Genomic DNA, 49,392 nt, shown 5'->3' on the forward strand with positions numbered 1-49,392 from the left:
TGTCCGGAATTATTAGGCCAGTTCAGCTTGCTCGCGAAAAACCCAAGAGCGCCACGGGGCATCTGGTTTACGCGTTATCGTTCGCGACTTTCGCGAGCAATCGAGCGTCGACCGGCTGCTCCTACAAGGACAGCACCTTGATCAAAGGGCTTTTTCGAAGATCTTCGAATTACGCTGATAGTTGTACAGCGATGCCCGCGCCGACGGCAGGCGGTCGACACTGCTGGGTTCGAAACCACGCTCGCGAAACCAGTGCGCGGTGCGGGTGGTCAGGACGAACAAGGTTTTCAACCCCTGCGCCCGTGCGCGGGTTTCGATACGCTCCAGCAGTTCATCGCCGCGACCACCATGGCGGTACTCCGGATTCACCGCCAGGCACGCCAGCTCACCCGCATCCGAGTCGGCGATCTGGTACAGCGCCGCACAGGCGATGATCATGCCTTCACGTTCAACCACACTGAACTGCTCGATCTCGCGTTCCAGCACCTCGCGGGAACGGCGCACCAGGATGCCCTGCTCTTCCAGCGGGCTGATCAAGTCCAGCAAACCACCGACATCCTCAATGGCAGCTTCTCGCACCACTTCGAACTGTTCCTGGGCCACCAGCGTACCGCCACCGTCGCGGGTGAACAGTTCAGTCAGCAGCGCACCGTCTTCGGCGTAACTGACGATATGGCTGCGGGCTACACCGCCACGGCAGGCTTCGGCGGCGGCGTCCAGCAATTCCGCCTGATAGTTGCTGCCCAGCCGTTGCAGATGCGCCGGCACTTGCTGCGGACGCAGTTCGCGGACCAGGCGCCCGTGTTCGTCGATCAGACCCAGGTCGGCGCCGAACAGCAACAGCTTGTCCGCGCCCAGGTCGATGGCCGCACGGGTGGCGACGTCTTCGCAGGCAAGGTTGAAAATCTCGCCGGTCGGCGAATAGCCCAGCGGCGACAGCAGCACGATGGAGCGTTCGTCCAGCAGACGGTTGATACCCTTGCGGTCGACACGGCGCACTTCGCCGGTGTGGTGATAGTCGACGCCTTCAAGCACGCCGATCGGCCGTGCCGTCACCAGGTTGCCGCTGGCCACCCGCAGGCGCGAGCCCTGCATCGGCGACGACGCCATGTCCATCGACAGGCGAGCCTCGATGGCGATGCGCAACTGGCCAACCGCGTCGATCACGCACTCCAGGGTCGCGGCATCGGTGATGCGCATGCCGTGGTGGTAATGCGGGGTCAGGCCACGGGCGGCGAGGCGCGCTTCGATCTGCGGCCGGGAACCGTGAACCAGCACCAGGCGCACACCCAGGCTGTGCAACAGCACCAGGTCGTGGACGATATTGCCGAAGTTGGGGTGCTCAACGCCGTCGCCGGGCAGCATGACGACAAAGGTGCAATCGCGGTGGGCGTTGATGTAGGGCGAAGCGTGACGAAGCCAATTGACGTATTCGGGCATGAACCTGGGCCTGTAATAAATAGCAGCCGAAAAAAGGGCGAAACAGAAAACGCACAGCGGGCTGATGGTTATCGTCGGAACAGGCTTGGCGACACGCGCGCTCTCCTCATGAATACGGGTTTGGGTACCGGCAATTTAACCGCGAAACCTTGTAGGAGCGAGCTTGCTCGCGATGAATTTGAGGTCGCCGCGTTCATTCAGGCAATACTCGTCATCGTTAACGTCCATCGCGAGCGAGCTCGCTCCTACAGGGGTGTCAGGCAATAGTGTTCGATCAGTTGCCTTAATAGATGCACCGTAGGCTGCAAACGTGACATTTCGAGGTATTCCCCCGGCTGGTGGGCGCAGGCGATATCTCCCGGGCCAAGCACCAGCGTTTCACAGCCAAGGCGCTGAAGATAAGGTGCTTCGGTGCCAAACGCCACTGCTTCGGCGCTGTGGCCGGTGAGCTTTTCGGCAAGGCGCACCAGTTCTGCGTCCTCGGCCTGCTCGAATGCCGGCACTTCGGGGAACAACGGCGCGTAATCGATCTTGACCTGATGCCGCTCGGCAACCGGCCTGAGCTTCTGCAGGATCTCGGCGCGCAGGACCTTGGGGTCCATGCCGGGCAGCGGCCGCAGATCGAACTCCAGTGAACACTGGCCGCAGATGCGGTTGGGGTTGTCGCCGCCATGGATGCAGCCGAAATTCATCGTGGGCATCGGCACGCCAAACTGTGGATTGCGGAATTCGCGCTGCCATAACAGGCGCAGGCCCCGCAGTTCGCCGATGGCATCGTGCATGGCTTCCAGGGCGCTGTGGCCCAGGCGCGGGTCGGAGGAATGACCGCTCTGCCCGAGGATGTCGATGCGCTCCATCATGATGCCTTTGTGCATGCGGATCGGCTTGAGCCCGGTCGGCTCGCCGATCACCGCCGCCCGCCCCAGCGGTCGCCCCGCTTCGGCCAGCGCGCGAGCGCCGGACATCGAGCTTTCTTCATCGCAGGTGGCGAGAATCAGCAACGGCTGTTTGAACGATTGATCGAGCAGCGGTTTGACCGCCTCGATCGCCAGGGCGAAAAAGCCTTTCATGTCGCAACTGCCCAGGCCGACCCAACGACCGTCGACTTCAGTCAGCTTCAGCGGGTCGGTTTGCCACAGCGCACCATCGAAAGGCACCGTGTCACTGTGCCCGGCCAGCACCAGGCCGCCGGGGCCGGAACCGAAACTGGCCAGCAGGTTGAACTTGCCGGGGTTGACCTGCTGGATCTCGCAGCTGAAACCCAGCTCACCGAGCCACGTCGCCAGCAGATCGATGACCGCGCGGTTGCTCTGATCGAGACTGGGCTGGGTGCAACTGACGGACGGTGCGGCGATCAGCGCAGCGAATTGTTCTTTCATCGACGGCAATGGCATCGCTGACTCCCGGCTCCCGAATTGAGATCCATCATAGAACCAACCGATGACAGGAATAAACCGTCGCGGCGCGTACTAACCTTGAGTCCTGTACACTGCACGACCTTGGCAGCCACACATCCCCCCGGCTGCGCTCCCGATCCTGGATTTTCCGGCCATGCAGAAAGAAACCGAAATCAAACTCCGCGTCAGCCGCGAAACCCTCGCCGCCCTGCGCGAGCACCCGTTACTGAAAAAACGCAACAAAAGTGGCTGGGAACGCCGTGAGTTGATGAACCAGTACTTCGACACGCCCGAGCGCGACCTGGCCCAGGCCAAGGTCGCCCTGCGCCTGCGCAAGGATGGCGACGAAGTGATCCAGACCCTCAAGACCCGCGGCCAGAGCGTCGCCGGCCTGTCGGTACGTAACGAGTACGACTGGAACCTGCCCAAGGCCAAGCTCGACCTGAAGAAACTCGACGGCGAATGCTGGCCCGAGGAACTGGCCGAACTGGACAAGAAAACCCTGAAGCCGATCTTCACCACCGACTTCGTCCGCGAACGCGCGGAAATCGCCTGGGGCCGCGGCAAGACCAAAGTGGTCATCGAAGCCGCGCTGGACCTGGGTCACGTCGTGGTCGGCAAACAGAAAGAAGAAATCTGCGAGCTGGAACTGGAACTGCGCGAAGGCGAGCCGGCCGCGTTGCTGGAACTGGCCGCCGAGCTCGCCGAGAAGCTGGCCCTGATGCCGTGCGACATCAGCAAGGCCGAGCGCGGTTATCGCCTGTACGACGCCCACAGTTATTCGTTGAGCCTGCCCGCGCCGCAGATCACCGCCGAAACGCCGCTGGACGACGCATTCGCCGCGCTGAGCTGGCATTTGCTGGGCAGCAGCCAGCGTCTGGCCGAGCAGTATCGCTTCAACGGTCACTGGCGCCTGCTGCAGGACTGGGTCGAAAACCTCGCGGAAATGCGCGCGCTGATCAGCAGCCTGGGCCAGGCCGCTCCACGTCAGTCGACCCACGACCTGCGTATCGCCCTCGATGCCTTGCTGGAGGACTGGCGCCCGCTGGTCCAGGCCGGCCTGGACGATGAAGACGTGCGCAAGGCCGCACCCGAGCAGTTCCTCGAAGAACTCGAAGACCCGCGCTGGGGCCTGTTCTCCCTGACCACCTCGCGCTGGTTGCTGGCCCGTACCTGGGCTGCCGACCGCAACACCCGTGGCAATCGCCAGGGCGCTGCGCAATTGGGCAGCTGGTTGCCGCGCCTGCTGGGCGAAGAAGCCAACTCGCTGCAATTGCAGCGCTACCAGCAACAACCGGAAGACCTGGCCGAGCAACTGCCGCGCATCGAACGCATCCAGGTCTGGCTGCACCATGCCCGTAGCGTGCTGGAGATCCCGGAAATGGATCGCTTGTACGGTGAGCTGAACAAGCTGGCACAACTGGCCAACGAGTCGATCACCGACGAAGTCCTGGATGCGCGCAAGCAGCAGGCGATTGCGGTGTATCAGAACCGCGCCTGGAAAATGCTGCTGCGTCTGTAATACCTTGTGGCGAGGGGGCTTGCCCCCGTTGGACTGCGCAGCAGGCCCATTTTTTGGGGTCGCTGCGCAACCCAACGGGGCGATGCGGCGTTCCGACAAGCCCCCTCGCCACAAAGTCCCTCAAGCATCATCAGCGCAACACTGGCAAACTGGTGGTCGACTTGATCTCCGACAACGCCACGATCGAATTGACCTCCTGGATCCCCGGCACCATCGACAGCTTCTCAAAGAAAAAGCGCTCATAGGCTTCGATGTCCGCCGTGACAATCCGCAGCAGGAAATCCACCGCCCCCATCAGCACGTAACACTCCAGCACCTCCGGAAAGCCGCGAATCGCCTCGGTGAATTCGGTGAAGTTCGAACGCCCGTGGGCATTGAGTTTCACCTCGGCGAAGATCTGCGTGTTCAGGCCGATTTTCTTGCGGTCGAGCAAGGTCACCTGACCGCGAATGATGCCCTCCTCTTTCATCCGCTGAATCCGCCGCCAGCACGGCGATTGCGAGAGCCCCACCTGCTCGGCGATCTGCGCGCTGGAAAGCGAAGCATCCTCTTGCAGCAAGGCGAGGATCTTGCGGTCATAGCCATCCAGCTCGCTTTGCATAAAAAAACCCTTAATTGATTATTTTTCGAATTGATTGATTCTATATTCCTGCAATATTGCCAATCATAGAGAAGAAATACCCGACACAGGATGTAAACATTTCTCCAGTAATTCTGGAGCCTGACCATGCCGTATCTCGAAGCCGTGAACACCCCGCCTGCCCGTGCCGATGTCTGGAACGCCGGCAACGCCCATTGCCGTGTTCGCTATCAAATGCAGGCCGAGGCAGAGCCGGACCTGCTGTGTCGCGCCCTCAACCTGTTCGCCTTGCAATTGCTCACGCCGGAGCAGGTCAACGTGCAGCGCCAGGACGACTGGCTGGCCATCGATATCATCATCGACGGATTGAGCTGGCACCGTGCGCAAGTGATTGCGGAAAAACTTCGTAACCTGATCAGCGTCTGCTCGGTGGAGCTGCAGGAAGCCGATCCTGCATGGGCCGAAGCGGTTCAAGCGGCAGGCTGAAAAACGCCGAAACGGCTTCGGCGGGTAGTGGCCCAGCGGTCAGTCGGGCCGCGGCTATCCTTTGCGGACTTTCGTTCAAAAGGAGCCCGCATGTCCGTACAACTCGCCTTTCAGGACCGCTGGCTGGATCTCAATGATGTGCTGCGAGAGTTGGTCGCCCAGGGCTTTATCAGCCAGGATTCGGCCGAACACGCGCTCAATGCCCGTCGGCGCAATGCCACCCATGGCCAGATGCATCCACTGGAATTCATCGCCAGCCAACAGCTGGACGACCTCAGCCGTCCCGGCAAACCGCTGGACCTCGAAAGCCTGACCCTGTGGCTGTCCCGGCAGGCCGGCCAGCCATACCTGCGCATCGATCCGTTGAAAATCAACGTCGCCGCCGTGACCCCGCTGATGTCCTATGCCTTCGCCCAGCGCCACAAGATCCTCGCGGTAGCGATCGACCGCGATGCGGTAACCGTGGCCAGCGCCCAGCCCTATGTCAGCGGCTGGGAGGCGGACCTGACCCACGTGCTCAAATTGCCGATCAAGCGCGTGGTGGCCAACCCTGCGGAGATCCAGCGCTACAGTGTCGAATTCTTCCGCCTGGCCAAATCGGTCACCGGGGCGAACAGCGCCGACCCGCAAGTCAGCACCCTGGGCAATTTCGAACAGCTGCTCAACCTCGGCGCCAGCGACCAGGAGCCGGACGCCAACGACGCACACATCGTCAATATCGTCGACTGGCTGTTCCAGTACGCGTTCCAGCAACGCGCCAGCGACATCCACATCGAACCCCGGCGCGAGCAAGGCACGGTGCGCTTTCGCATCGACGGCGTGCTGCACAACGTCTATCAATTCCCGCCCCAGGTCACCATGGCCATCGTCAGTCGCCTGAAAACCCTGGGGCGCATGAACGTCGCGGAGAAACGCAAACCCCAGGACGGCCGGGTGAAGACCAAGACCCCGGACGGCGGCGAAGTCGAGCTGCGTTTGTCGACGCTGCCCACGGCCTTCGGCGAAAAAATGGTCATGCGGATCTTCGACCCGGAAGTCCTGCTCAAGGACTTCGATCAGCTCGGGTTTTCCGTCGACGACCTGCGCCGCTGGCAGGACATGACCCGCCAGCCTCACGGCATCATCCTCGTCACAGGGCCGACGGGGTCGGGCAAGACCACGACCCTCTACACCACCCTGAAAAAACTGGCGACGCCGCAGGTCAACCTCTGCACCATCGAAGACCCGATTGAAATGGTCGAACCGGCGTTCAACCAGATGCAGGTCCAGCACAATATCGACCTGACCTTCGCCGCCGGCGTGCGCGCGCTGATGCGACAAGACCCGGACATCATCATGATCGGCGAGATCCGCGACCTCGAAACCGCGGAGATGGCGATCCAGGCTGCGCTCACCGGGCACCTGGTGCTGTCGACCTTGCACACCAACGATGCACCCGGTGCCATCAGTCGCCTGCTGGAACTCGGCGTACCGCATTACCTGATCAAGGCCACGCTGCTTGGCGTGATGGCCCAGCGGCTGGTGCGAACCCTGTGCCCGCACTGCAAGGCGCCGCTGGCATTGGGCGAAGACGACTGGCAATCCCTGACCCGTCCCTGGCAGGCACCATTGCCGGGCAATGCCCAGCGTGCCGTCGGCTGCCTGGAATGTCGCGACACCGGTTATCACGGTCGCGCCGGGGTCTACGAAATCATGCAATTGAGCGATGGCATCAAGGCGTTGATAAGTCCCGATACCGATCTGCTGGCCGTGCGCCGGCAGGCATTCAAGGAAGGCATGCGCAGCCTGCGGCTGTCAGGGGCGCAAAAAGTCGCCGCCGGGTTGACGACCCTCGAGGAGGTTCTGCGTGTGACACCCCAAAGCGAGCAGAACTGAACCCGGCTGTTCTTATCCGGCAGGGCCCCGCTACACTCCAGCGAGTGCAACTTCACAGATCCACACATCAACAAGGAATCGTTATGCAGATCGGTAGTGTGCTTTTGCTTTTTATCGGCCTGGTGGTCGCGATTCTGCTCATGGGCTTCAAGGTCGTACCCCAGGGCTTTGAATGGACTGTCGAGCGCTTCGGGCGCTACACCAACACGCTCAAGCCTGGGCTGAACGTCATCGTTCCGGTCATGGACCGCATCGGTCGCAAGATGAACGTGATGGAAAGTGTGCTGGATATTCCGCCGCAGGAAGTCATCACTGCCGACAACGCCACAGTGCAGATCGACGCCGTGTGTTTCTTCCAGGTGGTCAACTCGGCCCAGGCCGCCTACGAGGTCAACAACCTCGAACACGCCATCCGCAACCTGCTGCAAACCAATATCCGTACCGTGCTCGGCTCGATGGAACTCGACGCCATGCTCAGCCAGCGTGACGCCATCAATGAAAAACTGCTGCGCACCGTCGATGAAGCGACCGCGCCGTGGGGCATCAAGATCACCCGGATCGAAATCAAGGACATCAGCCCGCCCGCCGACCTGATGGCGGCAATGTCGGGGCAGATGAAAGCCGAGCGGATCAAGCGTGCGCAGATTCTGGAAGCCGAAGGCCTGCGTGCTGCAGCGATCCTGACCGCCGAAGGCAAGAAGCAGGCACAGATCCTCGAAGCCGAAGGCAGCCGGCAAGCCGCCTTCCTGGAGGCCGAAGCCCGCGAACGACAAGCCGAGGCAGAAGCCCAGGCCACCAAAGTGGTGTCCGAGGCCATCGCCAGCGGCAACGTGCAAGCGGTCAATTACTTCGTGGCGCAGAAGTACATCGATGCGCTGGGCAAGTTGTCTTCGGCCAACAACAGCAAAGTCATCCTGATGCCGCTGGAGGCCAGTTCGATGATCGGTGCTGTGGGTGGCATTGGTGAAATCGTCAAGGCCACGTTCGATAGCAAGAAAGGCTGAGGCGCGCCATGTGGGTTTTTTTTCAACATCTTTCGTTCTGGGACTGGTTGGCGCTGGGCACGGTGCTGTTGATTCTTGAAGTGTTCGGCGCCGGCGGCTACCTGTTGTGGATCGGCATGGCGGCGGCAGCCGTCGGCGTCCTGACCTTTCTTTTGCCGGGCCTGTCCTGGGAATGGCAGTTCCTGTTGTTCGGCCTGCTGTCGATCGCCACCGCGCTGTACTGGTGGCGGCGTCAGCCCACGGCGACGCGCCCGAGCGATCAGCCACACCTGAATCTGCGCGGCCAGGAGCTGATCGGCAAAACCTTCGTGGTGCATGAAGCGATTGTCGACGGTCGCGGCAAAATCAAGGTGGCCGACGGCGTGTGGATGGCCCGCGGGCCGGACACTGCCATTGGCGGCCGCGTACGGGTGGTTGGCCAGCAAGGCGCAATCCTGCTGGTCGAAGCGGCAGAATAGGCGACCATGGAACTCGATTGGGGGTTGGCAATCCAAGGGCGTAGTTAACCCAGTGGAGTCACCCTTTCATGCGTTTCAAGCTTGCTGTCGCTACCGTCGCCCTGTTGTCCCTGCCTGTCGGTTCGGCGATGGCTGATACTTTTTGGCGTAACGTTCTTACATCCGGCGCAACCACCGGTTCGAGTTATCTGACGTCCAGGGATCAGAAGCTGGTCGTCGCGGCACAGGACGACGCCAGCAGCTTCGTCGCCAGCGACGGTGGTATCCGCGGCCCGTACCTGGAAGCGGCCATACAGAAAGTCCGCGCCGACAACCCGGGCCTGCAAGCCACGGACATGGAACTGGCGAACGCGATCCTGGCGAAGAATGCCGTGGTTTCGGAATAAGTAATACCCGCATAAAAATGCCGCTCACATGAGCGGCATTTTTTTTGCCCTGCGAACACAAATCCCATGCTCACTGCCCCCCCTGTAGGAGCGAGCTCGCTCGCGATGGTCGTTAACGATGCCGCGTGTTTACTGACTAAACGCAGCGCTCTTGAGTCCATCGCGAGCGAGCTCGCTCCTACAAGGGGTTATGTGTTGCCTGGGAGGTCAGCGGTAATCATCCACCGGCACACACGCACAAAACAGGTTCCGGTCCCCATACACGTTGTCCACCCGGTTCACCACCGGCCAGTATTTATGAGCCTTGGTGTGCGCGTCCGGCGTGACCGCTTGCTCGATGCTGTATGGCCGCTCCCATACTCCAGTGATATCGGCCAGCGTGTGTGGCGCACCTTTCAACGGGTTTTCTTCCGCCGGCCAGTTGCCATTCTGCACCTCGTTGATTTCCGCGCGGATGCTCAGCATTGCTCCGATAAACCGGTCCAGCTCCGCCTTCGATTCACTTTCGGTCGGTTCGACCATCAGCGTCCCTGGCACCGGAAATGACATGGTCGGGGCATGGAAGCCGTAATCCATCAGGCGCTTGGCGACGTCCTCCTCGGTAATACCGGTCAATGCCTTGAGCGGTCGCAGGTCGAGGATGCATTCGTGAGCCACTCGTTCGTTGCGCCCGGTATAGAGCACCGGGAACGCGCCCGACAAATGCCGCGCCAGATAATTCGCAGCGAGGATCGCCACCTCGCTGGCGTCCGCCAGTTGCGGCCCCATCATGGCGATGTACATCCAGCTGATCGGCAGAATGCTTGCACTCCCCCAGGGTGCTGCGCTGACGGCACCATTCTGCGGGTGCGGCCCTTCGATCGGTACCACCGGATGGTTGGCCACGAACGGTGCCAGATGCGCCCGAACGCCAATTGGCCCCATGCCCGGCCCACCGCCACCATGGGGAATGCAGAAGGTCTTGTGCAAGTTCATGTGCGAGACATCGGCGCCAATATCGGCCGGCCGCGCCAGCCCGACCTGGGCGTTGAGGTTGGCACCGTCCATGTACACCTGACCACCGTGCTGGTGGATCACTTCACAGATTTCGCTGATGCCTTCCTCATACACGCCGTGGGTCGAAGGATAGGTCGCCATCAGGCAGGCGAGTTTGTCTGCGGCCTGCGCGGCTTTTTCCTTGAGGTCATCGAGGTCGACGTTGCCCGCCTCGTCACACTCGACGATCACCACGCGCATCCCGGCCATTTGCGCCGACGCGGGATTGGTGCCGTGCGCCGACGAAGGAATCAGGCAGATATCACGGCCGCCCTGGTGCCGACTCTCATGGTATTTGCGGATCGCCAGCAGCCCGGCGTATTCGCCTTGCGCGCCGGAGTTGGGCTGCATGCAGATTGCATCGAAACCGGTGATCGCGCACAGCCAGCGCTCCAGTTCTTCGATCATCAACCCATACCCGGCAGCCTGCTCTTTCGGCACGAACGGATGCAGGTTGGCGAACTGCGGCCAGGTGATCGGGATCATCTCGCTGGTGGCGTTCAGCTTCATGGTGCAGGAGCCCAGCGGGATCATCGATTGATTGAGCGCCAGGTCCTTGTTTTCCAGTTGCTTGAGGTAACGCAGCATCTCGGTTTCGCTGTGATGGGCGCTGAACACGGGGTGGCGCAGATAAGGCGAAGTTCGCGCCAATCCTTCGGGAATTCCGCCAGGCAAGGCTTCGGCATCCAGGTCCTCGATGCTGAGCCCGTGATCGGCCCCCAGAAATACGTCGAACAGCTTCGCCACGGTGCCTTCGTCGCAAGACTCGTCGAGGCTCAAGCCCAGTTGACCGCGCCCGAGAATGCGCAGGTTGATCTGCGCGGCCCGGGCACTTTCGATGATGGCGGTCTGGGTTCCGCCGACCTCCAGCGTCAGGGTGTCGAAGAAATGCCGGTTGACCCGGGTAATGCCGTTGCGCTCAAGCCCGGCGGCAAGGATGCAGGTGAGCCGATGAACCCGCTGGGCGATTCGCTTGAGCCCTTCCGGGCCGTGGTAGACCGCATAAAAACTGGCGATATTGGCCAGCAGCACCTGGGCCGTGCAGATATTGGAGTTGGCCTTCTCCCGGCGGATGTGTTGTTCGCGGGTTTGCAGGGCCATGCGCAGGGCCGTGTTGCCCCGCGCATCCTTCGAAACACCGATGATCCGCCCGGGAATCGCTCGCTTGTATTCATCGCGGCTGGCAAAAAATGCCGCATGGGGCCCGCCGTAGCCCATGGGTACGCCAAATCGCTGGGACGAGCCGAACACCACATCGGCGCCCAGTTCACCCGGCGGGGTCAGCAACAACAGGCTCAGCAAATCCGTGGCGACACAGGCCAGGGCCTGTTGCGCGTGCAGGTAATCAATCAGCGGCCGCAGGTCGTGGATCTCGCCGTGGGTATCCGGGTATTGCAACAGCGCGCCGAACACCTGGTGCTGCTTCAAGTTATCCACAGTGTCGACGATCAGTTCGAAACCGAAACCTTCAGCGCGGGTCTGCACCACGGAAATGGTTTGCGGGTGGCAGTTTTCGTCGACGAAGAACAGGTTGCTTTTGGACTTGGCGACCCGCTTGGCCAGGGCCATGGCTTCCGCCGCGGCAGTGGCCTCATCGAGCAGCGAGGCGTTGGCCAGCTCAAGGCCGGTCAGGTCGATGGTCAGTTGCTGGAAGTTCAGCAGCGCTTCGAGCCGCCCTTGGGCGATCTCCGGTTGATAGGGTGTGTACGCGGTGTACCAGCCGGGATTTTCCAGCACGTTACGCAAAATGACGGCCGGTGTCAGGGTGCCGTGGTAGCCCATGCCGATCAGGCTGGTCCAGACCTGGTTCTGCTCGGCATAACCGCGAAGTTTGGCCAGCGCGGCTTCTTCATCGAGTGCCGGGGGCAGGTCCAGCGCCCGGTTGAGGCGGATGCCCGGCGGCACGGTTTGCTCGATCAATTCGACCCGGCTGCCCAGGCCGAGGCTGTCGAGCATCGCCTGTTGCTCGACGGCATCGGGTCCGAGGTGACGGCGCAGAAAGGCATTGGGGTCGTGTAACTGGCTCAGGGACGGCAACTGGGACATGACGGGCTCTCTCTTGACTGGCGCTCAGCGTCGATGCAGCACGGTCAAACCAGCATAGCAGTCGATATCCGCGTGGATGACGTAGCGCGGCGATCCAATCCGGATCATCATGTGCGGCGTCAACCTAATGTCCGCTGATCGGGTGATCTGTATCCATGAGCCAACTGCCGTTCCTGCCGTTTTCCAAACCCACCATCGATGAAACCACGATTGCCGCTGTCGGCGACGTATTGCGCTCGGGCTGGATCACCAGCGGCCCGAAGGTCCAGGCCTTCGAAGCGCAACTCTCGGAGTATTTCGGCGGGCGCCCGGTGCGCACCTTCAACTCCGGCACCTGCACCATGGAAATCGCCTTGCGGATTGCCGGGGTCGGGCCGGGCGACGAAGTGATCACCACGCCGATTTCGTGGGTCGCCACCGCCAACGTCATCCTGGAAGTCGGCGCCACCCCGGTGTTTGCCGACATCGACCCGGTGACCCGCAACATCGATCTGGATCAACTGGAAGCGGCGATCACTCCCCGCACCAAGGCCATCATCCCGGTATATCTCGCCGGGTTGCCCGTGGACATGACGCGGTTGTACGCCCTGGCGAAAAAGCACGGCCTGCGGATCGTCGAAGATGCGGCCCAGGCACTGGGTTCCAGCTGGAACGGCCAGCGCATTGGCTCGACCGGTGATTTCGTGTCCTTCAGTTTCCAGGCGAACAAAAACATCACCTCTTCCGAGGGCGGTTGCCTGGTGCTGAATACGGCCGAAGAAGTACGACTGGCAGAGAAATACCGGCTGCAGGGTGTTACCCGCAATGGCTTCGATGGCCTGGACGTCGATGTGCTGGGTGGCAAGTTCAACATGACCGACGTCGCCGCCGCCATTGGCCTGGGGCAATTTGCGCATATCGAAGCGATCACCGCGCATCGCCGTGACCTGGCCCGACACTATTTCGCCTGCTTTGGCGAGGATTTCGAAGCGCAGTACGGAGCGCAACTGCCTCCAGCTGATTTCACCCACAGCAACTGGCATTTGTTCCAGCTGGTACTACCGGAGCGCACGGATGGCAAACCGGCGCGGGCGACGTTCATGGAGCAGATGCAGGCATTGGGTGTCGGGATCGGCTATCACTACCCGCCGATTCACCTGTTGAGCCTTTACCGCGAGCGCGGATTCAAGGAAGGCATGTTCCCGGTCGCCGAGCGGGTCGGCCGTCTGATTGTCTCGCTGCCGATGTTCACGGCGATGAGCAAGGCGGACGTCGAGCGTTCGGTGGCGGCCGTGAAGGCCGTTCTAGCCCAATAAACCCGTGGGAGCGAGCCTGCTCGCGAATCGGCAGTGTCAGTTGGCATGAATGTTTGCTGACACAACGCTTTCGCGAGCAGGCTCGCTCCCACATGGGGCTTCACAAGGCGAGCGTTATTCGCCGATGGCAGCCTTGTAGCCGGCGGCATCCAGCAGCTTGTCCAGCTCGGACTTGTCGCTTGGCTTGAGCTTGAAGATCCACGCGCCGTACGGGTCGCTGTTGAGCAGTTCCGGCGAAGCGCTCAGGTCTTCGTTGACCGCGATCACTTCACCGGCAATCGGGGAGTAGATGTCGGAAGCGGCCTTGACCGATTCAACGACACCGGCCTGATCTTCAGCGGCAAACACGTTGCCGACTTCAGTCAGCTCGACGAACACCACATCACCCAGCGCTTCCTGCGCGTGATCGCTGATGCCCACGGTGACGGTGCCATCGGCTTCCAGACGTGCCCATTCGTGACTTTCGGCAAAACGCAGGTCGGCGGGGATATTGCTCATGTTCTGTGTCCTCAGGAAATAGGTCAGCGGTCGTGCCCGCCGGATTAGATTAGATCAACGTTTTGCCGTGACGGACGAAGGTCGGTTTGACCACCCGGACCGGGTACCACTTGCCACGGATTTCCACTTCAGCGCGGTCGGCAGTTGCCATCGGCACGCGCGCCAGTGCAATCGACTTGCTAAGCGTAGGAGAGAAACTACCACTGGTGATCTCCCCTTCGCCAACATCGGCGATGCGGACCACCTGATGAGCGCGCAAGACGCCGCGCTCTTCAAGGACCAGACCGACCAGTTTTTGCTGTACGCCGGCAGCCTGCTCGGCCTCCAGCGCCTTGCGCCCGATGAACTGCCGGGTGGCAGGTTCCCAGGCAATGCTCCAGGCCATATTGGAGGCCAACGGTGAAATATCCTGCTGGATGTCCTGACCGTAAAGGTTCATGCCGGCTTCAACCCGCAAGGTATCCCGCGCACCAAGGCCGATGGGGGAAATCCCGGCGCCAACCAGATCGTTGAAAAAGCCTGGTGCCTGATCGGCCGGCAGAATGATTTCCAGGCCGTCTTCGCCGGTATAACCGGTGCGTGCGATGAACCAGTCACCGTCGGGCTGCCCTTCGAAGGGTTTGAGCAGCTGAATCAGGTTACCCCGGGACTGATTGACCAGCTCGGCAATTTTTTGCCGGGCGTGGGGGCCCTGAATGGCCAGCATCGCCAATTCGGAACGCTCGCCAAGTTGCACGTCGAAACCGTCGAGATGCGCCTGCATCCAGGCCAGGTCCTGATCGCGGGTGGAAGCATTGACCACCAGGCGATAACCCTCGTCGAGTCGATAGACGATCATGTCGTCGACGATGCCACCCTGCTCGTTGAGCATGGTGCTGTACAACGCACGGCCGGGGCTATGCAGGCGTTCGACGTCATTGGCCAGCAAATGCCGGAGCCAGGCTTTGGCCTGGGCGCCACCGACGTCGATTACGGTCATGTGGGATACATCGAAGACACCGCAATCGCGGCGCACCTGATGGTGTTCCTCGACCTGCGATCCATAATGCAGAGGCATGTCCCAACCGCCAAAATCGACCATCTTCGCACCGAGTGCGAGATGAAGGTCATACAGAGGCGTACGCTGTCCCATGGGTTTCTCCTTCCGGGCGTGGCGAAGGTGCGGGCAAGTGCTGCACGGACTGAATGCCTTTAAACAAAGGGCCTTTAGCCGATTTCAGCTACCTGGTCTGTCAGACGGACCGCACCGAATGCCGCGCATTGTAGCCGCAAGGTGTAGGACTGGCACCTAGCTGTTTCGATGTGCCGAGCGCCGGATCAACCCGATGACCGGCAACAGCCCGACCAGCACCAATGTCAACGCTGGCAAAGAGGCCCTCGCCCATTCTCCTTCGCTGGTCATTTCAAAGATCCGTACCGCCAGCGTGTCCCAGCCAAACGGGCGCATCAGCAGGGTCGCGGGCATTTCCTTGAGCACGTCGACGAACACCAGCAGCCCGGCGCTCAAGGTGCCGGGCAACAACAATGGTAGATACACTTTGAAAAACAGTCGTGGCCCACTGACGCCAAGGCTACGTGCCGCTTCGGGCAAAGATGGCCGTATACGCGCCAGGCTGCTTTCCAGTGGCCCGTAGGCCACCGCAATGAAGCGCACCAGATAGGCCAGCAACAACGCTGACAGACTGCCCAGCAGCAGCGGTTTGCCCGCGCCACCCAGCCAGCTCGAGAGCGGGATCACCAGCTCGCGATCCAGGTAACTGAACGCCAGCATGATCGACACCGCCAGCACCGAACCCGGCAAGGCATAACCCAGGTTGGCCAGACCGACTCCGGAACGAATGACCCGGGTGGGCGCCAGTCGTCGGGCAAACGCCAGTAACAGGGCGACGCTGACAGTGATCAACGCCGCCATTGCCCCCAGGTACAAGGTGTGGACGATCAACCCGGCGTAGCGCTCGTCGAGATCGAAGCGCCCACGCTGCCAGAACCACACCGCCAATTGCAGCATCGGGATCACGAAAGCGCAGGCAAACACCAGGCAGCACCACGTCGTGGCCACCAGTGCCTTGAAGCCTCGCAGGTGATACAGCGCCTTGACCCGTGGTCGCTCGTTGCTCGCCCGGTTGGCCCCGCGAGCGCGCCGTTCGCCGTACAGCACGAGCATCACCACCAGCAGCAACAGGCTGGCCAGTTGCGCGGCGGAAGACAGGCTGAAAAAACCGTACCAGGTCTTGTAGATGGCCGTGGTGAAGGTATCGAAGTTAAACACCGACACTGCGCCGAAATCCGCCAGGGTTTCCATCAGCGCCAAGGCCACGCCCGCACCGATGGCCGGCCGCGCCATGGGCAATGCCACCCGCCAGAACGCCTGCCAGGGCGATTGGCCAAGGACCCGCGCGGCTTCCATCAGGCCTTTGCCCTGGGCGAGGAAAGCCGTGCGGGCCAGCAGATATACATAGGGATAGAAAACCAGCACCAGCACCACAATCACACCGCCCGTGGAGCGCACGCGTGGCAGCCGCAGACCACTGCCGAACCACTCTCGCAGCAGGGTTTGCACAGGGCCGGCGAAATCCAGCAGGCCGACAAACACGAACGCGAGCACATAGGCTGGAATCGCAAAGGGCAGCATCAACGCCCAATCCAGCCAGCGCCTGCCGGGGAATTCACAGAGGCTGGTCAGCCAGGCGAGGCTGACGCCCAGCAAGGTGACACCCGCACCGACACCGAGTACCAGCGTCAGCGTGTTGCCCAGCAGGCGCGGCATCTGCGTTTCCCACAGGTGGGACCAGATCTGAACGTCAATAGTTTGCCAGGAAAGCAGCAGGACACTCAGGGGCAACAGGACCAGCGCAGCGATGGCGAAGACGACTGGGTACCAGCGGCGTTGGGCAGGGTGGGCCACAGGCTTGGTTCTCTACTATCTAATGGATGAGATCGACACTGTAGGAGCGAGCTCGCTCCGGGCGGCGTTCCGACGAAAAACGTCAACGATAACGCGGGAAGCCTGACAGCCCGCGGTGCCCTGACGTTCATCGCGAGCAAGCTCGCTCCTACAGCGTCAGAGGCGCGTAGCGCAAAAACAAACGCCCCGCACAGGCGGGGCGCAGCACAGCGGCTGACTCAGTTCCAGCCAGCCTTGTCCATCATGCGAATCGCTTCAGCCTGGCGCTTGCCGGCAATTTCCACCGGCAAGGTATCGGCAATGAACTTGCCCCAGGCCGCCACTTCTTCGGATGGATGGACGGCAGGGTTCGCCGGGAATTCCTGGTTCACGTCGGCAAAGATTTTCTGCGCTTCAGGAGTGGTCATCCACTCCACCAGGGCCTTGGCCGCTTCCGGGTGCGGCGCGTGTTGCGTCAGGCCGATACCCGACAGGTTGACGTGTACGCCACGGTCAGCCTGGTTCGGCCAGAACAGCTTCACCGGCAGGTCTGGCTTCTGCTTGTGCAGGCGGCCGTAGTAGTAGGTGTTGACGATACCGACGTCGCACTGGCCGGCATTGATCGCTTCCAGCACCGCGGTGTCGTCGGAGAACACGTCGGTGGACAGGTTCTTGACCCAGCCCTTGAGGATTTCCTCGGTCTTGCCGGCACCGTGCACTTCAATCATGGTCGCGGTCAGGGACTGGTTATAGACCTTCTTCGCCGTGCGCAGGCACAGGCGGCCTTCCCATTGCTTGTCGGCCAGCGCTTCGTAGGTGGTCAATTCACCCGGCTTCACCCGATCAGTGGAGTAGGCGATGGTCCGCGCCCGCAGGCTCAGGCCGGTCCAGGCATGGGAGGCTGCCCGGTATTGCAGCGGGATGTTGGCGTCGATGGTTTTCGAGGTGAATGGCTGGAGGATGCCCATCTGCTCGGCCTGCCAGAGGTTGCCGGCATCGACTGTGAGCAGCAGGTCGGCCGGCGTATTCGCGCCCTCCGCCTTGAGCCGCTGCATCAGGGGCGCTTCCTTGTCGGTGATGAACTTCACCTTCACGCCGGTCTTGGCGGTGTAGGCATCGAATACCGGCTTGATCAGTTCGTCGATTCGCGAGGAGTAGACCACCACCTCGTCAGCGGCCTGGGCGGCGGTGCTACCGATCAGGGTCAAGGCCAGTGCAGTCAGTAGACGCTTCGATGCCAACATGGGAGCGGTCCTTCGATTGAAAAATGAGGCCAAATGATAAGGACTCACATTTAGCTTCTCAATCGAACCCGCTTGTGGAGGAGTTACCAGATGTTGCGCCGCTTGGAAGTTGTGGTGCTTGTGCTGACGCCTTCGCGGGCAAGCCCGCGAAGAGGCCAGTAGACTCAACGCAAACCTCAGGCCTTGGCGAGCGCCGGCAAATCCCCGGTCAGCCCCAGCGCTTCACGCACGAACAAGGCCTTGGCTTCCGGCATTTTCTCAACCATTTTCAACCCGGTATTACGTAACCAGCGCACCGGCAACGGATCGGCCTGGAACAAACGCTCGAAGCCCTCCATCGCCGCCATCAGCGCCAGGTTGTGCGGCATGCGCCGACGTTCGTAACGGCTGAGGACTTTCACATCCGCCAGTCGTTCGCCACGGGTTGCCGCTTGCAGCAGCACTTCGGCCAGCACGGCGGCATCAAGGAACCCGAGGTTCACCCCCTGCCCGGCCAACGGGTGGATGGTGTGGGCGGCGTCGCCGATCAACGCCAGGCCTTCAGCCACATAACGCTTGGCATGCCGCTGGCGCAGGGGCACGCACAGGCGCGGGTCGGCGTTCAGTACATCGCCGAGCCGGCCTTCAAAGGCTCGCTCCAGCGCCTTGCAGAAGCCTTGTTCATCCATTGCCATCAGACGCTCGGCTTCGCCGGGCGTGGTTGACCAGACGATCGAACACCAATCCTGCTGGCCGTCGCGCTCAAGGGGCAGAAACGCCAACGGGCCGGTGTCGGTGAAACGCTGCCAGGCCGTCATTTGATGCGGTTTGGCGCAACGCACGCTGGTGACGATGGCATGGTGCAGATAATCCCATTCGCGGGTCGCGACCCCGGTCAGGCGCCGCACCGCCGAGTTGGCGCCATCGGCTGCGATCACCAGCGGAGCACGCAAGGTGCGGCCATCGGCCAGGGTCAGCAGCCAGTCATCGCCGGAGCGGCGCATCTGTTCCAGCCGTGCATTGGCCAGCAACCCCAGGTCGCAGTCGTGCAGGCGGTCAAGCAAGGCATCCTGGACCACGCGATTCTCGACGATATGCCCCAACACCTCGGCATGCACGCTGGCCGCCGAGAAGTGGATTTGCCCGGTGCCGCTGCCATCCCAGACCTGCATGTCGGTGTAGGGGCTGCTGCGCCGCCCGGCGATGCCATCCCAGACGCCAAGGCGTTCGAGAATCCGCTGGCTGGCGGCCGACAAGGCACTCACCCGAGGCTCAAATGCAGCCTGGGTATCGAAGGGTTTGACACTCATGGGGCTGCCGTCCAGCAGCAGGACTTCCAGCCCGCTGTCCTGCAACGCCAGCGCCAGGGCGCTGCCGACCATTCCGGCCCCGACAATCAGCAGATCTGCGCGCATTTCCATGCTTTAAGCCTGTCTCTCTTGCGGCTTGAGCCGCACGTAAAGGGTTTTCCCGACCCGCGCCACCAGGTGGCCGGCGCCGTCATGAATGTCGACCTGCAATCGCGGCAGGTATTTTTTTATCAGTCGCGCCTTGCCAAAAAGGCGGATCAGCCAGTCAAGCATCCGGACGGGTACCCAGCCCCATCGCCTGTCGGGCAAACCAGCGTTTGGCCGGTGGCAGCAGGTCGAGACCGAGCAAGCCGATGTTGCGCCCCAGGGACACCAGCGGCTGGGTGCTGCCGAACAGGCGCGTGACTTGATCAGAGAAGCCCACGGTGAGGTCCTGATCGAGACGCTGGCGTTCGCGATAGGCTTGCAACGTGGCGAAGTCGCCCAATGGTTTTTCGCTGGCGAGCAAGGCATCGGCCAGGGCCTGGGCATCGCGCAGGGACAGGTTGAACCCCTGGCCGGCAATCGGATGCAGGCTGTGGGCCGCGTTGCCGAGCACCGCCAGATGCGGACGCACCTGTTCTTCGGCCTCGACCAGTGTCAGCGGATACAGGTGCCGCGCACCGACCTGTTTCAATGTGCCAAGGCGATAACCGAACACTCCCTGCAATTCGCTGAGGAAGCTGCGCTCATCAAGGGCCGCCAGGCGTTGCGCGTCCATGCCCAGGCGGGTCCAGACCAGTGCGCAGCGGTTTTCCGGCAGCGGCAGCAACGCCATCGGGCCTTCGTCGGTGAAACGCTCGAAGGCCATGCCGTTGTGGGCTTCGCTCGGGGTGATGTTGGCGATCAGCGCGCTCTGGTTGTACGGACGCTTGCGGATGCCGATCCCCAGTTGCTCGCGCAGGCCGGAGCGGCCACCATCGGCGAGCACCGCAAGGTCGCATTCCAGGGTGGTTTCATCGTTGAGGGTCAGGCGATAGCCATCGGTCAGCGGCTCCATGCGGGTGACCTCCGACGGGCAACGCCAACTGATCACATCCTTGTCCAGGCCTTGCCACAGGCATTGGCCGAGCCAGGCGTTTTCAACGACATAACCCAACGCTGGAACGCCTTCTTCCATCGCCGACAACCGGGCGGTGGAGAAACGTCCACGGTCGGACACATGAATCTGCTTGATCGGTTCGGCGCGGCGGGTGACTTCCTGCCAGATGCCCAACCGTTGATAGATTTGCCGCGAGCCGAAGGACAACGCCGAAGAACGGGCGTCATAACTCGGTTGATACGTGTCGCCAGGGGCGAACGGCTCGATCAGCACGATCTTCCAGCCCCGGGCCTTGGCGCCCGCCTGCAGCGCAAGGGCCAGGCTTGCACCGACCAGCCCGCCACCGATGATTGCCAGGTTGACTCGATTCATGCCGCTTGTGTCCGTGCTTGCGCCATCAGGGCCTCGATGTCGGCGACGGTTTTCGGCACGCCGCCCGTCAATATTTCACAGCCGGTCTTGGTGACCACTACGTCGTCCTCGATGCGCACGCCAATGCCGCGCCATTTCTTCGCCACGCTCTGGTTGTCCGGGGCGATATAGATCCCCGGCTCCACGGTCAGCGCCATGCCGACCTCCAGCACGCGCCATTCGCCGCCGACCTTGTATTCGCCGACATCATGCACATCCATGCCCAGCCAATGGCCGGCGCGGTGCATGTAGAACGCCTTGTAGGCTTCACTGGCGATCAGCTCGTCGACGTCGCCGTGCAGCAACCCCAGCCTGACCAGCCCGGCCGTGATGACCCGGACTGTGGCCTCGTGCGCCTGGTTCCAGTGTTTGTTCGGGGCGATCTCGGCAAAGGCGGCCTCCTGGGAGGCCAGCACCAATTCGTAAATCGCTTTCTGTTCCGCTGAATACTTGCCACTGACCGGAAAGGTCCGGGTGATGTCGCTGGCGTAACAGTCGATCTCGCAACCGGCATCGATCAGCACCAGATCACCGTCCTTGAGCAGCGCGTCATTTTGCTGGTAATGCAGGATGCAGCTGTTGCGCCCCGCCGCGACGATCGAACCGTAGGCCGGCATCTTCGCCCCGCCCTTGCGGAATTCGTAATCGAGCTCGGCTTCCAGGCTGAATTCGTGCAGCCCGGCGCGACAGGCCTGCATCGCCCGTACATGCGCCTGGGCGGAAATCCGCGCCGCCTCACGCATCACTTTCACTTCTGCCGCCGATTTATACAGGCGCATGTCGTGCAGCAGATGATCCAGGGCAACGAATTCGTTCGGCGGCTGGGCTCCGAGGTTGGCCTTGGAGCGGATCACGTTGATCCACTCCATCAGGTGGCGGTCGAATTCAGGGTTGCTGCCCATGGCCGAATACACCCGGTCACGGCCTTCGATCAGGCCTGGCAGGATGTCGTCGATATCCGTGATCGGAAAGGCGTCGTCGGCGCCGAAGTCGCGAATCGCGCCTTCCTGCCCGGCGCGCAGGCCATCCCACAGCTCGCGTTCGGCGTTGCGCTCACGGCAGAACAGGATGTATTCGCCATGCACACGCCCCGGCATCAGCACCAGTACGGCCTGGGGCTCGGGAAACCCGCTGAGGTACTGGAAGTCGCTGTCCTGGCGGTAAACGTGCTCGACGTCGCGGTTGCGAATGGCCACCGCGGCGGCGGGCAGGATGGCGATGCTGTTGGGTTCCATCTGCGCCATCAAGGCCTTGCGGCGACGGCTGTATTCCGATTTCGGGATATGGATCATGGGCAGATGGCGTTCCCTGGCAAACGATTAGTGCAGCGACGGTTTGGCGGCGGCCGACAGGTCTTTTTTGGTCTCGGAGAACAGCAGCAACGGCGCGACGCGCAGGTACTCCATGACTTCCATATAGTCGGTTTCGCCGTCTTCGGACTCTTCCAGCGCGTCTTGCACCTGGGAAATGGCGGCCAGGTCCTGCAGCACTTCGGTGGCCTCGGTGCTCAGGGTGCTGCTGTCACGGCAGTTCAGGCCGAAACCGCTGAGGAAACCCTGGCACCATTGGCCCAGTGCGGCGGCACGCTCGGTGAGCGGAGCCTCGTCGGTCGGCAGCAGCAGTACGACGGTCACGTCATCGCCGGTGAGCTCGCCCTTGACCATTTCCTGCAGGCCGATCAGGGCGTTGCGAACGTTGTCCTGCGGCTCGCTTTCGAGCAGTTCGGCGGCGTCGATCAGCCAGCCTTCGGCTTCGAAGCCGGCGCCGGCGCAGCTGCGGCCGAGCAGCAGGCCATGCAGTTCGGCAGGCGAGACGTTGTGACCGCTGGAAGTCAGCAGGGTGGCGAAGGCTTGGTACGGGGAATTCTGAATGGTCATGGGCAGCTAGGCGCCAGACGGCGCTATGTCTAGAATGAAGGCCTTGTATCCTACATCGACTACCCCTGTAGGAGCGAGCACGCTCGCGATGGACGCCAACGATAACGCTGGGTACCTGACACCCCGTGGCGCTCTCAGGTTCATCGCGAGCGAGCTCGCTCCTACGGTCCGACTCCCATCAGACAGTGAAGACAATGGAAGACACCGACCTGCAAGCGCTGATGGCCAGACTCGAACTGCTGATTACCCGAGTCGAGCAACTTAAGAGTCAAAACGGACTCTTACTAGCTCAGGAAAAGACCTGGCGCGAGGAACGCGCGCACCTCATTGAAAAAAACGAAATCGCCCGGCGTAAGGTCGAATCGATGATTTCGCGCCTCAAGGCCCTGGAGCAAGACTCATGAGTTCAAGCAATAGCGTCACCGTGCAGATCCTCGACAAAGAGTATTCGATCATCTGCCCTCAGGAAGAGCGCAGCAACCTGATCAGCGCCGCCCGTTACCTGGACGGCAAGATGCGCGAGATCCGCAGCAGCGGCAAAGTCATCGGCGCCGACCGTATCGCCGTGATGGCCGCGCTGAACATCACCCACGATCTGCTGCACAAGGAAGATCGCCCGGATGTACAGGTCAGCGGATCGACCCGTGAACAGGTGCGCGACCTGCTCGATCGCGTCGATCTGGTGCTCGCCACCGATCCGGACGTCACCAAAGGCTGATTCGCGCGACCGCTTGAGGTATACTCCAATCACTCCCTGGGGTGCTTGCCAGTTGGCGATGTCCCTGAGCCGATTTGCTATACCCTGGAGGTTGCACGTTGGGCTGGTGTGCATGTCCGCTAGACGGAAAGCCTTAAAGCCTACTGCATCTTCCACCTTGAACTTTCGGGTTCAAGGGCTAAGTCGACAGCGACACATTCGGGGAGCCTGATTCCAGTCCGATGCCGGTTTAAATACCGGCATCGGCGTTTTTACGGGTACGCTTTGCGTATCCGTCCTGCCGAAGCCACAAACCATGACCGAACCTGCGCTGCTTCCCCGCCCGCAACTTCGACGCATGCTGCGCAAGGCCCGCCGCGCGCTGACACCAAGTCAGCAGCGCCAGGCCGCTTGCGGGCTGTACAAGCAACTGGCCCAGCAACCGCTGTTCCGCCGCGCCAGACACATCTCACTCTATCTGCCGACCGACGGTGAAATTGATCCGCGCCTGTTGCTGCGTGCCGCACAGCGCCGGGGCAAAGCCACCTATCTGCCGGTGCTGAGTGCCTGGCCGCGAACCAAAATGGTGTTCCAGCGCATCCGCCCCGGGGAAAAACTCAAACCCAACCGCTTTCGCATTCTCGAACCGCGGGCAAACCTCGCCCGGCAGCGCAAGGTCTGGGCGCTGGACCTGGTGTTGTTGCCATTGGTGGGTTTTGACGATGTCGGCGGACGCCTGGGAATGGGAGGTGGCTTCTACGATCGGAGCCTGGCCTACCTGGCACGCCGACAGGACTGGCGCAAGCCGACGCTGCTGGGGCTTGCCCATGAATGTCAGAAGGTCGAGCGATTGGCTCAGGCGAGCTGGGATGTGCCGTTGCAAGGGACGGTGACAGACAAGGCCTGGTATTACGCAGGCCAGGCACCACTTTGATCAGTGGTGCCGCGGCAACAGGATCAGCGCTTGAAGGCTGTCGACTGTTGCTGCAATTGGGCGAGCTCGACCGGTGCATCGGTCTTGTTGGCCCACAGGCTTTGGGCATAGCCAGTGGTCACGACGCCAAGGCCGAACAAAATGACCAAAATCCATAGTAAATCCGGTTTGCGTTTCATCGATTGCCCCCCAAAGGCATATCAACACGATGACAGCAGCGGTTTCCGTTTACAGGCCGTGCAGCAGCGTCAAGCTTTAAAGGCCGGCATTTTGCGACAACGTGAACCGCTGCGCAAATGCTGACGTCAACCGACTGTCGGTTTGTCATAAAATTGCCGACAAGCTGCTCAATCACCCCGCAAGGAGCAAAAGACATGGCCTATTGGCTGATGAAATCCGAGCCCGACGAACTCTCGATCAAAGGGCTGGAAAAGCTTGGCAAAGCGCGCTGGGACGGGGTTCGCAACTATCAGGCACGCAATTTTCTGCGGGCCATGGCGATGGGCGATGAGTTCTTTTTCTATCATTCCAGCTGCCCCGAGCCGGGTATTGCCGGAATCGGCAGGATTGTCGAAGCCGCCTATCCGGACCCGACGGCACTGGAGCCTGAAAGCCATTATTTCGACCCGAAGGCCACCCCGGACAAAAACGCCTGGAGCGCGATCGATGTCGCGCATGTCGAGACGTTTGCCCGAGTGCTGAAGCTGGACTACCTGAAGCAACAGACGGCGCTGGCCGAGTTGCCACTGGTGCAGAAAGGTTCGCGGCTTTCGGTGATGCCGGTGACACCAGAGCAGTGGGCGGCGGTGATCGCGCTCAAGCCATAGGTTTCTCAGCGTCGGTCAGAATGCATTCGCGAGCAAGCCCGCTCCCACAGTGGATTTGTGTTGGAACATGATCATATGTCCACAACGGAACCCTGTGGGAGCGGGCTTGCCCGCGAAGAGGCCGGCACAGGCGGCGGAAAACTTACTGGATGATCAGGTTGTTGAACAACAGATCCTCAACCACAGGTTTCCCGGTTTCGTCGTTCATCACCTGCTGAGTCTGTTTCAGGGCCTCCTGACGCAGCTTTTCCTTGGCCTCGACGTTGTTCATCGTCTCGGTGGTCTGCTGGGCGAACAGCGCGACCAATTGATTGCGGATCAAAGGTTCATTGGCCTTCACCGCTTTGGCGGCCTCGTCACCGGTCACCCGCAACGCCACATCGGCCTTGTAGACCTTCAGTTTCGGCGTGCCATCCAGCCCGTAGTTACCCACGAACGGCGGGCTCAGGGTGATGTAGCTGACCTTCGGAGCTGCATCTTCTTTGGCTTCTTCGGCCACCGCTGCCACAGGCAGAGACAGGGCCAGCAACAACATGATCCACGCTTTCACAATTCGCTCCTTATCCGGTTTGCGGCCTAGCATAACGACCCGTCGCACAAGCACAAGCTTATGGCTGGCTATCAGGGCCGGGCATGCTCGTTGACCCGTCGACCCATACACCTACACTTATCGGCCATCACTCCCAAAGGAATAGCCCTGATGAAAGCCGTGCTGTGCAAAGCCTTCGGCCCTGCCGAATCGCTGGTGCTGGAAGACGTCGCCAGTCCTGTCGCGAAGAAGAATGAAATCCTGCTGGACGTGCACGCCGCCGGGGTCAATTTCCCCGACACGTTGATCATCGAGGGCAAATACCAGTTCAAGCCGCCCTTCCCGTTCTCTCCGGGTGGCGAAGCGTCAGGCGTGGTCAGCGCCGTGGGTGAAAAAGTCAGCCACTTGAAAGTCGGTGACCGGGTCATGGCCCTGACCGGCTGGGGCAGCTTTGCCGAGCAGGTCGCCGTGCCGGGCTACAACGTGTTGCCGATCCCGTCGTCCATGGACTTCAACACCGCCGCCGTCTTCAGCATGACCTACGGCACCTCGATGCACGCCCTCAAGCAGCGCGGCAACCTGCAACCGGGCGAAACCCTGCTGGTGCTGGGCGCCTCCGGCGGTGTCGGCCTGGCCGCAGTGGAAATCGGCAAAGCCATGGGCGCCCGGGTGATTGCCGCGGCCAGCAGCGCGGAAAAACTTGCCGTGGCCAAGGCCGCTGGTGCCGATGAACTGATCAACTACAGCGAAACCAGCCTCAAGGACGAAATCAAGCGCCTGACCGATGGCCAGGGCGCCGACGTGATCTACGACCCGGTGGGCGGCGACCTGTTCGACCAGGCCATCCGCGCCATCGCCTGGAACGGCCGCCTGCTGGTGGTCGGCTTCGCCAGCGGACGCATTCCTGAACTGCCGGTGAACCTCGCACTGCTCAAGGGTGCCGCAGTACTCGGGGTGTTCTGGGGTTCCTTCGCCCAGCGCCAGCCACAGGACAACGCGGCGAACTTCCAGCAACTGTTTGGCTGGTTTGCCGAAGGCAAGTTGAAGCCGCTGGTGTCGCAGGTGTATCCGCTGGGTAATGCCGCGCAGGCGATCAATGATCTTGGCCAGCGTAAAGCGGTCGGGAAAGTGGTGGTGCAGGTTCGCTGAATCTCTATCCGGCAAAAAAGCGCGGCCACGCTGCCGCGCTTTTTCGTCAAAACAGAGTCGCTATCTCTTCCGGAAGAAACCGCACGAATCGGCTCGCGGGATAAGTGTTACAACGCCTGACTATCGATGGGATGCTTTTATTGAGCCTGGCAATCAGCGCCAGACGCTTGTGCTCCGGCAATTGCGTCGGCGAAAGAGAGTGCGTCAGGTAACTGCGGGTCCAGCTGAATACCGGCAGGTCTACCCACGAACTGTCATCGATGTTCAGCGCTGCCCGTCCGATGTCAGCGCATTTGAGCCGCTCCAGCGTCTTGTTGATGTGGATGGGCTGTTCCCGGTCCAGCCTGTAATCCATCGGTGCGATGACGATGACTCGCGCAGGCTGGTCGCCGGTGATCTTCCACGGCTTGAACCGCCATTGGCTGACTGCGGCCAATGAAGCCTCACCGAGTCCGGGATGCGCATCTTCGGCAATCACAGCCTTGCTGACAGAACCATCGGCCTGCACGGTCAGACTGACACGCACCATGCCGATAACACCGGCACGGTATAGCTCCACCGGATACACCGGCTTGGGATTATTCTCGGGTATCAGGAATACCTCCCCGGCCCTGACATCCATGGATGCCACCAACAACAGTCCGCACAACCACCACCGCATATCCCTCTCCCTTCGCCTGCAACGCCAGACCTGGCAACAGCACAAAGGTTACGGGGCGCAGTCGTCCGGCATAACGCCATGGCTTCCGCATTGAACGCAGGACCTTTCCCAAACAACTGCCCTATTTCGGTACATCAACGTCCTCAATACGAAAACGGGTAACGCTTCCTACAACGCCCCTCACTTACATCTGAGCGACATGTTCATAAAGGAACGTGCGAATTCCAACATCTTCGCTGTTTTGCCAATGAGAACCGGTGCTATTTTCGGTAACGAAACTGTAATATTCGCATCCGCAGTCAAAACAAGAAATTTGGAGCTCTTGAATGTTTGCTTTCTTTCGCCCTGCCGCACATCAGGCTCCATTGCCTGAAGAAAAAATAGACAGCACCTACCGACGCCTGCGCTGGCAGATCTTCGCCGGTATCTTCTTTGGCTACGCCGGTTACTACCTGCTGCGCAAGAACTTCTCCCTGGCCATGCCGTACCTGATCGATGAGGGCTACTCCCGTGGGGAGCTGGGCCTGGCGATGTCCGCCATCGCGATTGCCTACGGCCTGTCGAAGTTTCTGATGGGACTGGTGTCCGACCGCTCCAATCCGCGCTTCTTCCTGCCGTTCGGCCTGCTGGTTTCGGCCGGGGTGATGTTCATTTTCGGTTTCGCACCTTGGGCGACGTCGAGCGTGACCATGATGTTCATCCTGCTGTTTATCAACGGCTGGGCGCAGGGCATGGGTTGGCCTCCGAGCGGCCGGACCATGGTGCACTGGTGGTCGCAGAAGGAACGTGGCGGCGTGGTGTCTGTATGGAACGTGGCGCACAACGTCGGCGGCGGCCTGATCGGCCCGTTGTTCCTGATCGGCATGGGCCTGTTCAATGACTGGCACGCCGCGTTCTACGTGCCGGCAGCCGTGGCGCTGGCGGTAGCGGTGTTTGCCTTCGTGACCATGCGCGACACCCCGCAATCGGTTGGCCTGCCGCCGATCGAGCAGTACAAGAACGACTACCCGGAAGGCTACGACGCCAGCCACGAAGAAGAATTCAGCGCCAAGGAAATCTTCGTCAAATATGTGCTGCGCAACAAAATGCTCTGGTACATCGCCTTGGCCAACGTGTTTGTCTATCTGCTGCGCTACGGCGTGCTGGACTGGGCGCCGACCTACCTCAAGGAAGCCAAGGGTTTCACCGTCGACAAAACGTCGTGGGCGTATTTCTTCTACGAGTGGGCAGGTATCCCGGGCACGCTGCTGTGCGGCTGGATGTCGGACAAGATCTTCCGTGGCAACCGCGGCCTGACCGGCATGGTGTTCATGGCGCTGGTGACTGTCGCGACGCTGGTCTACTGGCTCAACCCGGCCGGCAATCCGATGGTCGACATGATCGCGCTGCTTTCCATCGGCTTCCTGATCTATGGCCCGGTCATGCTGATCGGCCTGCAGGCGTTGGAACTGGCACCGAAGAAAGCTGCCGGTACGGCGGCGGGGTTTACCGGTCTGTTCGGCTACCTGGGCGGCTCGGTCGCGGCCAGTGCAGCCATGGGCTACACCGTGGACCATTTCGGCTGGGACGGCGGCTTCGTGCTGCTGGTCGGTGCCTGCCTGCTGGCGATGGCCTTCCTGGCCCCGACGCTAGGGCACAAACAAACCGCCAGTCAGGGCCGTGAAGCACTCGCTTGATCGGCCTTTGATTTACAGCGCTTGAGCCGCGCCTCCAGATTCCGGTCTGGCATGGCGTGGCTGCGCAGGGCGTGGGCGGTTTGCTCGACATAATCGCGAGTGGTGCCGTAGCGCCCGCAAGCGTTTTCGAACACATGACTCAGCACATGATCCGGCAGGTTGCCGGCATAACTGGGCAGATGTCGCTCCAGCACAAACCCCAAGGCCTGCACCTGGTTGCCGTCTTCGAGACGGCAGTTAAGCCAGTGCGGGCGATAGGAAGGAAATGGCATCTCGCGCTGCCAAAGGGCGTATAGCGACGCTTCGAGTTGCTCTTCGGGCAAGCGATAGGCGAAACCGCTGCAAGAACCGCCGCGATCCAGGCCAAACACCAGGCCAGGCATTTCCGGCGTGCCGCGATGTTCGTGGGACCACAGGTACAACCCGCGATGGTAGCCATGCACCCGGCCGCGAACCCGCTCAACCGCCGTGCATTCTGGCCGCCAGATCAGCGACCCGTAGGCAAACAGCCACACCGGTCCACCCTTGTGGCGGGCCATGGTCGATTGCATCGAGCTGAGCAATTGTTCGTGCGTGAGCTGCGGTCCCAGATCGAGCCGCGGAGGGTAAGCCAGATTCAAAAAAGCCGATTCGATGGCGCTCATGGCGAATAGCGTTCAGCTCCCCGCGAGTAAACAGTTACTAAATAGAACGCACCGCCGAAACAATAAGGCACATATGTTCTCAAGTAATTTAAGTGCCTTGGCGCAGTTCTTAATCAATCACTTGAACGAGATATAACCTACCGACATTTATGCATTTTTATAAATACCGATGGGCTATATGGAGAGTTATAAACCCTGTAGGAGCGAGCCCGCTCGCGATGGTCGTTAACGATTACGCGGGAAGTCAGGCTGACCGCGGCGCACTTTAATCCATCGCGAGCAAGCTCGCTCCTACAAGTATGGGGGGGGGCAGGATCAGGATCTGGGGGCGTAGGCGAATACGTCGGCGCGCATCTGGTGGGCATCCATCCCCGCCTCGACCAGCGCATCCAGGGTGCCGTAGACCATCGCCGGCGAGCCACTGGCATACACATGCAAGGCCTTGAGATCGGGAAAGTCTTCACACACCGCTTCATGCAACATGCCGCAACGCCCCTTCCAGCCGCATTGATCGCTGACGACCTTGTGCAGGAACAGGTTGGACAACTTCAGCCATTCGTCCCAATGCTCGACTTGATAAAAGTCTTCCGGACGACGCACGCCCCAATACAGGTGCACCGGATGCTTGAAACCCGAGGCCCGGCAATGTTCGATCAGGCCGTGGATCTGGCCCATGCCGGTGCCGGCGGCGATCAGCACGAGCGGACCGTCCGGCAACTCTGCCAGGTGGGTATCGCCGAACGGTAACTCGACCCGCACCATGCTGTTGCGCTGTAACTGTTCGATCAGGCTCAACGCACTGGCTTCACGCGCCAGTACGTGGATTTCCAGGTCGCGACCCGCATGCGGTGCCGAGGCGAGGGAGAAAGCGGACTTTTCGCCGTTCTCGCGCTCGATCATCAGGTACTGACCGGCGTGGTAACGCGGCGGTTTACCGGCCGGAGCCCGCAGACGCACGCGCCAGGTGTCGCCGCCCACGTCCCTGCACTCAATGACCTGACACGACAAGCTGCGCACCGGCAATTCTCCCAGCGCGAGCACGCCATCCCACAGCACGATGCAGTCTTCGAGCGGCTCCGCTATGCAAGTGTAGAACTCGCCATGGTCGCGCACATCGCCGGTCTGCTCGACCCGCCCTTCCACCAGCAGCGCCGCGCAGACGTGGCAATTGCCGTTGCGGCAACTTTGCGGGCATTCGTAGCCCAAGCGCCGCGCGCCATCGAGAATCCGCTCGCCGGGCAATATCTCAAGCACTGCTCCGGAGGGCTGCAAGGTTACACGCATCAATCTATTCCTAACTGATTCCAGATGGCATCGATCCGCTGGGTCACGGCATCGTCCTTGACGATGACCCGGCCCCACTCGCGGGTGGTTTCGCCCGGCCATTTATGCGTGGCATCGAGGCCCATTTTCGAACCCAGGCCGGACACCGGCGAAGCGAAGTCCAGGTAGTCGATCGGCGTGTTCTCGATCATCACCGTGTCGCGCTTGGGGTCCATGCGCGTGGTGATGGCCCAGATCACGTCGTTCCAGTCCCGGGCGTTGATATCGTCGTCGGTGACGATAACGAACTTGGTGTACATGAACTGTCGCAAAAACGACCAGACACCCAGCATTACCCGCTTGGCATGGCCGGGATACGACTTCTTCATGGTCACCACGGCCATGCGGTACGAGCAACCTTCGGGCGGCAGGTAGAAATCGGTGATCTCCGGGAACTGCTTCTGCAGGATCGGCACGAACACTTCGTTCAACGCCACGCCGAGGATCGCCGGCTCATCCGGTGGACGCCCGGTGTAGGTGCTGTGGTAGATCGGCTTGATCCGGTGCGTGATGCGCTCGACGGTGAACACCGGGAAGCTGTCGACTTCGTTGTAGTAACCGGTGTGATCGCCGTACGGGCCTTCGTCGGCCATCTCGCCCGGATGAATCACGCCTTCGAGGATGATTTCGGCAGTGGCCGGTACCTGCAGGTCGTTGCCGCGGCACTTCACCAGCTCAGTGCGGTTACCGCGCAACAGGCCGGCGAATGCGTACTCGGAGAGGCTGTCGGGCACCGGGGTCACGGCACCGAGGATGGTCGCCGGGTCGGCGCCCAATGCAACCGATACCGGGAACGGTTGGCCGGGATGCTTCTCGCACCACTCGCGATAATCCAGTGCACCGCCACGGTGGCTCAACCAGCGCATGATGACTTTGTTGCGGCCGATCACTTGCTGACGATAGATGCCGAGGTTCTGGCGATCCTTATTCGGGCCTTTGGTGACGGTCAGGCCCCAGGTGATCAGTGGACCGACATCGCCCGGCCAGCAGGTCTGCACCGGCAACATGGCCAGGTCGACGTCGTCGCCCTCGATGACCACTTCCTGGCAAATCGCGTCCTTGACGACTTTCGGCGCCATCGAAATGATCTTGCGGAAGATCGGCAGCTTGGACCAGGCATCCTTCAGGCCTTTCGGCGGCTCGGGTTCCTTGAGGAACGCCAGCAGCTTGCCGATCTCGCGCAGCTCGCTGACCGCTTCGGCACCCATGCCCAGCGCGACGCGCTCGGGGGTGCCGAACAGGTTGCCAAGCACGGGAATGTCATAACCGGTAGGGTTTTCGAAAAGCAGGGCCGGGCCCTTGGCGCGCAAGGTGCGGTCGCAGACCTCGGTCATTTCGAGCACTGGGGACACCGGAACCTGGATGCGCTTGAGTTCACCGCGCTTTTCCAGCCCGCTGATAAAGTCGCGCAAGTCGCGATACTGCATGCGTGAGCCTCGTGTTGGCCGTGGCGTTCGGGGGCAGCAGTTTAGCGCCGAACCCCTCCATTCAGAACCACGAACTGCCGGTTCATCAAAATTCAGATAGCAAAAAGCCGGGTTTCCCCGGCTTTTGCTGGTCTATCGACTTACTTGCGTTTCATCGACAGGAAGAACTCATCGTTGGTCTTGGTCGTTTTCAGCTTGTCGACCAGGAACTCGATGGCAGCGACTTCATCCATCGGATGCAGCAGCTTGCGCAGGATCCACATGCGCTGCAGCTCGTCGTCGGCGGTCAGCAACTCTTCGCGGCGGGTACCGGAACGGTTGATGTTGATGGCCGGGAAGACGCGCTTTTCAGCGATACGGCGATCCAGCGGCAGCTCCATGTTGCCGGTGCCTTTGAATTCCTCATAGATCACTTCGTCCATCTTCGAGCCGGTTTCAACCAGCGCGGTGGCGATGATGGTCAGCGAGCCGCCTTCTTCGATGTTCCGCGCAGCACCGAAGAAACGCTTTGGTTTCTCCAGGGCGTGGGCATCGACACCACCGGTCAGTACCTTGCCGGAGCTCGGGATCACGGTGTTGTAGGCACGGGCCAGACGGGTGATGGAGTCGAGCAGGATCACCACGTCTTTCTTGTGTTCGACCAGGCGCTTGGCCTTCTCGATCACCATTTCGGCAACCTGCACGTGGCGGGTTGGCGGCTCGTCGAACGTCGAGGCAACCACTTCGCCGCGCACGGTGCGCTGCATTTCGGTTACTTCTTCCGGACGTTCGTCGATCAGCAGCACGATCAGGTGAACTTCAGGGTTGTTACGCGCGATGTTCGCTGCGATGTTCTGCAGCATGATCGTCTTGCCCGCTTTCGGCGGAGCAACGATCAGACCGCGCTGGCCTTTACCGATTGGAGCACACAGGTCGATGACACGACCGGTCAAGTCCTCGGTGGAACCGTTGCCGGCTTCCATCTTCATGCGCACGGTCGGGAACAGCGGGGTCAGGTTCTCGAAGAGAATCTTGTTTTTCGCGTTTTCCGGACGGTCGAAGTTGATGGTGTCGACCTTGAGCAGCGCGAAATAACGCTCGCCTTCCTTTGGAGGGCGGATCTTGCCAACGATGGTGTCACCGGTGCGCAAGTTGAAACGACGGATCTGGCTCGGCGAGACGTAGATATCGTCAGGGCCGGCGAGATAGGAAGCGTCAGCGGAGCGCAGGAAGCCGAAGCCGTCCTGGAGAATCTCCAGCACGCCATCACCGGAGATTTCCTCACCGCTTTTCGCGTGCTTCTTGAGCAGGGAGAAAATCACGTCCTGCTTGCGCGAACGGGCCATATTTTCTATGCCCATCTGTTCGGCCAATTCGAGCAGTTCGGTAATCGGCTTTTGCTTGAGTTCAGTCAGATTCATATAGGAATGACGTAATCATTTATGGAGGGGGGAAATTAAGCTTTTGGCTTAATGAGGCCGCGCCGCGGAGAAGGCGACAGGATCGCGTACTTATTCGAAAAGGAGTGCGTCGGCGACGGCTAGCAGGGGGCAATGGAGAAACCAGTGCGGGGCCGAATGTACCACCTGAGTATCAGGAGCGTCTAGCCCTGAATACGCAAAAAGCCCCGCTATTTGCGAGGCTTTTTTCATGACACTTGCAACGACGCTTAGATGTTGGCGTCGAGGAAAGCAGCCAGTTGCGACTTCGACAGTGCGCCGACCTTGGTCGCTTCAACGTTGCCGTTCTTGAACAGCATCAGGGTCGGGATACCACGCACGCCATGCTTGGCCGGGGTTTCCTGGTTTTCGTCGATGTTCAGCTTGGCAACGGTCAGCTTGCCTTTGTAGGTCTCGGCAATCTCGTCCAGGACAGGAGCGATCATTTTGCAAGGGCCGCACCACTCAGCCCAGTAATCGACCAGTACAGCGCCTTCAGCCTTGAGTACGTCGGCCTCGAAGCTAGCGTCGCTAACGTGTTTGATAAGATCGCTGCTCATGGAATTCTCCAGGGTTGTAAGCAAAAAAACGTGGCCCATCATAGCTGCCCTTCCCTCGTTCAGGAAGGTGCAGATGATTGAGTCTCGCTATGGCATTCCATGAGTTTGGGTATAGCTCGAGTCAAAGTACGCCGCGCCTCTGTGGCGAGGGGGCTTGCCCCCGTTCGGCGGCGCAGCCGTCGTAAACCCGGTCACCGGATTAGCCTCAATCCCTTCATTGAATGGTTTTGGGGCCGCTTCGCAGCCCAACGGGGCAAGCCCCCTCGCCACAGAGGTTGTGCCCGGGATCAACCCTTTCAGCACTGCGCGTTGGCGCCAGCCTGTGATCGTGGCACGATGTCGAGGTTATCGACCGAGACCCCAGACCATGCCGCAATCCCAAGCCAAGAATCTGTCCCTGATCGCCGCAATCGACCTGGGCTCCAACAGTTTTCACATGGTCGTGGCCAAGGCCCAGAACGGTGAAATCCGCATTCTCGAGCGTCTCGGGGAGAAAGTTCAGCTGGCCGCGGGTATCGACGAAGAGCGCCATCTCAGCGAAGAATCGATGCAGCGCGGGCTCGACTGCCTCAAGCGCTTCGCCCAACTGATCAGCGGTATGCCCACCGGCGCCGTGCGCATCGTCGGCACCAACGCCTTGCGTGAAGCGCGCAACCGCGCCGAATTCATCCGTCGCGCCGAAGAAATTCTCGGCCACCCGGTAGAGGTCATTTCCGGACGTGAAGAAGCGCGCCTGATCTATCTCGGCGTGTCCCACACCCTCGCCGACACCCCGGGCAAGCGCCTGGTGGCCGACATCGGCGGCGGCAGTACCGAATTCATCATTGGCCAGCGCTTCGAACCGCTGCTGCGCGAAAGCCTGCAGATGGGTTGCGTCAGCTACACCCAACGCTATTTCAAGGACGGCAAGATCACCCCGGCCCGCTACGCCCAGGCGTACACCGCGGCGCGGCTGGAGATCATGAGCATCGAGCACGCCCTGCACCGCCTGACCTGGGATGAAGCCATTGGCTCCTCGGGCACCATCCGCGCCATCGGCCTGGCGCTGAAGGCTGGCGGCCACGGCACCGGCGAGGTCAACGCCGAAGGCCTGGCCTGGCTCAAGCGCAAACTGATCAAGCTGGGCGACGTCGAGAAAATCGATTTCGACGGTATCAAGCCGGATCGCCGGGCGATTTTCCCGGCCGGCCTGGCGATCCTCGAAGCGATCTTCGATTCCCTCGAACTGCAACGCATGGATCACTGCGAAGGCGCCCTGCGCGAAGGCGTGCTCTATGACCTGCTGGGCCGCCATCATCACGAAGACGTGCGCGAACGCACCCTCACTTCGCTGATGGAGCGCTACCACGTCGATCAGGAACAGGCAGCACGAGTCGAGCGCAAGGCGTTGCACGCGTTCGACCAGGTTGCCGCGGACTGGGACCTGGAAGACGGCGTCTGGCGCGAACTGCTCGGCTGGGCGGCCAAGGTCCATGAAGTGGGCCTGGACATCGCTCACTACCAGTACCACAAGCACGGGGCCTACCTGATCGAGCACTCGGACCTCGCCGGATTCTCCCGCGAAGACCAGTTGATGCTCGCGCTGCTGGTACGCGGCCACCGACGCAACATTCCCAAGGACAAGTTCGCCGATTTCGGCGACGACGGCATCAAGCTGATTCGCCTGTGCGTATTGCTGCGCTTTGCGATTCTGTTCCATCACATCCGTGGCACCCAGCAAATGCCTCAGGTGGAACTGAACGCCCATGACAATCACCTGGAAGTGGTTTTCCCGGAAAACTGGCTGGACGAAAACCAGCTGACCCAGGCCGACTTCGCCATCGAGGCGGAATGGCTGACTCGGGTGGATATCGTGCTGAACGCTCGCTGACCCCAGCCCCTGTAGGAGCGAGCTTGCTCGCGAAGAACCAACAGGCGCCGCGTTTCTCCAGGCAGCACGCGTTATCGTTCACGCCCATCGCGAGCGAGCTCGCTCCTACAGAAAAGCAAAAAGGGCGATCCACATGGATCGCCCTTTTTTACCCGCTGATTCCCGTTACCGAACAGCCAGGATCGGGCTGCCCAAACGCTCCAGCAATGTCGCCTGGGCGCTGCGTGGGTTCTGGTTGCCGGTCGGCGTGTTACGGATGTAACGACCGTCCGACTGCAGGCTCCAGCTGTGGGTGTTGTCGGTCAGATACAACTCCAGCTCTTTCTTGACCCGCATGATCAGCTTCTTGCCTTCCACCGGGAAGCAAGTCTCGACGCGCTTGTCGAGGTTGCGTTCCATCCAGTCGGCGCTGGAGAGGAACATCTGTTCTTCGCCGCCATTGAGGAAGTAGAAGACCCGGGTGTGCTCCAGGAAGCGACCGATGATCGAGCGCACGTGGATATTGTGGGAAACCCCGGCGATGCCCGGCCGCAGGCAGCACATGCCGCGCACCACCAGATCGATGCGCACGCCTGACTGGCTGGCCTTGTACAGCGCGCGGATGATCTTCGGATCGGTCAGCGAGTTGAACTTGGCGATGATGTGCGCCGGTTTGCCGTCGAGGGCGAACTGGGTTTCGCGGGCAATCATGTCGAGCATGCCCTTTTTCAGGGTGAACGGCGCATGCAGCAATTTCTTCATGCGTAGTGTCTTGCCCATGCCGATCAACTGGCTGAACAGTTTGCCGACGTCTTCGCACAAGGCATCGTCGGAAGTCAGCAGGCTGTAGTCGGTGTACAGGCGGGCGTTGCCGGCGTGGTAGTTACCCGTACCAAGGTGCGCGTAACGCACGATTTCACCGGCCTCGCGACGCAGGATCAGCATCATCTTGGCGTGGGTCTTGAAACCGACCACGCCATAGATCACCACCGCACCGGCCGCTTGCAGGCGGCTGGCCAGCTGCAGGTTGGACTCTTCATCGAACCGCGCCCGCAGTTCGATTACCGCAGTGACTTCCTTGCCGTTACGCGCCGCATCCACCAGCGCATCGACGATTTCCGAGTTGGCGCCGGAGCGGTACAGGGTCTGGCGCACCGCCAACACATGTGGGTCCTTGGCGGCCTGGCGCAACAGGTCGACCACCGGGGTGAACGACTCGAACGGGTGCAGCAGCAGGATGTCCTGCTTGCTGATCACGCTGAAAATGTTTTCGCTGTTCTGCAGCAGTTTCGGGATCTGCGGGGTGAACGGCAGGTATTGCAGCTCGCGCTGGCTGTCCAGGCCGGTGATGCTGAACAGCCGCGTCAGGTTCACCGGGCCGTTGACCTGATACAACTCGGTCTCGCCCAGGTTGAACTGCTTGAGCAGGTAGTCGGACAGGTGTTTCGGGCAGGTGTCGGCCACCTCCAGTCGCACCGCATCACCATAACGACGGGAGAACAGTTCGCCGCGCAAGGCGCGGGCCAGGTCTTCGACGTCTTCGGAGTCCAGCGCCAGGTCGGCGTTACGGGTCAGGCGGAACTGGTAGCAGCCCTTGACCTTCATGCCCTGGAACAGGTCGTCGGCGTGAGCGTGAATCATCGACGACAGGAATACATAGTTGTCGCCAGGGCCACCGACTTCTTCCGGCACCTTGATGATACGCGGCAGCAGGCGTGGTGCCGGGATGATCGCCAGACCGGAGTCGCGGCCAAAGGCGTCGATGCCTTCGAGCTCGACGATGAAGTTCAGGCTCTTGTTCACCAGCAACGGGAACGGGTGCGTCGGGTCGAGGCCGATCGGGGTGATGATTGGTGCGATCTCGTCGCGGAAATAACGGCGGACCCAGGTTTTGAGCTTGGTCGTCCAGTAGCGGCGGCGAATGAAGCGAACCTGATGTTTTTCCAGCTCCGGCAACAGAATGTCGTTGAGGATCGCGTACTGGCGATCGACGTGACCGTGGACCAGCTCGCTTATGCGGGCCAGGGCCTGATGCGGTTGCAGACCATCGGCGCCAGCCTGTTCACGGGCGAAGGTGATCTGCTTCTTGAGACCGGCGACGCGAATTTCGAAGAACTCGTCCAGGTTGCTGGAGAAGATCAACAGAAACTTCAGCCGCTCCAGCAATGGGTAGGACTCGTCCAGCGCCTGTTCCAGCACGCGGATGTTGAACTGCAGTTGCGAGAGCTCGCGGTGGATGTACAGGCTGCTGTCATCCAGGCCGGGAATGGCCACCACTGGCGTGGTCGCAGCGGTTTCGACGACCGCCGCGGGCGGAGCTGGTTCCAGCTCCGGCGGGGTCTCGCCGACTTGCTCCACCACAGGTTGAGCGTCTTTTACGGCAACTTCAGTGAGTACTTCGGTATTCATCGAATGTTCCTGGGAGGGCTATTTTTGCTCTCGTAACAATTGAGCGGCACGAACGGCAAAGTACGTCAGGATGCCATCAGCCCCTGCACGTTTGAAAGCGGTCAGCGACTCGAGGATAACCCCTTCGCTCAACCAGCCGTTCTGGATCGCCGCCATGTGCATGGCGTATTCGCCGCTGACTTGATAAACAAACGTCGGCACTTTGAATTCTTCTTTTACCCGGCACAGGATGTCCAGGTACGGCATGCCTGGCTTGACCATGACCATGTCTGCACCTTCTGACAAGTCCGCCGCCACTTCGTGCAGGGCTTCATTGCTGTTGGCCGGGTCCATCTGATAGGAGGCCTTGTTGGCCTTGCCCAGGTTCAGCGCCGAACCGACCGCATCGCGGAACGGGCCGTAATAGGCACTGGCGTACTTGGCCGAGTAGGCCATGATCCGCACATTGACGTGACCGGCCACTTCGAGGGCCTCGCGGATCGCCTGGATGCGACCGTCCATCATGTCCGAGGGTGCCACGACCTGAGCGCCGGCCTCGGCGTGGGACAGGGCTTGCCTGACCAGTGCGTCGACGGTGATGTCGTTCTGCACGTACCCTTCTTCATCAAGAATGCCGTCCTGGCCGTGGGTGGTGAACGGATCCAGGGCGACGTCGGTGATCACACCCAGCTCCGGGAAGCGCTCACGCAACGCACGGGTCGCACGTTGGGCGATGCCCTGCGGGTTCCACGCTTCGGCGGCGTCCAGGGACTTGAGCTCCGCTGGCGTCACCGGGAACAGCGCCAGCGCCGGGATCCCCAGCTCGACCCACTTGGCCGCCTCTTCCAGCAACAGGTCGATGGTCAGACGTTCGACACCCGGCATCGACGCCACCGCTTCGCGACGGTTTTCACCGTCCAGCACGAACACCGGCAGGATCAGGTCATCGACGGTCAGGACGTTTTCACGGACCAGACGACGCGAGAAGTCGTCACGACGGTTGCGGCGCAGGCGGGTTGCGGGGAACAAACGGTTGGCGGGGGTAAAGCTCACGGCAGACTCCTGAGCCCGCGCTTACGGGCGAGCGTGACAGTTATAAGCGGCCATTATGACGAACAGATGACAGTTGTGTGCATCCCGCGACACGTAGCCGCATTCCATTGTCGTTGTAGGAAATGTTCACGTCGAGACACATTTGGACACTTTCCTGAATGTGTCCGAAGGGTTAGGCTGCGCGTTCATTTCGCCAGCACCCAGACAATGCTCCAACAATTTCTGCATGACTTTGGCTACTTTGCCCTTTTTCTAGGCACGTTCTTCGAAGGCGAAACCATCCTGGTACTCGCGGGCTTCCTCGCGTTCCGTGGATACATGGACATCAACCTGGTGGTGGTCGTGGCCTTTTTCGGCAGCTATGCCGGCGACCAGCTGTGGTACTTCCTTGGGCGCAAGCACGGCCGCAAGCTGCTGGCGCGCAAGCCGCGCTGGCAGATGATGGGTGACCGGGCACTGGAACACATTCGCAAGCACCCGGACATCTGGGTATTGAGCTTCCGCTTCGTCTACGGTTTGCGTACGGTCATGCCGGTGGCCATCGGCCTGTCGGGTTATCCGCCGGGCCGCTACCTGCTGCTCAACGGCATTGGCGCCGCGATCTGGGCCGCAGCCCTCGCCGCCGCCGCTTACCATTTCGGCGCCGTGCTCGAAGGCATGCTCGGCAGTGTGAAGAAGTACGAACTCTGGGTGCTCGGCGCCCTGCTGGTCCTGGGCTTCGCACTGTGGCTGCGTCGGCGCTTCAAGAATGCCCGGCTGGCCAAGCAGGTCTACGCCGACGAACAGGCCCTGAAAGCCGAAAGATCCAAAGCCGAAGGCCCTACGACGCCAGCCGAGTGATGCGGTTTCTGCAACAGTAGAGACCGAGGCCGCTCAACAGGCTGTAACTGAACAGGCCGACCCAGCCCGGTGCGCTGGCCGGCCACAGCCCCGCCATCGGGGCCAGCCACACCATAGGCAGATTCGACGCCAGCCGCACCAGCTCCAGCCTCAACGCCCACGGGCGATTCTCCAGGGCCACGCCCAGCACAAACAGACCGAACGCCACCGCTCCCCAACCCAACACCAGGGCGGCGGCTGACAGCTTCGGCTCAAGATTCATCAAGTAGCTGCCCAGCGCGATATACACGCAAAACTGTAACAGGATGTAGAGCTGCTGACGCCCGTCCAGCGGCACCTCGAATTTGCGGAACCGGGCCAGGTCCGGCTTGTTCACCGGATATTTGGCCGCCACGTCCGCCGGGCGCCAGCCGGTGCGCATGAACCAGATCCGCAGCTTGTCCCAGATGCTTTCGGCACGTCGCGCATCGCCCCATAACTGTGCGTAGAACTGCACGTTCGCCCACACGGGATTCCAGCTCGCCAGCGGTGTGGTCACGCCGAAGATCACCGGCTCGTTGTCGTCTTCTTCCTGGAACGTACCGAACAGACGGTCCCAGATAATGAACACGCCGCCGTAGTTGCGATCCATGTAGAGAGCGTTCTGTGCATGGTGAGCCCGATGATTGGATGGCGTGACAAAAAACCACTCAAACCAGCCAAGCTTGGGAATGTGCCGGGTGTGTACCCAGAACTGGTACAGCAGGTTCAGCGCGGCGACGCTCACAAACACCAGCAACGGTACGCCGACCACCGCCAGCGGCAGATAGAAGATCCAGCTCAGCAGGAACCCGGTGCTGGTCTGGCGCAGGGCGGTGGACAGGTTGTAGTCCTCGCTCTGGTGATGCACCGAATGCGCGGCCCAGAGGATGTTGCGCTCGTGGCCCATGCGATGCAGCCAGTAGTAGCACACGTCATAGAGGACAAAGGCGAACACCCAGGTCCAGACGCTGTCGGCCGACAACTCGAACAGCGCCAGATGCCTGAGGGCAAACGCATAGGTCACCAACCCCACGCCTTTGGTCAGCAGCCCCGTGGTGGTCGACAGCACGCCGGTGCTGAGGCTGTTGATCGCGTCCGCCAGCCGATAATTGCTCACCCCGCGCCAACGGTCGGCCAGCAGTTCAACGGCAATCAGTACAAAGAAAAACGGCACCGCATACAGAATGAAGTCCATGACACGCCCTGACCGGAGTCTTGAGGACAGATGCTATGTGTAACCGTCAATTAACCCTATGGCAACGCGTGCCAAATTAGTGGACATTTAACGTCATGAATCTGGAGAAAAGCCCATGAGCAAAAAAGTTGCAGTGATCCTTTCCGGTTGTGGCGTGTACGACGGCGCCGAGCTCCACGAGAGCGTCATCACCCTGCTCCGCCTGGATCAGCGCGGAGCGCAAGTGCAGTGTTTCGCACCGGACATCGCGCAGTTGCATGTCATCAATCACCTGACCGGCGAAGAAATGCCCGAATCGCGCAACGTGCTGGTGGAGTCGGCGCGAATTGCCCGGGGCAACGTCAAGGATATCCGTGACGCGAACGTCGATGACTTCGATGCGCTGATCGTGCCCGGCGGCTTCGGCTCGGCCAAGAACCTCTCCAGCTTCGCCACTGAAGGCGCCGGCTGCACCGTTCAGCCGGATGTCCTGGCACTGACCGAAGCCTTTGCCGAGGCCGGTAAACCGGTGGGGCTGATGTGCATTTCCCCGGCCCTGGCGGCCAAGATCTACGGCCCCGGCGTCACCTGCACCATCGGCAACGACACCGACACCGCCGCCGCGATGAACAAGATGGGCGCGACCCATACCGATTGCGCGGTCAGCGACATCGTCGAGGACAAGGCACGCAAACTGGTGAGCACCCCGGCCTACATGCTCGCGCAGAGCATCAGCGAGGCGGCTTCCGGTATCAACAAACTGGTCGACCGCGTGCTCGAACTGACCCACGAGAATGATGCATAACACTGTCAATGTGGGAGCGAGCCTGCTCGCGAAAGCGGCCTGACAGTCAACTCCAATGTTGGATGTGCCACCCCCTTCGCGAGCAGGCTCGCTCCCACAGTGATCATCACCGGATTCAAGTTTTGCGTGTGAGCCTGGTCAAAATCCGATCCAGCGCATTGGCAAAAGCCTGCTTTTCACGATCGCCGAACGGCGCTGGCCCGCCGCCCATTTGCCCCTGCTCACGCAAATCGGTGAACAGGTTGCGCACAGCCAGCCGCTCCCCCATGTTCTGCGCATCGAACTCCTTGCCTCGCGGATCGAGCGCAGCCACGCCCTTCTTCACCAGACGGTCGGCCAACGGCACATCGCTGCAAATCACCAGCTCACCGGAAACCGCGTGTTCCACCAGGTAATCGTCCGCCGCATCTGGGCCGCTCGGCACCACGATCAGCTTGACCAGCGCCAGGCCTGGCTTGATCTGCGGCTGCCCGGCCACCAGCACCACTTCGAACTGGCGCTTGAGGGCGAACTTCACCACCAGATCCTTGGCTGCCCGAGGGCAGGCGTCGGCATCGATCCAGACACGCATGTTTTTACCTCTCTAAAAAGCTTCGCGAGCAGGCTCGCTCCCACAGAATACACATCGTCCATGTGGGAGCGAGCCTGCTCGCGAAAGTGAGCGAAGCGAATGCTGTTTAAGAAACCTGCACCCGCTGCTTCTCGACCACCCGGCTACGGCCATACAACACGACGATCGCAATGATCGCCACCGCCTGCGCGCTCAACGAATACGCATCGGCATGAATCCCCAGCCAGTCGAACTCAAAGAACGGCACCGGCCGCGTGCCGAAGATTCCCGCTTCCTGCAGCGCCTTCACGCCATGTCCGGCAAACACCACCGACAAGGCGCACAGCAGACCGGCGTTGATGCTGAAGAACAGCGCCAGCGGCAACTTCGCCGAGCCGCGCAAGATCACCCAGGCCAGGCCGATCAGTAGCACCAGCGCCGTAGCCCCACCGGCCAGCACCGCGTTGTGGCCTGCGGGACCTGCCTGCAACCACAGGGTTTCGTAGAACAGAATCACTTCGAACAGTTCGCGATACACCGAGAAAAACGCCAGGGTGGCAAAACCGAAACGCCCACCGCCACCCACCAGGCTGGTCTTGATGTAGTCCTGCCAGGCCGCCGCGTGACGACGGTCATGCATCCACACCCCCAGCCACAACACCATGACGCTGGCAAACAACGCCGTTGCGCCTTCCAGCAGTTCACGCTGCGAACCGCTGACATCAATCACATAGGCTGCCAGCGCCCAGGTGCCCAACCCCGCCAGAAACGCCAGGCCCCAACCGACGTTGACGCTGCGCACCGCCGCCTGTTGACCCGTGTTACGCAGGAACGCAAGGATCGCCGCCAGCACCAGAATCGCTTCCAGACCTTCGCGCAGCAGAATCAGCAGGCCGGAAATGTAGCTCAGCGACCAGCTCAAACCGTCGTTACCCAGCAGCTCGGCCGATGCCTTCAACCTGGCCTTGGCCACCTCCAGCCGCTGTTCGACGTCGCTCACCGGCAGGCCGTCCTGCAACGACTGACGGTAGGCCATCAGGGATTTTTCGGTGTCTTTGCGTACATTGGCGTCAATGTTGTCCAGCGAGCTTTCAACCAGCTCGAAGCCTTCCAGATACGCCGCTACCGATAAGTCATAAGCCTGATCATGCTCACCGGCACGATAGGCCGCGATGCTCTTGTCCAGAGTGGCTGCGGTGTAGTCGAGCAATTGTGCCGGGCCACGCTTGACCTGCGGCGGTTGCGCCCGCTGGGCACGGAAGGTCGCGGCGGCTTGCGGGCCTTCGACAGCCTGCACTTCGGCCGGGGTCTGACGAGCCAGGTCGGCGATGTTGTAGGTTTTCTCAGCATTGGCTGTAGCCGGGTCGACACTGAAGCTTGCGATATAGGTGGCCAGATCCCAACGCTGACGATCATCCAGTTGATCGGCAAAGGCTGGCATGTCGGTCCCTTCAACACCCAGGCCCAAGGTGCTGTAGATCGCGTAGAGGCTCAGTCGATCCAGTCGTGCGCTGTCGCGCAGATTGGATGGCGGTGGCGTCATGCCGACACCTGCCGGGCCGTCGCCGGCCCCTGTATCGCCATGGCAGACCGAGCACTGCTGAGCGTACAACGGCGCACCGCGCGCCGGGTCCGGCGTAATGACCGGGGCCTGGCTGACTTCATAGGCCACGGCCAGCTTCGCTCCCAGTTGCCGGGCCTGGCGCGCGACGTCGGCACCGTCCTGACGGGCGCTGATGGAGCTTCCCAGCGTTATCAGGCTTTGCTCCAGCGCAACTTTTTCCGGTTTGGCCGGCATCGCCGCCAGCAGACTGCCCAGTGTCTTCACCGATTCTTGCTGCGCACGAAATCCGGCCTGGTCGATGATGCTGCCCGCCTGCACCGTGTCCGGGTAATCCGCGCCGATGTAATCGAGCAAGTGCAGCGCCTGCGGCGCACCTTCGGCGGGGGCGGCCAGCAACTGAACGCTGCACGCCGCGAACAGCGGCAGCAACAGCCAGGCCAGGAAACGGGAGGGGAAAATCATGAATGAGTCTCAATTTGAAAAACGAAGTTACATATTGTTAACGCCCAGCGGGTTTCGCTCAAGCTTTGTCGGGACTTCCTGCGAATTCGAAGGTTCTCCAAGGTACTGATACGCCAACAAAAAAGGCGACCGCATGGGTCGCCTTTTCGGGTTTCGGCCGATTTACGCCGCGGCTCTGCGCAGCGTCGCCATGAACGCTGCCGCACCGATGAACAGCCCGGCAAAGGTTCGGTTCATGCGTTTTTGCTGTTTCGGTGTGCGCAACAGACGCAGCACTTTGGAGGCCAGACCGGTGTAGCCGGCCATGACGATCAGGTCGACGCAGACCATGGTCACACCGATGATCACGTACTGGATCAGCAGTGGCGCGTGCGGATCGATGAACTGCGGCAACACCGCCAGCATGAACACCAGCGCCTTGGGGTTACTGATATTCACCAGAAAACCGCGGAACACCAGGGCCATCGGCTTGCCGATCTGGCGCACCGCGGCGTCATCGCTCATATCGCTGGGCAGCGCACGCCATTGCTTGATCGCGAGGTAAACCAGATACGCCACACCGAACCATTTGATCGCATGGAACGCGGTGGCCGATGCGGTAAGAATCGCGCCAACCCCGGCGCCGACAATGGCGATCTGCAAAGCCAGGCCCAGTTGCAGGCCCAGGGCGTTCCAGTAACCGCGCCAGAAACCGTACTGCAGACCGCTGGACATCGACGCAATGGCGCCGGCACCGGGGGACAGGCTGATCACCCAGCAGGCGGCAAAAAACGCCAGCCATGTTTGAAGCTCCATTGCACACCTCGACTCAGACTCGTGACAGACGTCTAAGCTAATGCGGCTTTGGGTGGATGACTACCGATTTTTTGCGGGATGTTGCGGGGACCGACAGGCGCTTACGGCTTGAGGGCCCCTTCGCGAGCAAGCCCGCTCCCACAGTGGATCGACGGTGCTCACAGAATTTGTGTCTACCGCAGAGCAAATGTGGGAGCGGGCTTGCTCGCGAAGGCGGCCTGTCAGGCAGCAGAAGGCTTACTTTTCAAACCCGCTGGAAGGGAATACATCCGTACCGCGCCAGCGTCGCACCGAGCGCTGGAAGAACAAACTGTTAGGCACTTGCACCATGGCGCTGCCAGTGCCGAGTTCTTCGGCCTCGACCAGCGTGGTGTACAGCAGATTGATCGCCACCACCCGGCCTTTGACGCCGGGCTTGTCGGTGGTGTCCACCAACTCAACCACATCGCCCAGGCGAAACGGGCCGACGGTGAAGATCAGGATCGCGCACAGCAGGTTCGACAGCACGCTCCACATGGCGAAAAACGCCACCGCCGCGACGGCGACGAAACCGGACAATGCGGTCCAGAGCACCGTGGCCGATACACCGAGGCGTTCCAGCACGAAAATCAGCGCACTGCCCATGATCAGCCAGCGCAAACCGCCCCGCAGCGGCATCAGCAGTTGCGGCGGGAACGGATAACGCTCGCCCAGGCGAGTCAGGAACCGGGCGACGACGCGCTGGGCGAAGTAGCCGGCCAGCAGGATCAGCAGGATTTGCACGCCGAGCCAGATCGGCTCGACCCACACCGCCGGCAACGGCAGCTTGAAGGCGTCCATCAGGACAGCGCCTCCAGCTCCGCCTGCATGCTTTCCAGCAATTCCAGGGCTTCCATCCACGCTTCTTCCAGCTGTGTCTCACGCACCTTCAGCTTGGCCTGTTCGGCCAGCAGATCACGCAATTCGTTCTTGCGCGCCGGCTCGTAGATATCACTGTCGCCGAGGCTGGCATCGATTTTCGCGAGCTTTTCGTGCAGCTTGCCAAGCTCTGCTTCAAGCTTGTCGGCCTCGCGCTTGTGCGGCGCCAGTTGCTGGCGCAACGCAGCGGCGGCCTGACGCTGGGCTTTCTTGTCGGTCTTGTCCGGGTTGACCGGCGTATTGCTGACCGGGGCATTGCGCTGGCGATAATCCACCAGCCAGCGGGTGTAGTCCTCCAGGTCGCCGTCGAACTCTTCGACCTTGCCATCCGCCACCAGATAGAAGTTATCGGTGGTGCTTTTGAGCAGGTGACGGTCGTGGGAGACCACCAGTACCGCACCACTGAATTCCTGCAGGGCCATGGTCAGCGCCAGGCGCATTTCCAGGTCCAGGTGGTTGGTCGGTTCGTCGAGCAGCAACAGGTTCGGCCGGTCCCAGGCGATCAAGGCCAATGCCAGGCGCGCCTTTTCGCCACCGGAAAAATTCAGCACCGGCTCGTCGATTCGCGCACCACGGAAGTCGAAACCGCCGAGGAAGTCGCGCAGGGTCTGTTCGCGCTCGGTCGGTGCCAGGCGCTGCAAGTGCAGCAACGGGCTGGCCTTGGAATCCAGCGAGTCGAGCTGATGCTGGGCGAAGTAGCCGACCACGGTGTTCTCGCCACGGGTCAAGCGGCCAGCCAATGGCGAGAGCTCACCGGCAAGGTTCTTGATCAGGGTCGATTTACCGGCGCCGTTAGGGCCGAGCAATCCGATCCGCGCGCCGGGGGTCAGTTGCAGCTTGACCTTCTCCAGCACGGCTTTGTCGCCGTAACCCAGGCGGGCATCGGACAGGTCGATCAGCGGGCTGGAAATTTTCTGCGATTCGCGGAAGACAAAGTCGAACGGCGAATCGACGTGGGCGGCGGTCAGCTCTTCCATCCGCTCCAGCGCCTTGATCCGGCTCTGGGCCTGACGGGCCTTGGTGGCCTGGGCCTTGAAGCGGGCGATGTAGCTTTCCATGTGCGCACGTTGCGCCTGCTGCTTCTCGTAGGCCTGCTGTTGCTGGGCCAGACGTTCGGCACGGGCGCGCTCGAAGGCGCTGTAGCCACCGCGGTACAGGGTGATCTTGCGCTGATCGACGTGGGCCACGTGGTCGACCACGGCATCGAGGAAGTCCCGGTCGTGGGAAATCAGCATCAGGGTGCCGGGATAGCTCTTGAGCCACTCTTCGAGCCAGATGATGGCGTCGAGGTCCAGGTGGTTGGTCGGTTCGTCGAGCAGCAGCAGGTCCGATGGGCACATCAAGGCCTGCGCCAGGTTCAGGCGCATCCGCCATCCGCCGGAGAAATCCCCGACCTGCCGGTCCATCTGCTCGTTGGTGAAGCCAAGACCGGCCAGCAACTTGCGCGCCCGGGCGTCGGCGGTGTAACCGTCGGCGCTGTCGAGTTCCGAGTGCAGGCGGGCCTGAGCGGCACCGTCATGGGCCGCTTCGGCTGCCGCCAGGTCGCGTTGCACCTGGCGCAGGCGCAGGTCGCCATCGAGCACGTAGTCGACCGCCAGGCGTTCGAGGGTGTCGACCTCCTGGCGCATGTGGGCGATACGCCAGTCGGCCGGCAGGAAGCAATCACCCGAGTCCGGGTGCAGCTCGCCCCGAAGCAGGGCGAACAGGCTCGATTTGCCGGCGCCGTTGGCACCGATGAGGCCGGCTTTCTGGCCGGCGTGCAGGGTCAGCTCGGCGTCTTCTAGCAGACGCTGCGGGCCACGCTGTAAAGTCAGGTTCTGAAGTCGAATCATAATGGCGGCGGAGTCTACCAGCTTCGCTCGCAACTGGCGCGAGTAGCACTATGTCCTCTGACCTGTGGAGCTTTTCCCTGACCACCTACGCCCGCCCCGGCGTCGAGCAGGCCTGCCTGCAATTGCAGTCGGCGGGGGTCAATGTGTGTCTGTTGCTGTGTGGTGCGTGGCTGGGACAACGAGGCGTGGCCTGCGATGAGCAACGCTTGCAGCAATTGCGCAGCGTGGCTTTCGCCTGGGACACCGATGTCGTGCAGCCGTTACGCGCCTTGCGCACTCAATGGAAGGCCGGGGCCACGGAGGACGCCGATCTGCACACCCTGCGTGAACAGGTGAAGGCACTCGAACTGGAAGCCGAGCGACATCTGTTGTTGCGGCTGGAGAGAGCGACGCAGAGTTGGCCGCAAGGTGCCGAGACCGATCTATCGACCTGGCTGGAAGGTGTGACGGCTGAGGCCGCCCACCTGCACCGGGGAGCGGGGGCCTCGTTTCGGGGTTCTGTCGCCCGA

The 49,392-nt window shown here is 61.3% G+C and carries 45 protein-coding genes, 1 other RNA gene and 1 pseudogene; 18 read left to right on the plus strand and 29 right to left on the minus strand.

Features of this window, described 5'->3' with window-relative positions:
• Nucleotides 1-141 precede the first annotated feature (141 nt).
• Together argA and argE are read right to left on the minus strand one after the other, a co-directional pair.
• Nucleotides 142-1,440: an amino-acid N-acetyltransferase gene (gene argA / locus ACLD1X_RS19780; RefSeq protein ID WP_007978929.1), complete on the minus strand. Its 1,299-nt coding sequence runs from the start codon at nt 1,438-1,440 to the stop codon at nt 142-144.
• A gap of 245 nt (nt 1,441-1,685) precedes the next feature.
• Complete coding sequence (gene argE, locus ACLD1X_RS19785; RefSeq protein WP_429370512.1) at nt 1,686-2,834, minus strand: acetylornithine deacetylase; 1,149 nt, start codon at nt 2,832-2,834, stop codon at nt 1,686-1,688.
• Nucleotides 2,835-2,991: 157 nt separating this feature from the next.
• Between argE and ACLD1X_RS19790 the strand changes: the two genes are divergently transcribed.
• A complete protein-coding gene (locus ACLD1X_RS19790; RefSeq protein ID WP_429370514.1) occupies nt 2,992-4,359 on the plus strand; it encodes an inorganic triphosphatase in 1,368 nt (455 codons plus the stop codon).
• A 130-nt stretch (nt 4,360-4,489) separates the two neighbouring features.
• Here the strand turns inward: ACLD1X_RS19790 and ACLD1X_RS19795 are convergent, their stop codons facing one another.
• Nucleotides 4,490-4,960, minus strand: a complete 471-nt coding sequence (locus ACLD1X_RS19795) for an Lrp/AsnC family transcriptional regulator (RefSeq protein WP_413426525.1) — start codon at nt 4,958-4,960, stop codon at nt 4,490-4,492.
• A 126-nt stretch (nt 4,961-5,086) separates the two neighbouring features.
• Between ACLD1X_RS19795 and ACLD1X_RS19800 the strand changes: the two genes are divergently transcribed.
• The 5 genes from ACLD1X_RS19800 to ACLD1X_RS19820 all read left to right on the plus strand — a co-directional run bounded on the left by ACLD1X_RS19800 (nt 5,087) and on the right by ACLD1X_RS19820 (nt 9,148).
• Nucleotides 5,087-5,425: a hypothetical protein gene (locus ACLD1X_RS19800; RefSeq protein ID WP_429370516.1), complete on the plus strand. Its 339-nt coding sequence runs from the start codon at nt 5,087-5,089 to the stop codon at nt 5,423-5,425.
• 90 nt (nt 5,426-5,515) lie between these two features.
• On the plus strand, nt 5,516-7,300 hold the full coding sequence (locus ACLD1X_RS19805; protein WP_429370518.1) for a GspE/PulE family protein: 1,785 nt from the start codon (nt 5,516-5,518) through the stop codon (nt 7,298-7,300).
• An 83-nt stretch (nt 7,301-7,383) separates the two neighbouring features.
• Nucleotides 7,384-8,304, plus strand: coding sequence for an SPFH domain-containing protein (locus ACLD1X_RS19810; protein WP_429370519.1), 921 nt, complete (start codon nt 7,384-7,386; stop codon nt 8,302-8,304).
• Between the two features lie 8 nt (nt 8,305-8,312).
• Nucleotides 8,313-8,762: an NfeD family protein gene (locus tag ACLD1X_RS19815; RefSeq protein WP_429370521.1), complete on the plus strand. Its 450-nt coding sequence runs from the start codon at nt 8,313-8,315 to the stop codon at nt 8,760-8,762.
• A 68-nt stretch (nt 8,763-8,830) separates the two neighbouring features.
• Entirely contained in the window at nt 8,831-9,148 is a 318-nt protein-coding gene (locus ACLD1X_RS19820; protein ID WP_429370523.1) for a DUF2388 domain-containing protein, read from the plus strand.
• A gap of 207 nt (nt 9,149-9,355) precedes the next feature.
• Here ACLD1X_RS19820 and gcvP read toward each other — a convergent pair whose 3' ends face one another.
• The gene (gcvP, locus tag ACLD1X_RS19825) at nt 9,356-12,229 is read right to left on the minus strand and encodes an aminomethyl-transferring glycine dehydrogenase (protein WP_429370525.1); all 2,874 of its coding nucleotides are present in this window, start codon (nt 12,227-12,229) and stop codon (nt 9,356-9,358) included.
• Between the two features lie 155 nt (nt 12,230-12,384).
• Between gcvP and ACLD1X_RS19830 the strand changes: the two genes are divergently transcribed.
• The gene (locus tag ACLD1X_RS19830; RefSeq protein ID WP_429370527.1) at nt 12,385-13,524 is read left to right on the plus strand and encodes a DegT/DnrJ/EryC1/StrS family aminotransferase; all 1,140 of its coding nucleotides are present in this window, start codon (nt 12,385-12,387) and stop codon (nt 13,522-13,524) included.
• A gap of 114 nt (nt 13,525-13,638) precedes the next feature.
• On the opposite strand, the gene gcvH is transcribed toward ACLD1X_RS19830, so the two are convergent.
• The 9 genes and pseudogenes from gcvH to ACLD1X_RS19875 form a co-directional block, all read right to left on the minus strand.
• Complete coding sequence (gcvH, locus tag ACLD1X_RS19835; RefSeq protein WP_429370529.1) at nt 13,639-14,022, minus strand: glycine cleavage system protein GcvH; 384 nt, start codon at nt 14,020-14,022, stop codon at nt 13,639-13,641.
• A gap of 49 nt (nt 14,023-14,071) precedes the next feature.
• Nucleotides 14,072-15,154, minus strand: a complete 1,083-nt coding sequence (gene gcvT / locus ACLD1X_RS19840) for a glycine cleavage system aminomethyltransferase GcvT (RefSeq protein ID WP_429370531.1) — start codon at nt 15,152-15,154, stop codon at nt 14,072-14,074.
• A gap of 156 nt (nt 15,155-15,310) precedes the next feature.
• Nucleotides 15,311-16,927, minus strand: coding sequence for an ABC transporter permease (locus tag ACLD1X_RS19845; protein ID WP_429370533.1), 1,617 nt, complete (start codon nt 16,925-16,927; stop codon nt 15,311-15,313).
• A gap of 218 nt (nt 16,928-17,145) precedes the next feature.
• Nucleotides 17,146-18,150 (minus strand): extracellular solute-binding protein, encoded by a 1,005-nt coding sequence (locus tag ACLD1X_RS19850; protein WP_057398749.1) that lies wholly within the window; start codon nt 18,148-18,150, stop codon nt 17,146-17,148.
• A 176-nt stretch (nt 18,151-18,326) separates the two neighbouring features.
• Nucleotides 18,327-19,544, minus strand: coding sequence for a 2-octaprenyl-3-methyl-6-methoxy-1,4-benzoquinol hydroxylase (locus tag ACLD1X_RS19855; RefSeq protein WP_429370710.1), 1,218 nt, complete (start codon nt 19,542-19,544; stop codon nt 18,327-18,329).
• 9 nt (nt 19,545-19,553) lie between these two features.
• A pseudogene (locus ACLD1X_RS19860) lies at nt 19,554-19,667 on the minus strand (tetrameric acyl-CoA thioesterase); the annotation flags it as partial.
• A 37-nt stretch (nt 19,668-19,704) separates the two neighbouring features.
• The gene (gene ubiH / locus ACLD1X_RS19865; protein WP_429370535.1) at nt 19,705-20,892 is read right to left on the minus strand and encodes a 2-octaprenyl-6-methoxyphenyl hydroxylase; all 1,188 of its coding nucleotides are present in this window, start codon (nt 20,890-20,892) and stop codon (nt 19,705-19,707) included.
• Nucleotides 20,889-22,223: a Xaa-Pro aminopeptidase gene (pepP, locus tag ACLD1X_RS19870; protein ID WP_429370537.1), complete on the minus strand. Its 1,335-nt coding sequence runs from the start codon at nt 22,221-22,223 to the stop codon at nt 20,889-20,891. The genes ubiH and pepP overlap by 4 nt, the downstream gene beginning before the upstream one ends.
• A gap of 27 nt (nt 22,224-22,250) precedes the next feature.
• A complete protein-coding gene (locus ACLD1X_RS19875; protein WP_429370539.1) occupies nt 22,251-22,808 on the minus strand; it encodes a YecA family protein in 558 nt (185 codons plus the stop codon).
• Nucleotides 22,809-23,002: 194 nt separating this feature from the next.
• Between ACLD1X_RS19875 and ACLD1X_RS19880 the strand changes: the two genes are divergently transcribed.
• The 4 genes from ACLD1X_RS19880 (at nt 23,003) to ACLD1X_RS19895 (ending at nt 24,439) form a co-directional block, all read left to right on the plus strand.
• The gene (locus ACLD1X_RS19880; protein ID WP_007982902.1) at nt 23,003-23,212 is read left to right on the plus strand and encodes a TIGR02449 family protein; all 210 of its coding nucleotides are present in this window, start codon (nt 23,003-23,005) and stop codon (nt 23,210-23,212) included.
• Nucleotides 23,209-23,526, plus strand: a complete 318-nt coding sequence (locus ACLD1X_RS19885; protein ID WP_015097304.1) for a cell division protein ZapA — start codon at nt 23,209-23,211, stop codon at nt 23,524-23,526. The genes ACLD1X_RS19880 and ACLD1X_RS19885 overlap by 4 nt, the downstream gene beginning before the upstream one ends.
• Nucleotides 23,527-23,556: 30 nt before the next feature.
• A non-coding RNA gene (gene ssrS / locus ACLD1X_RS19890) (6S RNA) lies at nt 23,557-23,735 on the plus strand.
• Between the two features lie 86 nt (nt 23,736-23,821).
• Nucleotides 23,822-24,439 carry a 5-formyltetrahydrofolate cyclo-ligase gene (locus ACLD1X_RS19895; protein ID WP_429370542.1) on the plus strand — a complete coding sequence of 206 codons (618 nt, stop codon included), beginning with the start codon at nt 23,822-23,824 and terminating at the stop codon, nt 24,437-24,439.
• 23 nt (nt 24,440-24,462) lie between these two features.
• On the opposite strand, the gene ACLD1X_RS19900 is transcribed toward ACLD1X_RS19895, so the two are convergent.
• A complete protein-coding gene (locus tag ACLD1X_RS19900; protein WP_007982896.1) occupies nt 24,463-24,618 on the minus strand; it encodes a hypothetical protein in 156 nt (51 codons plus the stop codon).
• Between the two features lie 195 nt (nt 24,619-24,813).
• Between ACLD1X_RS19900 and ACLD1X_RS19905 the strand changes: the two genes are divergently transcribed.
• Nucleotides 24,814-25,266: an EVE domain-containing protein gene (locus tag ACLD1X_RS19905; protein ID WP_429370545.1), complete on the plus strand. Its 453-nt coding sequence runs from the start codon at nt 24,814-24,816 to the stop codon at nt 25,264-25,266.
• 142 nt (nt 25,267-25,408) lie between these two features.
• On the opposite strand, the gene ACLD1X_RS19910 is transcribed toward ACLD1X_RS19905, so the two are convergent.
• A complete protein-coding gene (locus ACLD1X_RS19910) occupies nt 25,409-25,816 on the minus strand; it encodes a flagellar basal body-associated protein FliL (protein ID WP_429370547.1) in 408 nt (135 codons plus the stop codon).
• Between the two features lie 150 nt (nt 25,817-25,966).
• Here ACLD1X_RS19910 and ACLD1X_RS19915 point away from each other — a divergent pair, with 150 nt between their 5' ends.
• The gene (locus ACLD1X_RS19915) at nt 25,967-26,944 is read left to right on the plus strand and encodes an NADPH:quinone oxidoreductase family protein (protein WP_429370549.1); all 978 of its coding nucleotides are present in this window, start codon (nt 25,967-25,969) and stop codon (nt 26,942-26,944) included.
• Between the two features lie 46 nt (nt 26,945-26,990).
• On the opposite strand, the gene ACLD1X_RS19920 is transcribed toward ACLD1X_RS19915, so the two are convergent.
• Nucleotides 26,991-27,566 carry an energy transducer TonB gene (locus ACLD1X_RS19920; protein ID WP_429370551.1) on the minus strand — a complete coding sequence of 192 codons (576 nt, stop codon included), beginning with the start codon at nt 27,564-27,566 and terminating at the stop codon, nt 26,991-26,993.
• A 365-nt stretch (nt 27,567-27,931) separates the two neighbouring features.
• Between ACLD1X_RS19920 and glpT the strand changes: the two genes are divergently transcribed.
• Entirely contained in the window at nt 27,932-29,281 is a 1,350-nt protein-coding gene (gene glpT / locus ACLD1X_RS19925) for a glycerol-3-phosphate transporter (protein ID WP_429370553.1), read from the plus strand.
• Here glpT and ACLD1X_RS19930 read toward each other — a convergent pair.
• The 5 genes from ACLD1X_RS19930 to trxA all read right to left on the minus strand — a co-directional run bounded on the left by ACLD1X_RS19930 (nt 29,257) and on the right by trxA (nt 34,653).
• Entirely contained in the window at nt 29,257-29,925 is a 669-nt protein-coding gene (locus ACLD1X_RS19930; protein ID WP_085723760.1) for a gamma-glutamylcyclotransferase, read from the minus strand. The two genes, glpT and ACLD1X_RS19930, sit on opposite strands and share 25 nt — an antisense overlap.
• Nucleotides 29,926-30,240: 315 nt before the next feature.
• The gene (locus ACLD1X_RS19935; protein ID WP_429370555.1) at nt 30,241-31,209 is read right to left on the minus strand and encodes a CDP-6-deoxy-delta-3,4-glucoseen reductase; all 969 of its coding nucleotides are present in this window, start codon (nt 31,207-31,209) and stop codon (nt 30,241-30,243) included.
• Nucleotides 31,209-32,675: a 4-hydroxy-3-polyprenylbenzoate decarboxylase gene (gene ubiD / locus ACLD1X_RS19940; RefSeq protein WP_429370557.1), complete on the minus strand. Its 1,467-nt coding sequence runs from the start codon at nt 32,673-32,675 to the stop codon at nt 31,209-31,211. The genes ACLD1X_RS19935 and ubiD overlap by 1 nt, the downstream gene beginning before the upstream one ends.
• A gap of 140 nt (nt 32,676-32,815) precedes the next feature.
• Complete coding sequence (rho, locus tag ACLD1X_RS19945; RefSeq protein ID WP_003206716.1) at nt 32,816-34,075, minus strand: transcription termination factor Rho; 1,260 nt, start codon at nt 34,073-34,075, stop codon at nt 32,816-32,818.
• 248 nt (nt 34,076-34,323) lie between these two features.
• Nucleotides 34,324-34,653, minus strand: coding sequence for a thioredoxin TrxA (trxA, locus tag ACLD1X_RS19950; protein WP_003206727.1), 330 nt, complete (start codon nt 34,651-34,653; stop codon nt 34,324-34,326).
• Nucleotides 34,654-35,020: 367 nt separating this feature from the next.
• Between trxA and ppx the strand changes: the two genes are divergently transcribed.
• Nucleotides 35,021-36,523: an exopolyphosphatase gene (gene ppx / locus ACLD1X_RS19955; protein ID WP_429370560.1), complete on the plus strand. Its 1,503-nt coding sequence runs from the start codon at nt 35,021-35,023 to the stop codon at nt 36,521-36,523.
• 165 nt (nt 36,524-36,688) lie between these two features.
• On the opposite strand, the gene ppk1 is transcribed toward ppx, so the two are convergent.
• A complete protein-coding gene (ppk1, locus tag ACLD1X_RS19960; protein ID WP_429370562.1) occupies nt 36,689-38,911 on the minus strand; it encodes a polyphosphate kinase 1 in 2,223 nt (740 codons plus the stop codon).
• Nucleotides 38,912-38,929: 18 nt separating this feature from the next.
• A complete protein-coding gene (hemB, locus tag ACLD1X_RS19965; RefSeq protein ID WP_429370564.1) occupies nt 38,930-39,943 on the minus strand; it encodes a porphobilinogen synthase in 1,014 nt (337 codons plus the stop codon).
• Between the two features lie 207 nt (nt 39,944-40,150).
• Here hemB and ACLD1X_RS19970 point away from each other — a divergent pair, with 207 nt between their 5' ends.
• The gene (locus ACLD1X_RS19970) at nt 40,151-40,783 is read left to right on the plus strand and encodes a DedA family protein (protein ID WP_429370566.1); all 633 of its coding nucleotides are present in this window, start codon (nt 40,151-40,153) and stop codon (nt 40,781-40,783) included.
• Here the strand turns inward: ACLD1X_RS19970 and ACLD1X_RS19975 are convergent.
• Nucleotides 40,764-41,999, minus strand: coding sequence for a sterol desaturase family protein (locus ACLD1X_RS19975; protein ID WP_429370568.1), 1,236 nt, complete (start codon nt 41,997-41,999; stop codon nt 40,764-40,766). The two genes, ACLD1X_RS19970 and ACLD1X_RS19975, sit on opposite strands and share 20 nt — an antisense overlap.
• A 115-nt stretch (nt 42,000-42,114) precedes the next feature.
• On the opposite strand from ACLD1X_RS19975, the gene elbB reads away from it, so the two are divergent.
• Entirely contained in the window at nt 42,115-42,783 is a 669-nt protein-coding gene (gene elbB, locus ACLD1X_RS19980) for an isoprenoid biosynthesis glyoxalase ElbB (protein ID WP_429370570.1), read from the plus strand.
• A 115-nt stretch (nt 42,784-42,898) separates the two neighbouring features.
• Here elbB and ACLD1X_RS19985 read toward each other — a convergent pair whose 3' ends face one another.
• The 5 genes from ACLD1X_RS19985 to ACLD1X_RS20005 all read right to left on the minus strand — a co-directional run bounded on the left by ACLD1X_RS19985 (nt 42,899) and on the right by ACLD1X_RS20005 (nt 48,883).
• A complete protein-coding gene (locus ACLD1X_RS19985) occupies nt 42,899-43,354 on the minus strand; it encodes a YaiI/YqxD family protein (RefSeq protein WP_429370572.1) in 456 nt (151 codons plus the stop codon).
• A 106-nt stretch (nt 43,355-43,460) separates the two neighbouring features.
• On the minus strand, nt 43,461-45,359 hold the full coding sequence (locus ACLD1X_RS19990; RefSeq protein ID WP_429370574.1) for an FTR1 family protein: 1,899 nt from the start codon (nt 45,357-45,359) through the stop codon (nt 43,461-43,463).
• Nucleotides 45,360-45,521: 162 nt separating this feature from the next.
• Nucleotides 45,522-46,154 (minus strand): homoserine/homoserine lactone efflux protein, encoded by a 633-nt coding sequence (rhtB, locus tag ACLD1X_RS19995; RefSeq protein WP_429370576.1) that lies wholly within the window; start codon nt 46,152-46,154, stop codon nt 45,522-45,524.
• A 237-nt stretch (nt 46,155-46,391) separates the two neighbouring features.
• Entirely contained in the window at nt 46,392-46,973 is a 582-nt protein-coding gene (locus ACLD1X_RS20000; protein WP_111282918.1) for a mechanosensitive ion channel family protein, read from the minus strand.
• Nucleotides 46,973-48,883, minus strand: a complete 1,911-nt coding sequence (locus ACLD1X_RS20005; protein ID WP_429370579.1) for an ATP-binding cassette domain-containing protein — start codon at nt 48,881-48,883, stop codon at nt 46,973-46,975. Before ACLD1X_RS20005 ends, ACLD1X_RS20000 begins: the two co-directional genes overlap by 1 nt.
• Before the next feature lie 50 nt (nt 48,884-48,933).
• Here ACLD1X_RS20005 and ACLD1X_RS20010 point away from each other — a divergent pair.
• On the plus strand, nt 48,934-49,392 hold a 459-nt coding region (locus tag ACLD1X_RS20010), incomplete at its 3' end, for a TIGR02444 family protein (protein WP_429370581.1).

This window comes from Pseudomonas sp. 18173 (assembly GCF_050432945.1).
Lineage (GTDB): Bacteria > Pseudomonadota > Gammaproteobacteria > Pseudomonadales > Pseudomonadaceae > Aquipseudomonas.

Bases quoted from the DNA above. Each gene is read 5' to 3' on its own strand.
- argA (WP_007978929.1), bottom strand. From the start codon at position 1,440: ATGCCCGAATACGTCAATTGGCTTCGTCACGCTTCGCCCTACATCAAC.
- argE (WP_429370512.1), bottom strand. From the start codon at position 2,834: ATGCCATTGCCGTCGATGAAAGAACAATTCGCTGCGCTGATCGCCGCA.
- ACLD1X_RS19790 (WP_429370514.1), top strand. From the start codon at position 2,992: ATGCAGAAAGAAACCGAAATCAAACTCCGCGTCAGCCGCGAAACCCTC.
- ACLD1X_RS19795 (WP_413426525.1), bottom strand. From the start codon at position 4,960: ATGCAAAGCGAGCTGGATGGCTATGACCGCAAGATCCTCGCCTTGCTG.
- ACLD1X_RS19800 (WP_429370516.1), top strand. From the start codon at position 5,087: ATGCCGTATCTCGAAGCCGTGAACACCCCGCCTGCCCGTGCCGATGTC.
- ACLD1X_RS19805 (WP_429370518.1), top strand. From the start codon at position 5,516: ATGTCCGTACAACTCGCCTTTCAGGACCGCTGGCTGGATCTCAATGAT.
- ACLD1X_RS19810 (WP_429370519.1), top strand. From the start codon at position 7,384: ATGCAGATCGGTAGTGTGCTTTTGCTTTTTATCGGCCTGGTGGTCGCG.
- ACLD1X_RS19815 (WP_429370521.1), top strand. From the start codon at position 8,313: ATGTGGGTTTTTTTTCAACATCTTTCGTTCTGGGACTGGTTGGCGCTG.
- ACLD1X_RS19820 (WP_429370523.1), top strand. From the start codon at position 8,831: ATGCGTTTCAAGCTTGCTGTCGCTACCGTCGCCCTGTTGTCCCTGCCT.
- gcvP (WP_429370525.1), bottom strand. From the start codon at position 12,229: ATGTCCCAGTTGCCGTCCCTGAGCCAGTTACACGACCCCAATGCCTTT.
- ACLD1X_RS19830 (WP_429370527.1), top strand. From the start codon at position 12,385: ATGAGCCAACTGCCGTTCCTGCCGTTTTCCAAACCCACCATCGATGAA.
- gcvH (WP_429370529.1), bottom strand. From the start codon at position 14,022: ATGAGCAATATCCCCGCCGACCTGCGTTTTGCCGAAAGTCACGAATGG.
- gcvT (WP_429370531.1), bottom strand. From the start codon at position 15,154: ATGGGACAGCGTACGCCTCTGTATGACCTTCATCTCGCACTCGGTGCG.
- ACLD1X_RS19850 (WP_057398749.1), bottom strand. From the start codon at position 18,150: ATGTTGGCATCGAAGCGTCTACTGACTGCACTGGCCTTGACCCTGATC.
- ACLD1X_RS19855 (WP_429370710.1), bottom strand. From the start codon at position 19,544: ATGCGCGCAGATCTGCTGATTGTCGGGGCCGGAATGGTCGGCAGCGCC.
- ubiH (WP_429370535.1), bottom strand. From the start codon at position 20,892: ATGAATCGAGTCAACCTGGCAATCATCGGTGGCGGGCTGGTCGGTGCA.
- pepP (WP_429370537.1), bottom strand. From the start codon at position 22,223: ATGATCCATATCCCGAAATCGGAATACAGCCGTCGCCGCAAGGCCTTG.
- ACLD1X_RS19875 (WP_429370539.1), bottom strand. From the start codon at position 22,808: ATGACCATTCAGAATTCCCCGTACCAAGCCTTCGCCACCCTGCTGACT.
- ACLD1X_RS19880 (WP_007982902.1), top strand. From the start codon at position 23,003: ATGGAAGACACCGACCTGCAAGCGCTGATGGCCAGACTCGAACTGCTG.
- ACLD1X_RS19885 (WP_015097304.1), top strand. From the start codon at position 23,209: ATGAGTTCAAGCAATAGCGTCACCGTGCAGATCCTCGACAAAGAGTAT.
- ACLD1X_RS19895 (WP_429370542.1), top strand. From the start codon at position 23,822: ATGACCGAACCTGCGCTGCTTCCCCGCCCGCAACTTCGACGCATGCTG.
- ACLD1X_RS19900 (WP_007982896.1), bottom strand. From the start codon at position 24,618: ATGAAACGCAAACCGGATTTACTATGGATTTTGGTCATTTTGTTCGGC.
- ACLD1X_RS19905 (WP_429370545.1), top strand. From the start codon at position 24,814: ATGGCCTATTGGCTGATGAAATCCGAGCCCGACGAACTCTCGATCAAA.
- ACLD1X_RS19915 (WP_429370549.1), top strand. From the start codon at position 25,967: ATGAAAGCCGTGCTGTGCAAAGCCTTCGGCCCTGCCGAATCGCTGGTG.
- ACLD1X_RS19920 (WP_429370551.1), bottom strand. From the start codon at position 27,566: ATGGATGTCAGGGCCGGGGAGGTATTCCTGATACCCGAGAATAATCCC.
- glpT (WP_429370553.1), top strand. From the start codon at position 27,932: ATGTTTGCTTTCTTTCGCCCTGCCGCACATCAGGCTCCATTGCCTGAA.
- ACLD1X_RS19930 (WP_085723760.1), bottom strand. From the start codon at position 29,925: ATGAGCGCCATCGAATCGGCTTTTTTGAATCTGGCTTACCCTCCGCGG.
- ACLD1X_RS19935 (WP_429370555.1), bottom strand. From the start codon at position 31,209: ATGCGTGTAACCTTGCAGCCCTCCGGAGCAGTGCTTGAGATATTGCCC.
- ubiD (WP_429370557.1), bottom strand. From the start codon at position 32,675: ATGCAGTATCGCGACTTGCGCGACTTTATCAGCGGGCTGGAAAAGCGC.
- rho (WP_003206716.1), bottom strand. From the start codon at position 34,075: ATGAATCTGACTGAACTCAAGCAAAAGCCGATTACCGAACTGCTCGAA.
- trxA (WP_003206727.1), bottom strand. From the start codon at position 34,653: ATGAGCAGCGATCTTATCAAACACGTTAGCGACGCTAGCTTCGAGGCC.
- ppx (WP_429370560.1), top strand. From the start codon at position 35,021: ATGCCGCAATCCCAAGCCAAGAATCTGTCCCTGATCGCCGCAATCGAC.
- ppk1 (WP_429370562.1), bottom strand. From the start codon at position 38,911: ATGAATACCGAAGTACTCACTGAAGTTGCCGTAAAAGACGCTCAACCT.
- ACLD1X_RS19970 (WP_429370566.1), top strand. From the start codon at position 40,151: ATGCTCCAACAATTTCTGCATGACTTTGGCTACTTTGCCCTTTTTCTA.
- ACLD1X_RS19975 (WP_429370568.1), bottom strand. From the start codon at position 41,999: ATGGACTTCATTCTGTATGCGGTGCCGTTTTTCTTTGTACTGATTGCC.
- elbB (WP_429370570.1), top strand. From the start codon at position 42,115: ATGAGCAAAAAAGTTGCAGTGATCCTTTCCGGTTGTGGCGTGTACGAC.
- ACLD1X_RS19985 (WP_429370572.1), bottom strand. From the start codon at position 43,354: ATGCGTGTCTGGATCGATGCCGACGCCTGCCCTCGGGCAGCCAAGGAT.
- ACLD1X_RS19990 (WP_429370574.1), bottom strand. From the start codon at position 45,359: ATGATTTTCCCCTCCCGTTTCCTGGCCTGGCTGTTGCTGCCGCTGTTC.
- rhtB (WP_429370576.1), bottom strand. From the start codon at position 46,154: ATGGAGCTTCAAACATGGCTGGCGTTTTTTGCCGCCTGCTGGGTGATC.
- ACLD1X_RS20000 (WP_111282918.1), bottom strand. From the start codon at position 46,973: ATGGACGCCTTCAAGCTGCCGTTGCCGGCGGTGTGGGTCGAGCCGATC.
- ACLD1X_RS20005 (WP_429370579.1), bottom strand. From the start codon at position 48,883: ATGATTCGACTTCAGAACCTGACTTTACAGCGTGGCCCGCAGCGTCTG.